The sequence below is a fragment of the Sutcliffiella horikoshii genome (genome assembly GCF_008180725.1).
Taxonomy (GTDB): Bacteria; Bacillota; Bacilli; order Bacillales; family Bacillaceae_I; genus Sutcliffiella_A; species Sutcliffiella_A horikoshii_B.
On record NZ_VTEV01000008.1, the window covers coordinates 1 to 56,975 of the forward strand.

General features: G+C 40.0%; 61 protein-coding genes and 1 pseudogene (1 of these 62 running past the window's edge). 46 read left to right on the forward strand and 16 right to left on the reverse strand.

Annotated features, from left to right (window positions below; genetic code table 11):
- On the forward strand, positions 1-267 hold a 267-nt coding region (locus tag FZC76_RS23225), incomplete at its 5' end, for a hypothetical protein (protein ID WP_187442022.1).
- Positions 268-343: 76 nt separating this feature from the next.
- On the opposite strand, the gene FZC76_RS18070 is transcribed toward FZC76_RS23225, so the two are convergent.
- Both FZC76_RS18070 and FZC76_RS18075 read right to left on the reverse strand, forming a co-directional pair.
- Positions 344-586: a hypothetical protein gene (locus FZC76_RS18070; protein ID WP_148989574.1), complete on the reverse strand. Its 243-nt coding sequence runs from the start codon at positions 584-586 to the stop codon at positions 344-346.
- Positions 573-791 carry a helix-turn-helix domain-containing protein gene (locus FZC76_RS18075; RefSeq protein WP_148989575.1) on the reverse strand — a complete coding sequence of 73 codons (219 nt, stop codon included), beginning with the start codon at positions 789-791 and terminating at the stop codon, positions 573-575. The genes FZC76_RS18070 and FZC76_RS18075 overlap by 14 nt, the downstream gene beginning before the upstream one ends.
- A 170-nt stretch (positions 792-961) precedes the next feature.
- On the opposite strand from FZC76_RS18075, the gene FZC76_RS18080 reads away from it, so the two are divergent.
- The 7 genes from FZC76_RS18080 to FZC76_RS18105 all read left to right on the forward strand — a co-directional run bounded on the left by FZC76_RS18080 (position 962) and on the right by FZC76_RS18105 (position 7,075).
- Positions 962-1,930 (forward strand): tyrosine-type recombinase/integrase, encoded by a 969-nt coding sequence (locus FZC76_RS18080; protein WP_148989576.1) that lies wholly within the window; start codon positions 962-964, stop codon positions 1,928-1,930.
- Positions 1,931-1,976: 46 nt separating this feature from the next.
- Positions 1,977-4,643 (forward strand): phage tail protein, encoded by a 2,667-nt coding sequence (locus tag FZC76_RS18085; RefSeq protein ID WP_148989577.1) that lies wholly within the window; start codon positions 1,977-1,979, stop codon positions 4,641-4,643.
- 16 nt (positions 4,644-4,659) lie between these two features.
- Positions 4,660-4,959, forward strand: coding sequence for a hypothetical protein (locus tag FZC76_RS18090; protein WP_148989578.1), 300 nt, complete (start codon positions 4,660-4,662; stop codon positions 4,957-4,959).
- Positions 4,960-4,978: 19 nt separating this feature from the next.
- On the forward strand, positions 4,979-5,119 hold the full coding sequence (locus FZC76_RS23230) for a hypothetical protein (protein WP_187442143.1): 141 nt from the start codon (positions 4,979-4,981) through the stop codon (positions 5,117-5,119).
- A 3-nt stretch (positions 5,120-5,122) separates the two neighbouring features.
- Entirely contained in the window at positions 5,123-5,512 is a 390-nt protein-coding gene (locus FZC76_RS18095) for a phage holin family protein (RefSeq protein ID WP_148989579.1), read from the forward strand.
- Positions 5,505-6,686, forward strand: a complete 1,182-nt coding sequence (locus tag FZC76_RS18100) for a LysM peptidoglycan-binding domain-containing protein (RefSeq protein WP_148989580.1) — start codon at positions 5,505-5,507, stop codon at positions 6,684-6,686. Before FZC76_RS18095 ends, FZC76_RS18100 begins: the two co-directional genes overlap by 8 nt.
- A 134-nt stretch (positions 6,687-6,820) precedes the next feature.
- Entirely contained in the window at positions 6,821-7,075 is a 255-nt protein-coding gene (locus FZC76_RS18105; protein WP_148989581.1) for a hypothetical protein, read from the forward strand.
- A 1-nt stretch (position 7,076) separates the two neighbouring features.
- Here the strand turns inward: FZC76_RS18105 and FZC76_RS18110 are convergent, their stop codons facing one another.
- The 3 genes from FZC76_RS18110 to FZC76_RS18120 are packed head-to-tail and all read right to left on the reverse strand — an operon-like array spanning position 7,077 to position 7,745.
- Positions 7,077-7,271 (reverse strand): hypothetical protein, encoded by a 195-nt coding sequence (locus FZC76_RS18110; RefSeq protein ID WP_148989582.1) that lies wholly within the window; start codon positions 7,269-7,271, stop codon positions 7,077-7,079.
- Complete coding sequence (locus FZC76_RS18115) at positions 7,255-7,488, reverse strand: hypothetical protein (RefSeq protein WP_148989583.1); 234 nt, start codon at positions 7,486-7,488, stop codon at positions 7,255-7,257. Before FZC76_RS18115 ends, FZC76_RS18110 begins: the two co-directional genes overlap by 17 nt.
- 59 nt (positions 7,489-7,547) lie before the next feature.
- Positions 7,548-7,745, reverse strand: a complete 198-nt coding sequence (locus FZC76_RS18120) for a helix-turn-helix transcriptional regulator (RefSeq protein WP_148989584.1) — start codon at positions 7,743-7,745, stop codon at positions 7,548-7,550.
- 148 nt (positions 7,746-7,893) lie between these two features.
- On the opposite strand from FZC76_RS18120, the gene FZC76_RS18125 reads away from it, so the two are divergent.
- From FZC76_RS18125 to FZC76_RS18155, 8 genes and pseudogenes are all read left to right on the forward strand, one after another.
- The gene (locus FZC76_RS18125; protein ID WP_148989585.1) at positions 7,894-8,865 is read left to right on the forward strand and encodes a ParM/StbA family protein; all 972 of its coding nucleotides are present in this window, start codon (positions 7,894-7,896) and stop codon (positions 8,863-8,865) included.
- Positions 8,831-9,094: a hypothetical protein gene (locus FZC76_RS18130; protein ID WP_148989586.1), complete on the forward strand. Its 264-nt coding sequence runs from the start codon at positions 8,831-8,833 to the stop codon at positions 9,092-9,094. The genes FZC76_RS18125 and FZC76_RS18130 overlap by 35 nt, the downstream gene beginning before the upstream one ends.
- 94 nt (positions 9,095-9,188) lie before the next feature.
- Entirely contained in the window at positions 9,189-9,602 is a 414-nt protein-coding gene (locus FZC76_RS18135; RefSeq protein WP_148989587.1) for a hypothetical protein, read from the forward strand.
- Between the two features lie 14 nt (positions 9,603-9,616).
- Positions 9,617-9,739: a hypothetical protein gene (locus FZC76_RS23585; RefSeq protein ID WP_262372717.1), complete on the forward strand. Its 123-nt coding sequence runs from the start codon at positions 9,617-9,619 to the stop codon at positions 9,737-9,739.
- Positions 9,740-9,754: 15 nt separating this feature from the next.
- Positions 9,755-10,414: a M23 family metallopeptidase gene (locus FZC76_RS18140; RefSeq protein ID WP_148989588.1), complete on the forward strand. Its 660-nt coding sequence runs from the start codon at positions 9,755-9,757 to the stop codon at positions 10,412-10,414.
- A 111-nt stretch (positions 10,415-10,525) separates the two neighbouring features.
- Entirely contained in the window at positions 10,526-12,904 is a 2,379-nt protein-coding gene (locus FZC76_RS18145) for a type IV secretory system conjugative DNA transfer family protein (protein ID WP_148989589.1), read from the forward strand.
- A 227-nt stretch (positions 12,905-13,131) separates the two neighbouring features.
- A pseudogene (locus FZC76_RS18150) lies at positions 13,132-13,281 on the forward strand (sporulation protein YhbH); the annotation flags it as partial.
- Positions 13,282-13,395: 114 nt separating this feature from the next.
- Positions 13,396-14,538, forward strand: a complete 1,143-nt coding sequence (locus FZC76_RS18155) for an ATP-binding protein (protein ID WP_148989590.1) — start codon at positions 13,396-13,398, stop codon at positions 14,536-14,538.
- A gap of 70 nt (positions 14,539-14,608) precedes the next feature.
- Here the strand turns inward: FZC76_RS18155 and FZC76_RS18160 are convergent, their stop codons facing one another.
- Positions 14,609-16,198: a glutathione ABC transporter substrate-binding protein gene (locus FZC76_RS18160; protein ID WP_148989591.1), complete on the reverse strand. Its 1,590-nt coding sequence runs from the start codon at positions 16,196-16,198 to the stop codon at positions 14,609-14,611.
- 367 nt (positions 16,199-16,565) lie between these two features.
- Here FZC76_RS18160 and FZC76_RS18165 point away from each other — a divergent pair, with 367 nt between their 5' ends.
- From FZC76_RS18165 to FZC76_RS18220, 12 genes are all read left to right on the forward strand, one after another.
- Positions 16,566-17,465, forward strand: coding sequence for an ABC transporter permease (locus FZC76_RS18165; protein WP_148989592.1), 900 nt, complete (start codon positions 16,566-16,568; stop codon positions 17,463-17,465).
- 21 nt (positions 17,466-17,486) lie between these two features.
- Positions 17,487-18,413 carry an ABC transporter permease gene (locus FZC76_RS18170; protein ID WP_148989593.1) on the forward strand — a complete coding sequence of 309 codons (927 nt, stop codon included), beginning with the start codon at positions 17,487-17,489 and terminating at the stop codon, positions 18,411-18,413.
- A gap of 15 nt (positions 18,414-18,428) precedes the next feature.
- Positions 18,429-19,442 carry an ABC transporter ATP-binding protein gene (locus FZC76_RS18175; RefSeq protein WP_148989594.1) on the forward strand — a complete coding sequence of 338 codons (1,014 nt, stop codon included), beginning with the start codon at positions 18,429-18,431 and terminating at the stop codon, positions 19,440-19,442.
- Positions 19,435-20,448 carry an ABC transporter ATP-binding protein gene (locus FZC76_RS18180; RefSeq protein ID WP_148989595.1) on the forward strand — a complete coding sequence of 338 codons (1,014 nt, stop codon included), beginning with the start codon at positions 19,435-19,437 and terminating at the stop codon, positions 20,446-20,448. The genes FZC76_RS18175 and FZC76_RS18180 overlap by 8 nt, the downstream gene beginning before the upstream one ends.
- Positions 20,449-21,181: 733 nt before the next feature.
- Complete coding sequence (locus FZC76_RS18185) at positions 21,182-22,819, forward strand: glutathione ABC transporter substrate-binding protein (RefSeq protein WP_148989596.1); 1,638 nt, start codon at positions 21,182-21,184, stop codon at positions 22,817-22,819.
- A 66-nt stretch (positions 22,820-22,885) separates the two neighbouring features.
- Positions 22,886-23,809: a nickel ABC transporter permease gene (gene nikB / locus FZC76_RS18190; protein WP_148989597.1), complete on the forward strand. Its 924-nt coding sequence runs from the start codon at positions 22,886-22,888 to the stop codon at positions 23,807-23,809.
- 19 nt (positions 23,810-23,828) lie between these two features.
- The gene (locus tag FZC76_RS18195) at positions 23,829-25,388 is read left to right on the forward strand and encodes an ABC transporter permease subunit (RefSeq protein ID WP_148989598.1); all 1,560 of its coding nucleotides are present in this window, start codon (positions 23,829-23,831) and stop codon (positions 25,386-25,388) included.
- Positions 25,389-25,403: 15 nt separating this feature from the next.
- Entirely contained in the window at positions 25,404-26,387 is a 984-nt protein-coding gene (locus FZC76_RS18200) for an ABC transporter ATP-binding protein (protein WP_148989599.1), read from the forward strand.
- Positions 26,384-27,382: an ABC transporter ATP-binding protein gene (locus tag FZC76_RS18205; protein ID WP_148989600.1), complete on the forward strand. Its 999-nt coding sequence runs from the start codon at positions 26,384-26,386 to the stop codon at positions 27,380-27,382. The genes FZC76_RS18200 and FZC76_RS18205 overlap by 4 nt, the downstream gene beginning before the upstream one ends.
- Positions 27,376-29,757: a cyanophycinase gene (locus FZC76_RS18210; RefSeq protein WP_148989601.1), complete on the forward strand. Its 2,382-nt coding sequence runs from the start codon at positions 27,376-27,378 to the stop codon at positions 29,755-29,757. Before FZC76_RS18205 ends, FZC76_RS18210 begins: the two co-directional genes overlap by 7 nt.
- A 27-nt stretch (positions 29,758-29,784) precedes the next feature.
- Positions 29,785-30,954 carry a beta-aspartyl-peptidase gene (gene iadA / locus FZC76_RS18215; RefSeq protein ID WP_148989602.1) on the forward strand — a complete coding sequence of 390 codons (1,170 nt, stop codon included), beginning with the start codon at positions 29,785-29,787 and terminating at the stop codon, positions 30,952-30,954.
- Between the two features lie 68 nt (positions 30,955-31,022).
- Positions 31,023-33,092 (forward strand): sigma-54 interaction domain-containing protein, encoded by a 2,070-nt coding sequence (locus FZC76_RS18220; RefSeq protein ID WP_148989603.1) that lies wholly within the window; start codon positions 31,023-31,025, stop codon positions 33,090-33,092.
- A 38-nt stretch (positions 33,093-33,130) separates the two neighbouring features.
- On the opposite strand, the gene FZC76_RS18225 is transcribed toward FZC76_RS18220, so the two are convergent.
- Entirely contained in the window at positions 33,131-33,313 is a 183-nt protein-coding gene (locus FZC76_RS18225; protein WP_148989604.1) for a hypothetical protein, read from the reverse strand.
- A gap of 354 nt (positions 33,314-33,667) precedes the next feature.
- On the opposite strand from FZC76_RS18225, the gene FZC76_RS18230 reads away from it, so the two are divergent.
- The 5 genes from FZC76_RS18230 (at position 33,668) to FZC76_RS18250 (ending at position 38,703) form a co-directional block, all read left to right on the forward strand.
- Positions 33,668-35,089, forward strand: a complete 1,422-nt coding sequence (locus FZC76_RS18230; RefSeq protein ID WP_148989605.1) for an alanine/glycine:cation symporter family protein — start codon at positions 33,668-33,670, stop codon at positions 35,087-35,089.
- Positions 35,090-35,885: 796 nt separating this feature from the next.
- Positions 35,886-36,683 (forward strand): AraC family transcriptional regulator, encoded by a 798-nt coding sequence (locus FZC76_RS18235; RefSeq protein ID WP_148989606.1) that lies wholly within the window; start codon positions 35,886-35,888, stop codon positions 36,681-36,683.
- 73 nt (positions 36,684-36,756) lie between these two features.
- The gene (locus tag FZC76_RS18240; RefSeq protein ID WP_262372730.1) at positions 36,757-37,161 is read left to right on the forward strand and encodes a DUF1761 domain-containing protein; all 405 of its coding nucleotides are present in this window, start codon (positions 36,757-36,759) and stop codon (positions 37,159-37,161) included.
- Between the two features lie 26 nt (positions 37,162-37,187).
- Positions 37,188-37,697 (forward strand): DinB family protein, encoded by a 510-nt coding sequence (locus FZC76_RS18245; protein ID WP_148989608.1) that lies wholly within the window; start codon positions 37,188-37,190, stop codon positions 37,695-37,697.
- Between the two features lie 154 nt (positions 37,698-37,851).
- Entirely contained in the window at positions 37,852-38,703 is an 852-nt protein-coding gene (locus FZC76_RS18250) for a VOC family protein (protein WP_148989609.1), read from the forward strand.
- Positions 38,704-38,750: 47 nt separating this feature from the next.
- Here FZC76_RS18250 and FZC76_RS18255 read toward each other — a convergent pair whose 3' ends face one another.
- On the reverse strand, positions 38,751-39,644 hold the full coding sequence (locus FZC76_RS18255) for a GNAT family N-acetyltransferase (RefSeq protein ID WP_148989610.1): 894 nt from the start codon (positions 39,642-39,644) through the stop codon (positions 38,751-38,753).
- Positions 39,645-39,727: 83 nt separating this feature from the next.
- On the reverse strand, positions 39,728-39,907 hold the full coding sequence (locus FZC76_RS18260; protein WP_060666998.1) for a hypothetical protein: 180 nt from the start codon (positions 39,905-39,907) through the stop codon (positions 39,728-39,730).
- A 157-nt stretch (positions 39,908-40,064) separates the two neighbouring features.
- On the opposite strand from FZC76_RS18260, the gene FZC76_RS18265 reads away from it, so the two are divergent.
- Together FZC76_RS18265 and FZC76_RS18270 are read left to right on the forward strand one after the other, a co-directional pair.
- Entirely contained in the window at positions 40,065-40,757 is a 693-nt protein-coding gene (locus FZC76_RS18265; protein ID WP_148989611.1) for a DUF1538 domain-containing protein, read from the forward strand.
- A complete protein-coding gene (locus FZC76_RS18270) occupies positions 40,754-41,482 on the forward strand; it encodes a DUF1538 domain-containing protein (RefSeq protein ID WP_148989612.1) in 729 nt (242 codons plus the stop codon). Before FZC76_RS18265 ends, FZC76_RS18270 begins: the two co-directional genes overlap by 4 nt.
- Before the next feature lie 65 nt (positions 41,483-41,547).
- On the opposite strand, the gene FZC76_RS18275 is transcribed toward FZC76_RS18270, so the two are convergent.
- The gene (locus FZC76_RS18275) at positions 41,548-42,516 is read right to left on the reverse strand and encodes a ring-cleaving dioxygenase (protein ID WP_148989613.1); all 969 of its coding nucleotides are present in this window, start codon (positions 42,514-42,516) and stop codon (positions 41,548-41,550) included.
- Between the two features lie 203 nt (positions 42,517-42,719).
- Between FZC76_RS18275 and FZC76_RS18280 the strand changes: the two genes are divergently transcribed.
- Both FZC76_RS18280 and proC read left to right on the forward strand, forming a co-directional pair.
- Positions 42,720-43,985, forward strand: a complete 1,266-nt coding sequence (locus FZC76_RS18280) for a hemolysin family protein (RefSeq protein WP_148989614.1) — start codon at positions 42,720-42,722, stop codon at positions 43,983-43,985.
- Positions 43,986-44,290: 305 nt separating this feature from the next.
- Positions 44,291-45,103: a pyrroline-5-carboxylate reductase gene (gene proC / locus FZC76_RS18285; RefSeq protein WP_148989725.1), complete on the forward strand. Its 813-nt coding sequence runs from the start codon at positions 44,291-44,293 to the stop codon at positions 45,101-45,103.
- A gap of 39 nt (positions 45,104-45,142) precedes the next feature.
- On the opposite strand, the gene msrA is transcribed toward proC, so the two are convergent.
- On the reverse strand, positions 45,143-46,270 hold the full coding sequence (gene msrA / locus FZC76_RS18290) for a peptide-methionine (S)-S-oxide reductase MsrA (protein ID WP_148989615.1): 1,128 nt from the start codon (positions 46,268-46,270) through the stop codon (positions 45,143-45,145).
- 169 nt (positions 46,271-46,439) lie between these two features.
- Between msrA and FZC76_RS18295 the strand changes: the two genes are divergently transcribed.
- From FZC76_RS18295 to crcB, 3 genes are all read left to right on the forward strand, one after another.
- Positions 46,440-47,504 carry an SDR family oxidoreductase gene (locus FZC76_RS18295; RefSeq protein ID WP_148989616.1) on the forward strand — a complete coding sequence of 355 codons (1,065 nt, stop codon included), beginning with the start codon at positions 46,440-46,442 and terminating at the stop codon, positions 47,502-47,504.
- 121 nt (positions 47,505-47,625) lie between these two features.
- Complete coding sequence (locus FZC76_RS18300; protein ID WP_148989617.1) at positions 47,626-48,006, forward strand: fluoride efflux transporter FluC; 381 nt, start codon at positions 47,626-47,628, stop codon at positions 48,004-48,006.
- Positions 48,003-48,386, forward strand: a complete 384-nt coding sequence (gene crcB, locus FZC76_RS18305; RefSeq protein ID WP_148989618.1) for a fluoride efflux transporter CrcB — start codon at positions 48,003-48,005, stop codon at positions 48,384-48,386. Before FZC76_RS18300 ends, crcB begins: the two co-directional genes overlap by 4 nt.
- Before the next feature lie 153 nt (positions 48,387-48,539).
- Here crcB and FZC76_RS18310 read toward each other — a convergent pair whose 3' ends face one another.
- The gene (locus FZC76_RS18310; protein ID WP_148989619.1) at positions 48,540-49,817 is read right to left on the reverse strand and encodes a histidine kinase dimerization/phospho-acceptor domain-containing protein; all 1,278 of its coding nucleotides are present in this window, start codon (positions 49,815-49,817) and stop codon (positions 48,540-48,542) included.
- 116 nt (positions 49,818-49,933) lie between these two features.
- Between FZC76_RS18310 and FZC76_RS18315 the strand changes: the two genes are divergently transcribed.
- Entirely contained in the window at positions 49,934-50,212 is a 279-nt protein-coding gene (locus FZC76_RS18315; protein ID WP_148989620.1) for a hypothetical protein, read from the forward strand.
- Between the two features lie 26 nt (positions 50,213-50,238).
- Here the strand turns inward: FZC76_RS18315 and FZC76_RS18320 are convergent, their stop codons facing one another.
- Positions 50,239-50,757, reverse strand: a complete 519-nt coding sequence (locus FZC76_RS18320; protein ID WP_148989621.1) for a MerR family transcriptional regulator — start codon at positions 50,755-50,757, stop codon at positions 50,239-50,241.
- A gap of 297 nt (positions 50,758-51,054) precedes the next feature.
- Here FZC76_RS18320 and FZC76_RS18325 point away from each other — a divergent pair, with 297 nt between their 5' ends.
- The 3 genes from FZC76_RS18325 (at position 51,055) to wrbA (ending at position 53,554) form a co-directional block, all read left to right on the forward strand.
- The gene (locus FZC76_RS18325; protein ID WP_187442144.1) at positions 51,055-52,353 is read left to right on the forward strand and encodes a helix-turn-helix transcriptional regulator; all 1,299 of its coding nucleotides are present in this window, start codon (positions 51,055-51,057) and stop codon (positions 52,351-52,353) included.
- Positions 52,354-52,369: 16 nt separating this feature from the next.
- Positions 52,370-52,516: a hypothetical protein gene (locus FZC76_RS23235; protein WP_187442145.1), complete on the forward strand. Its 147-nt coding sequence runs from the start codon at positions 52,370-52,372 to the stop codon at positions 52,514-52,516.
- A gap of 423 nt (positions 52,517-52,939) precedes the next feature.
- Positions 52,940-53,554 (forward strand): NAD(P)H:quinone oxidoreductase, encoded by a 615-nt coding sequence (gene wrbA, locus FZC76_RS18330; protein ID WP_148989623.1) that lies wholly within the window; start codon positions 52,940-52,942, stop codon positions 53,552-53,554.
- Between the two features lie 249 nt (positions 53,555-53,803).
- Here wrbA and FZC76_RS18335 read toward each other — a convergent pair whose 3' ends face one another.
- Positions 53,804-54,148: a hypothetical protein gene (locus tag FZC76_RS18335; protein WP_148989624.1), complete on the reverse strand. Its 345-nt coding sequence runs from the start codon at positions 54,146-54,148 to the stop codon at positions 53,804-53,806.
- Between the two features lie 123 nt (positions 54,149-54,271).
- On the opposite strand from FZC76_RS18335, the gene FZC76_RS18340 reads away from it, so the two are divergent.
- Positions 54,272-55,099 carry an aldo/keto reductase gene (locus FZC76_RS18340; RefSeq protein WP_148989625.1) on the forward strand — a complete coding sequence of 276 codons (828 nt, stop codon included), beginning with the start codon at positions 54,272-54,274 and terminating at the stop codon, positions 55,097-55,099.
- Positions 55,100-55,149: 50 nt separating this feature from the next.
- On the opposite strand, the gene FZC76_RS18345 is transcribed toward FZC76_RS18340, so the two are convergent.
- Positions 55,150-55,947 carry a FixH family protein gene (locus FZC76_RS18345; protein WP_148989626.1) on the reverse strand — a complete coding sequence of 266 codons (798 nt, stop codon included), beginning with the start codon at positions 55,945-55,947 and terminating at the stop codon, positions 55,150-55,152.
- A 114-nt stretch (positions 55,948-56,061) separates the two neighbouring features.
- Here FZC76_RS18345 and FZC76_RS18350 point away from each other — a divergent pair, with 114 nt between their 5' ends.
- The gene (locus FZC76_RS18350) at positions 56,062-56,514 is read left to right on the forward strand and encodes a GNAT family N-acetyltransferase (protein WP_148989627.1); all 453 of its coding nucleotides are present in this window, start codon (positions 56,062-56,064) and stop codon (positions 56,512-56,514) included.
- An 8-nt stretch (positions 56,515-56,522) separates the two neighbouring features.
- Here the strand turns inward: FZC76_RS18350 and FZC76_RS18355 are convergent, their stop codons facing one another.
- Positions 56,523-56,975 carry the 3' portion of an RluA family pseudouridine synthase gene (locus FZC76_RS18355; RefSeq protein WP_148989628.1) on the reverse strand. The gene runs 444 nt beyond the window's last position, so the window shows 453 of its 897 coding nt (coding positions 445-897); the start codon falls outside the window, past its right edge — the gene reads right to left on this strand; its stop codon occupies positions 56,523-56,525.

A 56,975-nucleotide genomic window follows, 5' to 3' on the forward strand; every position in this document is an offset into this window, starting at 1 on the left:
TGGCAAACTGCCTTTACTTCGTCAAAATTGGAATACCTGATTAGTAAAGCTATTGAAAAAGGCATCAAAATCACAACACGAACAGAAGCCATGAAGCATTTCGGTAACGTGTATGAGTTAGGCGATCCGGAAGGCGGCACTATTTATCGTGAAGGATGGTTTCTTGACCAACCTTACATTGTTGTAAATAAGTTTGGTAAGGTAATCGCTACTGACAATACAGATAAGCAAATCGCTACGCATTTAAAAGATTACTTTAACTACTAATGAACTTTTGGATGGAAACGGTGCGGATAGAAAGTTTGTGAAAAACAACAGATTTTGGTCACAAAAACACCCCGGATTACTTACGTCCGGGGTTCATTATTTTAGGGAATCTATCCGCCATATCTAAGTAATAATCTACATGAACACGTAAAGAAAACTGCATGTCAGGTTGATCTTCATGGTCTAATATCCAGTCATCATAACTAGTTGCCAGTCGCTTTTTTATGAGGTCGTTTTTCAACCATATCTCTGCTAAAGGGTCTTGGTCCTCATTAAAAATATCTGTTAGAACGGAAGCCACATCTTTAATTGTTGTCATTTTCATTGTCCTCATAAATGAGAAGGTCTCCAGGAGACACACTTAGGTAACTGCATAACTTATCAAGAAGATCTTTTGGAATTCTTTCTAATTGATTATGGTATAGCAGCCTCACAGTCTCTAACCTATAATCGATGTCTCTTGAAACCTGACGAATAGAAATGTCTTTATCATCCAGTATGGTTTGTAAATTAGTTTTAATCATAAAATAAACGTCCCCCTCCTCCTTTATTATAAGTATGGCTCTTTAAAAGTGTCAATAATCATTTGACACGCAAAAAGTGACATGTTATTTTTAAAATAGAACCGACACTTTAAAAGAGTCACAACGAAATATTAAAGGAGAGGATTACCATAAAAACCGCAGGGGAATTGATGATTTCTCAAATCACTGCTTATATCTCGGAGCTGCTTCCAATCAATGTGGACAAGACGAAGAACGAATTGTCCTCCATTATCACTAACTACCACATAACCAAAGTCGAACAAGATGAGGTTCACCCAGACTTAACCGAAAAGATTCAATTGTTCTTAGCTACAAAGAAGTTGGAAGGCCTAGCCTCCAGTACATTAGAAGGGTATGCCTTAGAACTAAGGATATTCTCGGAGAGAGTTAAGAAAAGAGCGGAAAACATAACTGCAGCAGACATAAGAGTGTTTTTAGGCGGCTACAGTCATCTGAAAATGAGCACTGTAGGTAAAAAGTTGACTACCTTAAAAAGTTTCTTTAGTTGGTTAGCTGGGGAGGAACTCATACAACGAGACCCGACTATTAAACTTAAAACTCCCAAAGTGGAAAAACGAATGTCTAAAGCTCTTACAGTTGTAGAATTGGAGCGTATGAGAATTGCATGCAAGACCGTAAGGCAACGTGCTTTCTTAGAAGTTCTTTATGCTACCGGGTGCCGTTTGTCTGAAGTACAAGCACTTAACATCAAAGATATAAATCACCAGACAATGAGCTTCCGAGTGATTGGTAAAGGGAACAAAGAAAGAGAAGTTTACCTTTCGGAACGGGCCTTTATCCATCTTAATTTATACTTAGAAAGCCGTGATGATGAATGCGAGGCTTTAATGGTGACTGTAAGAAGACCCATTAGAAGGCTTTCCAAACGCGGAATACAGGATGAAATAAGGAAAATTGCTCGCGCAGCTGGTATTGAGAAGAAGGTAAGTCCTCATACGATGAGACATACCTTTGCTACACTTACGCTAAATAACGGCGCTGAGATAGCAGCTGTACAAGAGCTCCTTGGTCATAGCTCTCCAGAAACGACCATTAGGTATGCGCAGATTACGGAAGAAAGAAAAAGACAACAACATAAAAGATTTTTAGTTCAGTAGAGAGTCCCAATTGGGGCTCTTTTTCTTTTTTAGAAAGGAGGTTCTTATGGTGACTGTCTATCAAAAACCGAAACCTGCAACTCCAGTTATTACAGATGTACTAGGTCAGTCAGAACCTTTATATGATGTCGGGTCCATCAAAAGGATCAGGGAAGTTAATGGGGAACGAAGCATTAGTTTTTCTGTACTAAACACGGTGGAGAATATGTATGCATTTCCTCTTATACGATCGGAGAGTTTTGTTGAATATAAAGGAATAGATTATGTTGTTAAGCTGTATAGTGCGAAATCAGCAGGTAAGAAGTCTAAAAAAACAATAAAAGCATTGCAGAAATTTAATACAGATCTTGTGGATCACTATGTATACTCCTTTATTTCAGGATCTAAATCATTGGATACGTGCTTAAGCTTTCTATTTGTAGGTACTGAATACACGTACACCATTATCGGTACTTTCCCGAACCAAGAGTTCGATAAGTTTGGCGATGACAATGCCCTTGCTTTAATACAAGAAGCTCTCAACAAGTTTAAAGTGGAGTTCTCTATTCAGGGGACTCATTTTACGTTTAGGGAGAAAATTGGGAACAATTCTGACTTCCAGTTTAGGTACAAACACAACATAAAAATGCTAGACGAAACAATAAACAGCGCTAACTTCTCTACCTATATCAAAGGCTTTGGTAAGGACGGATTAGAGGTAGAATACGTGAGTCCTTTAGATGAAGCCGAAGGCGGTCCGTTTAAAAGAAAACACGCCCCTCCGATAAGAGATGAAAAATACACTTCATCTACAAGCCTCCTAGCTCGTATAAAAAGAGAGATACCAGATACAATACCTGTCGCCATAACTGTGGATTTCGCAGATATGAGGGCAGCTGGATACCCTTATGACGTTCCAATTGAAGGGGATAACGTTCTTTTAATCTACGAACCTATGGGAATCAACATTGAGACAAGGATCCTACGGATTGAAGAGGAGGAAGACAGCAAGGGGAACATTATTAAATGTGCTGTTACCCTTAGCAACATCCGTAAAAATCCAATACATCGTAATGCCAATCTTGGTAACACACAAAAATTCTTGGATAAAATTACGGACGAAGACGGAAAAGTTCGATTAGGATTTTTGGATGCTGCTGTACAAAGAGCAACAGCGGATCTTCATAGCGCCCAAACGGAAGTGGAATTTATTAATGGGTTCATACTTCGAAGTAAGGTTAATCCAAATCATCTAGTGGTGTTGAATTCTGCTGGTATTGGAGTTAGTACCGATGGTGGACAAACCTTCAGAACAGCTCTTACAGCTTCAGGGATTGTAGCAGATCTTATAACTGTGGGTACCATGTTATTTGACAGGATTAAGGGCGGTACGTTAACACTTGGTGGTCCTGAAAATGGTAACGGTAAAATGATTGTTTTAAATGACCAGGGTGAAATTATTGCTGACTTAGACGCAGAACGTGGAGGGTTCAGTAACCTATATGTCGCGCATTTAGAAGCTCCTAACGTTGTTAGTTATGGTGAAGAGAATCTGACTTTCTACGTGGCGGATGTAGCTATAGGAGACGGCGAAACCCCTAATGATGGGAATCACGGGACTTCATGGAATGCCCCTTTAGCAACAGTAAATGAAGCCCTTAGAAGAATTCCTAGATACTATGATGGAGTAGCTAATATTTACCTAAGTCATGGGGGCACCCACCGAGGAGACATTACTGTCCGTGGATTTGTTGGAAGAGGGAGTATATACTTTCGTGGTCAAAGTAAGACTCAAACAAAGATTGTTGGAAATATTTCCGCGGGGAGTAACCTATTAAACTTATATTTTGAACAGTTTACTATTAATGGAAGAGCAAACAGTTACGCTGTAGTTTCCTCTTACCAAAATGCTTATGCTGATTTTAGGCAAATCAACTTACATGGCAACAACTCTGAACGCGGTTTTGATATCTTGCAGAGTGGATATGCACAAGTTTCAGAGAGTGATATACAAAGTGTGGATGCTTGTATAAATGCTAGATATGGAGCAACATGTTGGGCTAGAGATAATACTGGAATGGGCGCTATACGTGGTATCTATGCTTATGGAGGATATTTTGTGGGCGGAGGGTCAGCTCCAGAAGGAGGAGTATCCAACGAACACAAAACGATGGGTGGAGAAATATTTGCTACCTTCACATACCCATACACGCCGCCGCCAGCTCCACCACCAGCTCCCGAAACAACAAGTACTTGGAACAGCACAGGAACATACAAGGGAGACTCTTGGAGACCACAGTACGGAGGGCAATGGTTTACGGACGGCTATGGTGAGGATGCTGTTGTTCAAGGGTATTGGGGCGGATTTGGTGCGTATAAAGGCTTATGGTTCTTTGGAAGCTCACCGTCTAATGCTGTTACAGGGAAAACCATTAAATCCATGCGTCTTTATGTCCAAAGGAAAGATCAAGGTGGAAACAGTGGTGCGGTGTCTTGTACATTCAGGCCACACACCTATACTGGAAGACCAGGAAGCGAACCATCTTATCAGTCACCTTCCACAACTGCTTCATTCAAATGGGGAGAAGGAAAGTGGATTACGATACCAAGTAGTTTCTATTCTGGCTTTCAAAGTGGCTCCTTCAAGGGAATTGGGATTTGGGTGAACAGTACTAGTACATCTAATTACGCTAAGTTTTACGTAGATGCAAAACTTGAAATTACTTACGAATAAGAGGAGGTGATGAAACTTGAAACTCGTTTTATACAATGACGAAAATCGAGTGTTGGATATCCAGGAAGACATACAGCAAGTAGTCACCGGAGAAGATGAAATATCATGGCAGCACGGAGCAATCAAAGGGATCAAAACAAACTTCATCGTATTGCCGGATGAGGTAGAAGTCGGTGAAACAGTAACAGAAATTATTATTAATCAAGACGTTAAGAATAATTTTAAGAAGCGAGATTTAGAAAAAGAAAACGCGGATCTTCTTGCAAGACTTGAAAATACAGAAACCGCAATCATTGCGTTGTTGGACCTAGTTTAGAGAAGAAAGGAGTGAGGCTATGAGCGATTTGTACCCATTCATTCTGAGTATGTGGCAAAGAAAAAAGATTGATGAAGTAAAGGTTGAAAGTTACTATGCCAAGGGACTAATAACAGAAGAAGAGAAAGACCAAATTCTAGCAACACCCCAGGAGGATTAATATATGTGGATTAACATTGAAAGTTTGCAGGTTGTACAAGCTTACTTGTTCGGTGGCGTAAAGTTTCTTGATTTCTTGGCACTCTTGATGTTTGTGGATATCATAACAGGAATCTTTAAAGCGATTAAGTTAAAAAGGCTCAGAAGTCGTAACGCGCTTTTTGGATACGCAAGGAAGATGCTAGTGTTCGGGGTTATTATTATTGCAAACGTAATTGACAATATACTGGGGTTAAATGGGGCGGTGGCATATGCTACGGTCCTTTTTTATATCGCAAATGAAGGCCTCTCTATACTGGAGAACCTTGCACAAATTGGTGTAAAAGTCCCAACTGTCATTACAGAAAAATTGCATGTGATCAATAAAGAAGAGGAGGAAAAGGACAATGAGTAACTATAAATTTGAAACTCTTCCCCAGCTGGTCGATCACCGGGAAACCCTTCCTAAAAAGGGTAGCTATAAGAAAAGAAAAACGGCCTTGAAAGACTGTAAACGTGCCTGGCACCACAGTATTACCGCAAAGGCATTATCCGGTTCTAATGCCCTTGGTTTTGCCAAGTATCATGTTCAAAACCTTGGTTGGCCTGGAATAGGATATACATTCGTTATTGAACCACAGAACATTATTCAAACTCCTAAAGGCCCAAGAGCTCGTATCGTTTACTGTCATGACTTTTCGCTACTGACCTATAATGTGGGTAATAGTAATGACTGGGGACTTGGTATCTGTGTCGCTGGAGACTATCGTTTTGAGGAGATGGACGAGGCTACAAAGGCGACAATCGATGAATTGCAGGATGTTCTTAATCAAGACGGAATCGGAAACGGGGATTTATCTCATCATGAGTTCCCGGGTTACGGCTGGAAAGCGTGCTGCGTCTTTGATTATAAGGAAGTATTCAAATTCCTGAATCATACACCGGTGCAAGAACTTCCTGAATTCTACGACCTGCAGCAAGGTGATACGCTTTGGGGAATTGCCAACAATGACGCTCGTTTTACAGTGGAGGATCTTCAGGCTTGGAACAACATTAAAGATCCATCTAAGGTAAAGGTAGGCCAACGAATCCATTTTAAACAGCAGAGTATTACGAAAGAACCTGTAAAAACAACTCCAGTTAAAGTCCTGTGGACTGGAGAAGTTAATGTCGCGACTCTTAATATCCGTAAAGGACCTTCTACCGAGTTCCCATCTGTGAAGCAACTTCACAGAGGAGAAGAAGTAAAAGTTTATGAAGTAAAGAATCAATGGCTTAACATCGGAAATGGACAATGGATATCTAATGTGGACAACAAGTATGTGAAAAAAGTGGTCAAGTCTTCCAAGCGGTTCTTAAACTTGAAGCCTCATATGAACAGCTGGAGAGTGTATCCATTAACGGTGGTAACAAAGATAGGTTATGAAAAAGGAAAACTTAATCCGAAAAAATTCGGTGGGTTATCTTATGAAATTCTAGGCAACCCACAAAAAGATGTGTATACGATCCAGACTTCCCATTTCGGAAAAGTGAACATCTACGCTCCAAGGGATAATGACAGTACCATTACTAATTCTAAATTGTATTAATCGCAATCGTTCTAAACTTCTCACCTCAGAAGTTTAGAACGATTTTTTTAATTTTTTGGAAAGTTTTACGTTTTTCTGCATAACATCTAGTATAATTAGGCTAATAACTAATACTGGAAAGGTTGGATGAATTTATGAGTGATGCAGGAAGAATTTTTGGTACAGTTTTTATTGTGGTAGGAGTTTTAGTGGCAGCTTATTGTGTATTCGGTTTGAAGATTAATACAGTTATTATTGATGAGCCTCATCCTTTGCGGTTTGTTTTTGCAGGTTTTTCTATTCTATCTGGAACATTTTTTGGTTTGGTACTTCTTTCCCTGGCAACGATTATCGAAAATCAGGAATCACAAAAATACATGAATGCCCAACAAAAAAGCACCTCAGCTTAATTCAGCTGGAGGTGTTCTTTTTTGTCTTTATATCATCTAAAATGACTTGGATCTCTAATATACAATCTATCCATCGTTTTGTTGTTTCTGGGTCCAAGTCATTTGCTTTCAGATATCCGATAACTTCATTCCATTCCCCATATTCTTCAACGGCTGCTTTCAAATCTTTTAAATATTTGTTATTTATGACTGTCATTCTGAGCTGATCCTCCTTCAAAGCTCCTTTTTCTTCTGTATAATCTCCAGCTCTGTTCAAACTTCCAGAGGTGGTCGTAACCTGTGGTCCACTTTCCTGCCAGATCATGAACACCTTCTACATAATAAAGTCCTTCATTCTCCAGTCTTTTTAATGTACCGACGAGATTATCTTCACTTATGACTTCATCTCCTACTTCTAATCTTTGTTTCTTCATTTCTCTCAAACTCCTAAATTCGTTTATTTCATCGAACTTGACTGAATTCGACTAAGCTATCAATCTTCTTCCCATTCCCAGATATCGCTTATATCACATCCGAGTATTTTGGCTATTTGCATCGCTTTTTTTAATGGGGGTACGCTACGTCCTGTTACCCAGTTGGATAACTGTTGATCTGTTAAACCCATTTCTTTTGCGATATCTGCTTGTGTACGCTTGCTTTTTGCGATCCATTCCTTTAACCTACATTTCATTTTTATCACCCATTGTTTATATTCGACAAGCATGAACAAACTCTTTTATAAAAATAATTGTAAAAATACAAAAATAGTTGGAAACTCGACAAGCTCTCCTCCATATCTTGTTATTGTAATACATGTAATACCGAAAGGGGAAGAAAGTATGACGGAAATTATCGGCTTAGATTTAGGGTTTGGAAATGTAAAAGGAAAGAACTTGTTTCAAGAAATCATGTTTCCCAGTGTGGTTGGGCCTTCCCGAAATTTAATTGAGTCCACTGTTCAAGCAGATACAGAACCATTAAATAGAATCATTGACAATAAACGCAGCTTATTTATCGGGGACTTAGCACTTAGGCAATCCGCCACCAAGATGTTTTCACTAAAAGAAAATAAGGCAGGACATGAGAGTACCAAACCTCTACTGGAAGTGGCGCTGGGGTTACTCGCAAAAGGAAGAAATGTAAATGTAGTGACAGGGCTCCCAGTAACCTTTTATTTTCAGCAAAAAGAGGAACTTTCAAAGGTATTTAAGCGAGATCATGACATCAACATTCAAGTAGGTGGGCAGTGGATAGAAAGAACCATTTCTGTTGATGAAGTGAAACTGGTACCGCAGCCACTAGGCTCTGCCATCGATTTTCTTTTAGACAGGGAAGGGAACATTAAGGAAGACATGAAGAAGTATGCCAAAGGAAGGATTGGAGTTCTGGACATTGGTTTCTATACCAATGACTTACTTGTCTTGGATGGGTTGGAAGTAGCACAGGATTACTCCAGGTCGCTACGTTCGGGGATGTCTGTGGCATATCGTGCGATGAATGATGCGGGAATTGATGTACCTATTTACGACCTAGAGAAAATGGTCCGTAGAGGGCAATACAGAAGTGCATCGGAGCAAGCATTTCAAGCACTGGCACAACAAATTCAAGGGGAAGTAGAAACGTATTGGCCGCAATTAGACCTTATCATCATAACTGGAGGAGGCGGGCATGAGTTGTTTCGGTACCTTAAGTTACCTGGAGAGTCTCGAATTTCACTCAATCCTTCATTGGCAAACGTAAAAGGCTATTACAAGTTAGGAAGGAGGGCCTGGGGTCGTGGGAATAATGGTCAGCTTTCGGTTAAACGATGACACAATCATATCTAGGATTGAGCAGATCCCCAAACAGTTTCGGTCCAGTGAATACCGAAATGCACTAACACAGTATTTTACTGGGAAGCCTCAACAGAGTGTATTACATGTATTACAAGAAACAAGGAATGTTCCGCAGATCAAGATTGATTTATTGGAAAAGGACAAAGAAAAAAACCCCGTCAACCTTGACGAAGCTCTGGATCGGACACTCGATAATTTCTTCTAAAAGCTGAGGGTAGAAAGGGGCCACGGACGCAGTCGCGCTCTTACGACAGCTTATGCAGCCATTCCGTAAAAAATGCACGTACAGGAGGATTTTTATGAAAAAAGTTAAGACAGTAGGGTCCATTACCACTTTTTTACGGAATGGCCCTGTAGAAAGCGAACCACTTGCCATTAAGTTGAATGACCACTTTAGTAAGTATTCGAAAGTGTATCAGGTAACAGGATTGACAGTCGTGTTTCTTACGACAGGATTTGTGGATGTGTCACTAGCAGCTCCAGTGGGTGCTGGGATAGATGAACTGGCCGAACCAATTTATAGAGAACTTTTATCTGTAGGAAAATGGATCATCATTTGTAAGGGAGCAATCTCCACTTTTAAGAGTGCAAGTGACGGAGATTACGAGCATGCTAAAAAGAGTTTCCTGTCTCATGTCATGATTTTCCTGTTATTGCTTTCCTATCCATATGCCATGGATCGTATTGAACAATTATTTGATCGTTTAAATTAAAGGAGGAAATTAGGATGAAAAATTTCAAAGTCTATTTATCTATGGAAGGTCAAAAGAAAGTATCAGAAGGTCAATTGCCAGAGGAATTGAAAAAGGTGTTAGCAGTAACTGGAATGCAAGGGCAGCAAAAGAAATAGTAAAGGGTGATCGTGTTGAAGTTCAGAATATCATCCAAGTTTGGAATAATGGAAGAAATCAGGGATGGAAAGCCTCACACCGGTATTGATTTTGCGATGCCAGAAGGTACCGATCTACGAGCTATCGGAGATGCAGTAGTGGAACGTGTTGTGAACTATGGCAGTGAGAATATCGGGAAAGGGGTCATCTTAAAACTGGAAGACGGTACCAGAGCAATATATGGGCATATGGATTCTATTTCCGTAAAAGAAGGAGCAGTGATAAAAGCTGGTGATTTACTTGGAGCTAGCGGGAATACGGGTCACAGCTCTGGAGCCCACTTGCATTTCGGACTTTGGAAAGACGGGGAGTACATCGACCCTACTCCAATAGCGGAACAGGTAGCGGATCTAAGCGGCAGTCTAGCACCAAAAGCACTATCTATCTTTGAACCTACAGGCGCTATTACACAATGGTTATTTGGTAAGACGGTAACAAAAACAACCAAGGAAACAGCATACGGTATCCTGGAAGGTCTCTGCGAGGTCTTGGTGGAGCTTTCAGGAGCCATTGCCCTGGTGGGCGGTGGAATATGTTTACTGCTGCATGTAGGAGGCTGGAAAGGCGGTATCCGTTGGATGGGTATCCTTACAGTGGCAAGAATACTGATATTAATGACTTTAGGGGGAGTTTAAGTTGGCAATAGTCATTGGAAGTTTAGTAATCGTTTGGGCCATGAACATGGGGGCCCTTATGCACCAGGAGGAAAGCCTAAAAATTAAAACGGTAAAAAAGTGGGAAGGGAAATGAAATCTATAAAACTGTCAAACTACCTACAGATGATCAAACCGGAATACATGTATTTGAGATTGAAACCTAATAATTCTATCCGCAATCAATCCACTCACAAACTTGCCCGAACAATCTCCAGTCTTTATAAAAACATCACCCATACCATTAAAAAGGAAGACGCCAAGATTATTAAGTTCTTTAGAAAGGAAGTGGTATTTGGCACAAAATACACAATAGAGACCGCTGCAAAAGTTGCTTATTATGTGTACATGGAAAAACAGAAAATGGAGTTTTATATTATTGTACCAAAACAACATTACTCCATTGTAAAGGAAAAAATGACTGATGTTTGGAGCAGTTTAACTGTGGAAGAGGTGAAGGAAATACCGGAATTTAGTGATGCTGCAACACGATTACAGTTAGCATATCAAAAGGAAGATGCTTTAAGTCTAGCAACGAACCGCAGCAACAATGATTTGCTGAATTCAAAATTGAATGTGGTGGATGTACTGGAAGAAGGGGACCGGGTAGGAGTGTTCTACAACTTTATACCCGTGTCTCAATATACGTGGATCAGTAAGTACCGTAATACCATGGAAAAAGTGAAAAACAACTTACCGACAGAACGAAATAAATGGTCAGTCAGTTACATGACAAAATTAGGCTTGAACGGTGTTTTCAAACTAGTGGATGACGTTTTAAGCACAGCTGCAGGAACTGGCGACAAAAAGAAAGAAGACCAACAAACCTCTATGTTTGAAGGGTTACTGGAAAGGTTGAACGCAAAGGAAAAGATTAGTGAGTGTACCAGGAAAAAAGCGACGGCTACCGTATTAAATACCCAGATCGTTGTACTAAGTGAAAGCCAAAATAGACTACGGCAGTTGAACAATGCCAAGAGTCTTTCCCAGAGTTTTGAGACCATTACAGATGACAATCGGCTTTTAGCAAAACCATTAAAGAAGCATTTTCGATTTACGGATTACACCATTTCTGGAGGGGAGCGGAACAGAATGAGCGATCAAGAATCTCAAAACTTTCTGTCACTAGCTGGAAGGGAAATACTTTCAAAGTATAATTTTATCGAGAGGGTGGATACACAAGAAGTGAAGGTTCCAGAAGAGTTAAGAAAAGGTAAATTAGGTATCGGATTTTCTACCTACAGGGGAAAGGAGCTACCTGCATTTCTGTCTACTGATAAGGAATTCCAGCATTTATGCCTAGTGCTTATCGGACCGAACCGTGCAGGTAAATCCACCTTGATTGGAAATCTAGCTTACGACTCCTTGAAGGCGGATGAGTGTACCATCATTTTTGACTACATCGGAAACTGTGAACTGAGTGAAGAAGTAGCGGAATTGTTCGGTAAAGAAAGAGTCCTGAACATTGAGTGTAACGACTTTGAGAAACTCCAGGGTCTTGGGTACAACGAGGTAGGAATTAGCGCGGATCCATTCATCCAATATGATAATGCCAAGAAACAAACGACGCAGCTGATGACCCTTGTCAATTCCATTAATACGTCTGATACGCATTTGTCACCGAAGATGGAGCGTTACTTAGTTAGCGCAGCCTTGGTTGTTTTTATTACTGGAGGAAGCATTCGAGATGTGTTCCATGTGCTACAAAACCATGAAGCCCGACATTCGTTTCTCGTAAAGGTACCAAAGAACCAAGAAGAGAACATGATGGAGTACATGACCAGTTTAAAAGAACTAGATGAAGTAAAGGACGGTGCCCTAGTAGGTACAAAATTGAATCTCATTGTGGGGATCATTGACCGCTTAAACAAATTGAAGGCGAACACCTACATGGAATTAATGCTCAAGAAGTCCACAACGAACAATATTAATTTGGTAGAAGAAATGCAAAAGAGCCAACTAATTTGTATCAAGATGCCGGAGCACATGTTTACAACAGACAATGAGAAAGACGTGTACACTACTTACTGGATCACAAAAATATGGATGGCCTTGCAGATGAGGAAAATGAAGTTCAAAGGGAATCGAGGTGAGATGAAGAAGGTAAATCTGGTAATCGATGAGCTTTACCAGGTGGAGAATACAGAGAAATTCCTGACAACCAAGTTGAGCCGGTTACCGAAGTTCAATATCAAGCCAATTATCAGCTGTCATTACCTGAATCAAATTAAGCATATACGTACAGAGTTACGAAGTGCGAATGCCAGTTACATGTTAATTGCAGGGTGTGACAAGGAAAACTTTAAAGAGCTGCAAGACGAATTGAAGCCATTCGAACTGGAAGATCTGATGCAGTTAAAACGATTCCACTCATTAAATTTAATCAAAATGAAGGACGGTTATGGGAAATTTATTACGAAGTTACCTGCTCCAGTGGAAACTAAAAAACAGCTAGAAGAAAAAAATATATAAAAAGAAAAAATTAAGGAGGGGGTGCTTCCTTCATCAAATACCTAACAGTAAATGAAAAGGAAAAGCACCCCCTCTATAAAATATATACTATATATATTATATTATTTATATATTATATTATTTATATATTATATTATTTATATTATATATAGTATGTATTACATATAAGTATTACTATACCTATAGGGTTTTTCTATTTTTAAATCCGTGTATATGGTGTGTTGTTCAACCAGTATAATAGGCATTCTACATTGATGTCAGCTTATAAGAATGTAAATGACGAGAAGTTCAGACACTACATTTTGAAGCAAAAGCCCGATGTTTTCCATGCGATGAAAGAGTTCTTTAAGAAAGAGCAAAATAAAAAATTTGCTTAAATAAAACCAGCCGAGGGGCTGGTTTTTCTTATGGGATAAAAGGAGGAATAAATGATAAGAAAAGCGAAGTATTAACAAGGAAAAACGATAGCTAATGTTGGTAGGGGCGTTGATATGGTTGAAAATCTAGGAATTTTTATGGTCATTTGTACGATGTCTTTTCCGATTGAGGTAACCGAGGGGTCTTATTATGATCAAAAGTTGATACCTATCATTTTATCATTTTTATATGGTGGTTTGTTTACAGGGGCTGCAGTAATGGTGTCCATGCTTTATTATCTGTATATAATCGGGGACAACAATCTTGTTGTTATGCTGATAAATTACTTAATTCTAGCTGGGCTACTGATAGCATTTCGAAATAGGTATACAAGTTTAAGCTTAAAAAAGAAGATTTCAATCATATCCTTCTTATTTTTACTCATTACAGCAACCAGAGCAATCAGGTTATTTTACCTGAATGAAGAGAAAGAGGTTCTTCTAAATGTATTGGTTTCTTTTATTACTTGGGTCTCTTTAGTAACAGCTATTATGATTATTGAAAATTTGAATATGCAAATGCAATTGCAGCATGAATTGCAACGTTCAGAGAAGCTTAAAGTGGTAAGTGAGCTTGCAGCGTCAGTTGCGCATGAAGTCAGAAATCCAATGACATCAACAAGAGGGTTCCTGCAGTTGATGAGTCAAGATGACAATCTAAACAGTTCTCAAAAAAGGTATATTGATATCTCTATTGAAGAGTTAGATCGGGCCCAAACGATTATTCAAGATTATCTATCACTTGCCAAACCTAATAAACAAGGGATGGACAGGGTAAATGTATCTCAAGAATTAGAAAACGTAGTACAGCTCATGACCACTTATACGGCTATTAACAACACGACAATTCGTCATGAGATTGAAGCAGAATTGTACATAAAGGCAAATAAGGATGAAATGAAACAAGTCTTAATCAACTTGATAAAAAATGCAATTGAAGCCATCGATAAGGATGGAACGGTGACCGTTAAGGCTTCTAGCAATCGAGGAACAATATTAATAGAGATTATCGATGACGGTGTGGGGATGACACTACAACAAGTGGATAGATTGGGAACACCATTTTATTCGACTAAGGATAAGGGAACTGGCATTGGTTTAACCATCTCTTTTCAAATTATTGAGTTATTGCAAGGGAAAATAGAAGTGGAGAGTGAGGTTGGAAAGGGAACTACATTTACTATTAAGCTACCGTCAGAAACTAGTGTTAGCAGCTAGTTTCTTTTTTTTTTGATTAGTACTGAAACATTAAAACCCCCGACAATCGCTAGTCGGGGGTCATGTTTAATTAGTTAAGCTTCACACCGTGGAAGTAAGGAGTACCACTGAAGTCTACGAATAGACCGTTTGCACCGTTTGTTCCATAGTTGAAGTCAGGATGTTGCAAGTAAACCATTGGAGCTTCGTCTACAAGAATTTCAGAGATCTCTTTGTAAGCTTCGTTACGTTTTTCTTGGTCAGTCTCAGAACGAGCAAGGTCAAGTAACTCATCTACACGTTCGTTCTTATAGAAAGAACGGTTACCAGGAGCACCGAAAGCTGAAGAATGGAATAGAGCATATAGACCATAGTCAGCATCAGCTGTTACTGTAGTCCATCCAAGGATGAATAGTTCGTGCTCACCATTAGCAGTTGCATCAAGGAATGCACCCCACTCAATGATTTCAATGTTTACTTTGATTCCAATTTGGCTTAATTGATCTTGTACAAGTGTTGCAATTTGCTCACGCTCAGCGTTTGCAGAGTTTACATAAAGTGTTGTTTCAAAACCATCTTCAAAGCCAGCATCTGCAAGTAGTTGCTTAGCAGCTTCTACATCATATCCAAGTGGCTCAAGATCTTGGTAGTTACCTACAACTGTAGGAGCAAGAGGTCCAACAGCAGGTACACCTTGACCGTCTAAGATACCGTCAACGATATCTGTTTTGTTGATTGCCATAGAAATTGCTTGACGTACTTCTTTGATATTGTAAGGCTCTTTATCCATATTGAAACCTAAGTAGTCCATACGAGTACCGCGAACGTTAGTTAATTCAATACCAGCGCTAGCCATACCTTCTACACGAGCAACGTCAGAAGCTCCAACTTGTGTAACATTTGCTTCACCAGTTTCAAGCATTGCAACACGAGTAGATTGTTCAGGTACTACAACAAATTTAATGGAATCAAGTGCAGGAGCACCATTCCAGTAGTCAGCGTTTTTCTTTAGAACGATTTCAGAACCACGGTTCCAGTTGTCAAATACGAAAGGACCTGTACCAACTGGGTTTTCGTCAACTGTTTTACCGCCGCTTTTTTCTTCTTCAATCGCAGATGGAGCGATGATAGAACCAGCGTTATGTGCTAAGTGAGCTGGAAGTGGAGCAAAAGGCTTATCCGTAATAATATGAACTGTGTGGTCGTCTTTTACAACAACTTCTTTAATCATGTTAACTACTACTGCACGTGGAGATGCAGTTTCAGGATCTAAAATGCGGTCAAGTGTTAACTTAACAGCTTCTGCAGTAAAGTCAGTTCCATCGTGGAATTTAACATCTGTGCGTAATTTGAATTCCCAAGTAGTGTCATCAATAGCTTCAAAAGACTCAGCTAGTGAAGGTACTACAGTTCCGTCTGCTTCATATGCAGTTAAACGGTCAAAAATTTGCGTTGTTACGTTTGTTGTAGAAGTATCATTCATTCCATGAGGGTCAAGTGTTGGAGCATCGGCACCAACTACGAATGATAATTCGCCACCTTCTTGACCTTCCACTTCTCCACCGTCACCAGAACCACTGTTGTTTGTGGATCCGCTACTGTTGTTTCCGCCACTACATGCCGAAAGAACTAGCATAAGTGAAAGCAGAAGCAAGAAAAACACATTCTTTTTTGCTTTCATTAAAATTACCCCCTAAATATTTTGTTGATACAAGTTTGTAATCAATGGATAAGCCATGATTGATTTTTATAATAATCTAAAAACTGAAAATTCACAAGAGTTCTTTTACAAGAAATTTTAACAATTTTATTATTTTTGTAATAATGTGGGGCTAGTTTTCTATTAATATTACGTTTTTGTTAATTTTTTCATACATATAATGAAGAATATTATTAAGTTCTTTTTCAATGATTCTTAAAATTATGTATCATGAGACTCTTTAAAACTATTGTAATATTACAAAATAATCGTTATTATAGTAGCTAGCTGTGTTGAAAATTTAGAATTGTTAAGAATGTTACAAACAGATGAAGGGATGAGAAGAACCATGAGTCAACCACAACCTCAAACGACAACGGGTGTTCCGGTTAAAGTGGAAAGTGCAAAGTCACTAAGATGGAAGACTTTCTACAAAAGAATGGCTAAAAATAAAGCCGCCATGGCAGGGGTTATTATTATATTAGCTGTTGTAATACTCGGAGCGCTTGCCCCAGTACTAGCTACCCATGAACCAAATACAACCAATGTAATGGACAAGCTTCAAGGGCCATCTTCTGAGCACTATTTAGGTACAGATGAATTAGGTAGGGATATTTTCAGTCGTTTACTGTATGGAACAAAGATTTCCTTAGGAATTGGATTCGTCTCGACGATTTTGGGGGCGATAGCAGGAGTAACTTTAGGAATTGTAGCAGGCTATTATGGCAGATGGGTTGATAGTCTGATAATGAGAATTTGTGATGTATTACTTGCTTTTCCAGGTATCCTACTGGCATTAGCTATTGTTAGTGTACTAGGAGCTAGTACTAGAAATGTAATTATTGCAGTAGCTTTCTATGCGGTACCGTCTTTCGCAAGAATTGTACGGGGATCTACATTAAGTGTGAAAAAACTTGAATACGTGGATGCAATTAAAGCGATGGGAGCAAAAGATGGAAGAATTATTTTCCGTCATATCCTTCCAAATATTATGTCGCCAATTATTGTACAAGCAACTCTTTATATCGCGTCAGCCATTATTACTGCAAGTGCTCTTTCCTTCCTCGGAATGGGAACAAAACCACCTACTCCTGAATGGGGAGCTATGCTAAGCCAAGGACGTGCTTATTTAACGCAAGCTCCGCATATTACGTTGTTTCCTGGACTTGTCATCTTGCTCGTTGTTATTGGATTTAACATGATGGGTGACGGACTGCGAGATGCGTTAGATCCAAAATCGAGAAAATAATGGAGAAGAAGGTGAATTAACATGTTAATTTTTATCATACGAAGACTTTTACAAACAATCCCGGTATTGTTTGGTGTGACATTAGCAGTTTTCATGATGGTGCACTTAATTCCCGGAGATGCTGCACAAATTATGGCAGGGGAACAAGCAAGTCCGGAACAAATTGAAGCAATGAGGGACAAGCTTGGCTTAAACGACCCTTATCATGTTCAATATCTAAACTATATAAGTAATGCAGTGCAAGGGGATCTTGGTACATCTGTTCGAACAAACCGTGATGTTACTTCAGAGATATTTACAAATAGAATATGGATAACTGTTGAACTTGCAATTTGGGGAACTATTCTTTCTGTGTTTCTTGGCCTAATTGCTGGTATTATTTCTGCAACAAGAAAATATTCCTTTGCAGATACTTCTATAATGATTGTTGCCTTGTTTGGAGTATCCATGCCAAACTTTTGGCTTGGAATAATGTTAATCTATTTATTCTCTGTAAACCTTGGCTGGTTACCTGTTGCAGGGTGGGGTAATGACTGGAAACAGATGGTACTACCGGTGATTACTTTAGGTACTGGTGGTGCGGCCATCATAGCCAGGATGACTCGTTCTAGTATGCTTGATGTTATAGATCAAGATTATATTCGGACAGCTTATGCAAAAGGTGTAAGTGATAAATATGTCATATATAAACATGCTTTAAGAAATGCATTAATACCTGTAGTTACAGTAGTAGGTCTACAGTTTGGTACATTACTTGGTGGAGCTGTAATAACAGAGACGGTATTTGCAATCAATGGAATAGGTCGTTTAATCATCAGTTCCATTACAATGAGAGATTTTCCAATGGTACAAGGAACCATTCTTGTTTGTACATTGTTATTCGTGTTGGTGAACTTCCTTGTAGATATTACCTACCGAATGATTAACAAGCGTATAGACCTTAACTAAAGGACGGTGAAAAAAATGACAACAGCTAAAAGCGAGCACATATTAGAAGTAAAAGATTTAAGAACTTCTTTTTTCACTGATGAAGGAGAAGTCAAAGCAGTTGATGGTGTAGATTTTTCTATTGAAAAAGGGAAAACACTAGGAGTTGTAGGAGAGTCAGGATCTGGTAAAAGTATTACCTCTCTTTCTATCATGCGTCTTGGTGCTGGGAAAATTATCGGTGGTGAAATTGTATTTAAAGGTGAAAACCTTTTGGATAAATCGAAAAAAGAGATGATGAATCTTCGAGGAAATAATATCTCAATGATTTTCCAAGAACCAATGACGTCACTTAACCCGACATTAACCTGTGGAGAGCAAATTGCGGAATCGGTTCGCATTCACCAAAAACTTGGGCGGAAGGCTGCATGGGTGAAAGCAGTGGATATGCTCCGCTTAGTTGGCATCCCATCTCCTGAAAAACGTGCAAAACAATATCCATTTGAACTATCAGGTGGTATGCGTCAACGTGTCATGATTGCGATTGCGCTTGCCTGTAACCCGGAACTATTGATTGCCGATGAACCGACGACTGCTTTGGATGTAACCATTCAAGCCCAAATTCTTGATTTGATGAAAAAATTGCAAGATGAGCTTGGGACGTCGCTTATGCTGATTACCCATGACCTTGGTGTTGTAGCTGAAATGTGTGACAAGGTAGCGGTAATGTATTGCGGTAAAGTGGTAGAATATGCGGATGTTCAAACCATCTTTTCAAGCCCGAAACATCCGTATACTGTTGGTCTATTAAACTCTGTTCCAAAGCATGATCAGGATGTAGAAGGAGATCTATCAGTTATTGATGGGTCTGTACCAAGTCCTTTCAATCTGCCACAAGGATGCCGCTTTGCCCCTCGTTGTCCGCATGCGAAAGACATTTGTCACAGCAGTTTGCCGGAGCTGAAGGAAACAGAAGACGGCGATCAGGTTCGTTGCTGGATCTATACAGAGAAGTGGGAAGATGAGGAGGTTGCTGCTAGCCATGAGTAATCAAACATTATTAGAAGTAAGAAACCTTAAACAATACTTTCCTATTAAAGGTGGAATCTTCGGAAGAACGGTTAACCATGTCAAAGCAGTAGATGACATCAGTTTTTCCGTGAAGGAAGGGGAAACAGTAAGTATCGTTGGAGAGTCCGGTTGTGGAAAATCCACAACAGGTCGCGCAATCCTACGTCTGGATAATCCTTATTCCGGAGAAGTAAGTTTCCAAGGGGAAGATTTACTTGCTTTAAACAAATCTCAGATGAGAAAAAAACGTAAGGATCTGCAAATTATTTTCCAAGATCCGTATGCTTCATTAAACCCTCGTCAAACAGTAAGCCAGATTTTAGAGGAAGCATTAGAAATTCAAAATGTTGTGCCTCGAAAAGACCGTCGCAAAAAAATCGTCGAATTGCTTGAAACGGTTGGAATTGGTGCTCACCAGGTTGACCGTCACCCACATGAATTCAGTGGAGGGCAACGTCAGCGTATTGGGATAGCGCGGGCATTATCGGTGGACCCGAAGTTGATTGTATGTGATGAAGCTGTATCTGCATTGGATGTATCGATCCAGGCGCAGGTGTTGAACCTGTTGAAAAGATTACAACGTGAGTATAACTTGACGTATCTGTTTATCTCCCACGACCTTGGGGTTGTACGTCATATTTCCGATAGAATCATTGTTATGTATTTAGGTAAAATTGTAGAAGTCGCTGATAAGGATGCCCTTTTTGCAAATCCACAGCATCCTTATACAAAAGCGTTACTATCTGCAATTCCAAGTACCGATCTTGGCAAGAAGAAAGAGCGCATCATTTTAAAAGGAGATGTTCCTTCTCCAATTGATCCGCCTGCAGGATGTCGCTTCCATACGCGTTGTCCTTATGCATTCGATCGTTGCAGAACGGAAGAACCAAAGCTTCATGGAATTCCTGGTGTAAGCCAACAATCTGCCTGCCACTTGGTGGAAGACGGAGCAGTTGATTTCTCTCAATTGAAGGCAAATTATTAATAGTTTTTTGGAAAGGCCACTCTCAGAAGTTGTTGGGGGTGGTTTTTTGTGTTTGAGATTTTGTATGACGCCCGGTTAGAGTGAAAAAGCAGAGGAGCGGTAGTCATAGGAGATGTATGACGACCGGTGAGAGGGAAAAAGCAGAGGAGTGGTCGTCATAGGGAGTGTATGACGACCGGTAAGGGGGAAAAAGCAGAGGAGCGGTCGTCATAGGAGGTGTATGACGCCCGGTGAGGGGGAAAAAGCAGAGGAGCGGTCGTCATAGGAGGTGTATGACGCCCGGTGAGGGGGAAAAAGCAGAGGAGCGGTCGTCATAGGAGGTGTATGACGCCCGGTGAGGGGGAAAAAGCAGAGGAGCGGTCGTCATAGGAGGTGTATGACGACCGGTGAGAGGGAAAAAGCAGAGGAGTGGTCGTCATAGGGAGTGTATGACGACCGGTGAGAGTGAAAAAGCAGTGGTCCAGTCGTCATAGAAGCTATTCAAAGTCCTTTGACATGCTTTTCATATCTCCAGTCCCAATTCAATTTCACCAAAAACCACCAAAAAACAACCCAAACACACAATGTCACCCAAAAAACACCCAATTAAAGCAACCAAAAGAATTTCCCCACCCCACCCCCCCCATACTGCACCTTTCGTATAAATTTTTTGAATATTCTATTCTTGGCACGCTTTTTGCATCTATCACTAATGAGAATAAAAACATAATTCAAAAAGGGGAGAATCAACTGTATGCAAAGGCAATTACCAAAACAGAGTAAAGCAAAATGGATGATGCAGTATTTATTAATAATCTGTCTACTTTTTCTTGCAGCGTGTAGTTCGAACACAACCACTAATAACAGTAGCAATGCGCAACCTGACCAAAGCACGAATGAAAACAATACACCAGAAGAAACAACAGAAGCTAGTGGCGAGTTAACAGTCGGTATTGAAGCAGAACCAACGTCCTTAGATCCGTTCAACTCAACTGATGGAAACTCTGCGACTGTTCAGAGTACGATGTTTGAAGGATTCCTTCGTTTTGATGAAAAGATGAATCTTATCCCTGTCCTAGCCACAGAATACAACTTTAATGAAGATGCAACGGAAATTACATTCACTCTTCAGCAAGGTGTTAAGTTTCATGATGGGACAGATTTCAATGCTGAAGTGGCAAAAGAGAATCTCGACTTTGTCCGTGATGAGGAAAATGGCTTAGCTCGTGCATCCTTTTTCTCTTTTATCAGTGAAGTGACAGTAAATGATGAATACAGCATCACGATTAAGTCGGAAGAGCCTAACTCTGCAATGGCATCTTACATGGCACACTCTTCTGCATCTTTCAAATCACCGGAAGAATTGAAAAAGAAGAAAGAAGACCCTGATTATAACTTAGACCGTAATCCAGTAGGCACCGGACCATTCAAATTCCAAGAGTGGAAGGACAGCGAGCAGATTGTTGTCACAAAAAATGAAAACTATTGGAATGCACAAGAAGAGCCAAAAGTTGAAAGCATCACTTTCCTTCCAATTGTTGAAGCGAGCACTCGTGTCAATAAGCTGAAAACAGGAGAGGTGGATGTAATCTTCCCAATCCCTACGCTTAATGCAAAAGAACTTGAACAGGAAGAGAACGTTGATTTATATGTTGGATCATCTACAAACGTTTTCTATATCGGAATGAATTTTCAAGAGGAGAAATACCAAGATCTAAAAGTTCGTCAAGCGATGAACCATGCCGTGGATAAAGATGGGCTTATTGCGCAAATTGCAGACGGATATGCACAAGTGGCGGATTCCGCTATCGCTCCTGCTGTTTATGGATATGCAGGGCAAAATGTATATGAACATGACAAGGAACTTGCAAAAGAATTACTGAAAGAAGCAGGAATGGAAGAAGGATTCAAAGCAACATTATGGACAAGAAATACAACGGAATTCGTTTCTGTTGCAGAGTACGTTGCCATTCAATTGAAAGAGATTGGCATTGATGTGGAAGTACAGGCATTTGAAAGTGGTACCCTTTTTGAAATGTTAGATGCAGGGGAAAAGACAGATCTTTGGATTGGACGCTGGTCACCGGGAACAGGTGAGGCTGATTATGGATTGCGACCAAACTTTGCATCTGATCGTGTACCGCCAAACTTCAATAACTCAGGCTTTTATATTAATGAAGAATTGGACGGCCTGTTTGACGATGCCCTTCGTACGCCTGACCAGGAACAAGCATTATCCATTTATGGGGATATTCAAATGAAAATTTATGAGGACGCTCCGTGGGTATTCTTGCATATTCCGGACACTATCATTGCAAAAGGGAAAGATGTGAATGGTATTTATGTTCTTCCTTCAGGGGGAGTACATCTTAATTTAGTAGAAAAACAATAATATAAAATGGACTCATAGGAACTGAGAAACCTATGAGTCTACTCTTTATAAGAAGAGGTGGACTGCATGATTCAATTTGCAATTAGAAGAATTATTGGCATAATTCCTATTTTACTTATCATTACGATTATTGCTTTTTTATTTGTGCACTTAACTCCTGGAGATCCGATACGAATCATGTACGGAGCGGAGTTGGATCAAGAAACGTACCAGACTTTGAGAGCGAAGGAAGGATTCGATCAACCGCTGATCGTCCAGTACGGTACCTATATGTATAACATGTTGGTAAACGGGGATTTTGGGTCTTCCTACCGGACAAAAACGGAAGTGTCCTCAGAAATCGTAAGGCGGTTTGGCTTTACATTTACCTTAACGATGCTTGCCATGTTCTGGGCAATCCTTATTGGGATTTTTGTTGGAATCATTTCCGCTACGAAAAGAAATACGGTGTGGGACCGGCTTGGAATGGTATCTGCTATTACAGCGCTAAGTGTACCTGAGTTCTGGTTCGGTCTGATGGTCATGCAGATATTTGCTGTGCAGCTTGGGTGGTTTCCGACAAGTGGAAGCGGAACATTTGCTCATATATTCCTCCCGTCCATCACGCTGGGATTTGGGGTAGCTGCCACCATCGTAAGGTTTACTAGGTCAAGTGTTCTGGAGGTAATGCGGGAGGACTATGTAAGGACTGCCAGAGCAAAAGGTCAGAAAGAATCGGTTGTTGTGTGGAGTCACGTGTTAAGAAATGCACTCATCCCTGTTGTAACTATGACAGGACTTCAGTTTGGATTCCTCATTGGGGGAGCTGTAGTAGTGGAACAAGTATTTGCTTGGCCAGGACTAGGGTCATACCTTGTCGACTCCATTCTCGCAAGGGATTATCCGGTCATCCAGGCACTAATCTTACTGTTCTCTTTTCAGTTTTTAGTAGTCAATCTATTAGTGGATATAAGTTACGGGTTTCTGAACCCTCAGATTAGATACGATTAATAGTAAAGGAGACAAAACTATGGGCAAAAAAATGCACACCTCGTATTCTCCTTTCAAGGTGTTCCTTCATAAATTTATCAAACAGCGATTTGCTTTTGTCGCGTTTATCATTGTTGCTTTCATTGTGCTTGTTGGCGTTTTTGGTTCGTTTATTGCCCCGTTTGATCCGTATCGCCCTGTCACACTTCAATATGAAGAAAAAGGCATCGATTCAGAGAATTTAACAAGTCAACAAGTAGAATTTAAAGGGGTTTTAAGTGATGGAAGTACTATTGCTGGCTCCGATTTAGAAAGGGTCAACGTTGAAAGTGAAGATAGAAGAATTGCCTCCATCAGAAAAATGACAGATGGTGTGACAATAACAGCCAATACTTCTGGAACTACCAGCACAACCATTGAAAGTGAAGGAGTTCGGTCTCTGGTAGGAGTCAGCGTATCGGATGATTCGGAAAAAATAGAGCCAAGCATTATTCGGATAGAAGCCGAGCAACCGAATGAAATAATGAGTAGAGGCGATAGATACTCCATTAACCTAAAGGCGATTTTTTCAGATGGAAGCTCCATCAATGGGTTAGATGAAATAAATGCTTTCCTATTGGATGGAAAGGATGAAAAGGAAAGTACCAATCAAGGAAGTGGCTTTGTGTCTGCGGGAAGTTCTGAGGAAAGTGACGGGGGAATCGAGTTCCTGTCCCTTGATGAGGAGCTCGCAACTGTTTCCAAAGAAGGGCTTGTCACTTTAAAAGGGCAGGGGGACGCGCTAATACAAGTTGTAGCTGGTACAGTCTCCTCGGTTGTGCATCTTCCGGTAGGGGTGGATGAGATTACACCTAGGCTGGTTTCTATTATACCGGAAACAGCAGAAGTGAGTTTAGTAGACATCTACAAGCATCAACCACCTTCTTCCCTTCATTTCTTTGGGACAGATCACCAGAACCGAGATATCTTCAGCAGAGTGGTCATGGGGACAAGAGAAACGCTTATTATCGGCTTTGTTTCTGTTGCCATCGGTGCTGTGATTGGAACGGCGCTGGGTTTGATAGCTGGCTATTATGGAGGCAAAACAGATAGTTTGATTACCAGGTTTACTGACATTCTTCTCGCATTTCCGGGGATTTTACTCGCAATTGCTGTAATTGCCTTCCTCGGTGCAGGACTTACAAATATTATTTTTGCGGTGGCGGTCTTCACCATTCCTATTTTTATAAGGATTGTAAGGGGAAGTACGCTTGCGTTAAAAGAAATGACTTATGTGGAAGCCGCCCAATCAATCGGAGTTAAGGATAGCGTGATTATCATGAGACATATTTTCCCGGGAACTTTGTCGGTGGTAATGGTTTACTTAACGATGCGGATTGGAGTGGCGATCTTGATCGGTGCAGCACTAAGTTTTCTTGGACTCGGAGGAGACATTACTGCTCCAGAATGGGGTTCTATGTTAAGTGCAGCAAAGGACAATAGTGGAAATGTGTTTCATCCGACGTTTTTCCCTGGACTTGCAATTGTTATTACCGTTCTAAGTTTTAATATTTTGGGAGATGGATTGCGTGATGCGCTTGATCCGAAGTTAAAAGAGTAGGAGGTGGCAACATAGATGGAAAAAGTGCTTGAAATTAAAGATTTAGAGGTTAGCTTTAAAAGTGATGGAAAGCAGTTGAAAGTGGTAAATGGGATATCCTTTGACGTTCATAAGGGAGAAACGCTTGGCATTGTAGGAGAATCTGGTTGTGGAAAGAGTGTCACGTCCTTATCTATCATGAGGCTTTTACCCTCGCCACCAGGAAAAATAACAGGTGGATCCATCCATTACCAAGGAGAAAATCTGCTGATTAAAAAAGAAAAGGATATGCGGAAAATTAGAGGTAACGAGATTTCTATGATTTTCCAAGAACCGATGACATCCCTTAATCCTGTATTTACCATCGGAAAGCAATTGGACGAAGTGTTGCTTTTACATAATGACATGACAAAAAAAGCGGCACGAGAGAGATCGATAGATATGTTGAAACTAGTAGGAATTCCGCGTGCAGAACAAATTTACGTAGCGTATCCCTTTGAGCTCTCCGGTGGAATGCGCCAGCGTGTGATGATTGCCATGGGGCTTGCTTGTCAACCAAAGCTATTAATTGCAGATGAGCCGACAACAGCGTTGGACGTAACCATCCAGGCGCAAATTCTCCACTTAATGAAAGATTTGAAAGAGAAAACCGATACCGCCATCATGCTGATCACTCATGATCTTGGAGTGATTGCAGAAATGTGTGACAGAGTGATAGTTATGTACGCAGGAGAAATCGTGGAGGAAACGGATGTCGATACATTGTTCAATAACCCTAAGCATCCATATACAATTGGACTGTTAGAGTCGATTCCAAAGCTTGGGGAGAAAAGAGACAGACTTCGTTCCATCCCAGGACAGGTTCCGTTGGCTGGGACAATTACAAAAGGTTGCCGTTTTGCTGATCGTTGCAGTAAGACAATTCCATTGTGCAGAGAAGAGGATCCAGAACTGCTAGAAGTAAACAAGGGTCATTCCTGCAGGTGCTGGCTTCATGCGGATAGGAGAGTAACTGTATGAATAAACCGTTGTTAGAAGTAAAAGACCTTAAAATTTATTTTCCGATCAAAAAAGGGATAAGACAAAAGGTTGCATCTTATGTAAAAGCAGTAGACGGTGTTTCTTTTACGATAAATGAAGGAGAGACGCTAGGTTTGGTGGGGGAGTCCGGCTGTGGGAAATCAACAACTGGACGAGGAGTTGCTCAGCTGCTAAAGGTGACAGAAGGTAAGATACAATTCCAGGGGGAGAATTTGCGAGATTTCTCGGTTAAAGAAATGAGAAGCAGGCGCAAAGACATGCAATTGGTATTTCAGGATCCTTATGCATCACTTAATCCTCGACTAACAGTAGAGCAAATCTTAGCTGAGCCTTTAAAGGCACACGGAGTAGAAAGAAACAAACGACGAAAATTAATGGAAGATATCATGGAGGTATGTGGATTAAATAAGAATTATCTTCACCGATATGCCCATGAATTCTCAGGAGGTCAAAGGCAACGTATAGGAATTGCCCGGGCACTTATTTTAAAGCCGAAATTAATTATCGCCGATGAACCAGTCGCGGCTCTAGATGTTTCTATCCAAGCACAAATCTTAAATTTATTAAAAGATTTGCAAGAAGGATTTGGGCTGACCTATCTATTTATCTCCCACGATTTAAGTGTTGTTCAGCATTTATGTAATCGGGTGGCGGTGATGTATTTAGGTAGAATCGTAGAGATAGGTGAAGCGGATAAAATCTTTGAAAAGAGGCTTCATCCCTATACGGAATCATTGATTGATGCCATCCCTATTTCCAACCCGAGAGAGCGAAAGGAAAGAAACATTCTTCAAGGTGATGTCCCTTCTCCGGTGGACCCGCCCAAAGGCTGTGCGTTTGTAGGGAGATGTCCGAAAGTAATGGCACAATGTCATACCGAACGTCCTGAGTTGTTAGAACACTCCGCTGGTCACCAGGTCGCCTGTCACTTGTATTCTCTGGAAAATAAAACAATGGAGGTATCCTCATGCTGAGAAAGCAGTGGAAACGTTTAACGAAGATGCTTGCTGTTTTGCTATGTGGTGCTTTATTATTTCCTGCAACAAGCGGTTATGCAAAGCCTTCCCATGTCCATAATACCGATTTGAAAGAATTGATCGTGCTTAACGGACATTTGGAGGGTGAGTTTAGCACGGAGGTAAAAGAATACACTGTAAAAACTAACGATGAAAAACTGTTGTTGTCGATTACCCCAGTGGCTGTAAATGCTAAGGTGGCGGTAAATGGAAAAAGAGTAAATCATCGCAAAGTAGTGAAAGTGGAGGTGCCGTCAAGTAAGGTAAGAGTAAAAATCGATGTTGCGACTCCTAAGGGAATAAAAGATACGTACACGCTATTTGTTGAAAAAGGTCCAGATTATGATTTGAAAGATGTTACGCTTTTTCAAAATGGAGATGGCTCCGTTATTGAAGATTATCAGCTGGGCTTTCAAAAGGCAGAAGTGATGGAAGGTGTAAAGGCGTATTTAATGTTTTATTCCAAAAAAGACTTTTATGAAGTTTGGGATTATATGAATAGGTTGACGCCAGAACAAATAGAACAGCATCTGACCTCCCGGGAAGAGGGGGAGAATAAAGACAAAATTTATAAAATTTCTAATCTGAGCTACGCAGATGGAGTGGGAAATACCTTTCGATCAGGGCAGGTAGATGTAATCACAGGAAAGCCTTTGAATGTAGGCGATTATCACGCATATGCAGCAACACTTGGAGAGGATGGAGTATTGGGAATGACAGAGGCAGACCGAACCATCAGCATTAATCCTTACCCTACTAATGTTGAACTGCTGGGTAGCGGAGGGAAGATTGAAAATTATTCCGTGACTTTTAAACAAGCTGATGATGAAAAAGTCACTCACTATTTTTTATTTTACTCTTCAAAAGGACTGACAAAACTGGTGGAGCCCATTATTAGCGGAGAGAATGTGGAATCTCTTGAAAAGCTAGAAAGAGATAATAGAGGGAAATTACTTTCTCTAAATGAGACTGGAAATGAACCAGTTTCCTTTGCTCCTAATCAAAAGACAATCGAGGGAGACACATTAAGCAATGGGCTGTATTATGCCTATGTGACTGCAGTGAGCGAAGAAAAAGTGCTTGGATCTAGTAAATCTATTAAGATGATAAACACCAACTCTATGCCTGTACCTTTGGAAACAATCGGGGACGGTGTAGGCACGGTGCTTCCTGCTGGAGGTTCCACAGGGGATACGGATGCATATTTCAACGCAATACGAGAAGCTGCGGGTGTGGAGCGTCCGAGAATCGCCATTTTTAATAGTTCAAGAGATTCTGTAGACGTTGCGTACGACCATTTTCACCTTGATGATGGACCTTATTTGGCTCTTGAAACCGAGTTTAGAAACAGGGGCTTTGAACCGGTATATATTCCTTTGGCAGTAGACACCTTCGATTTTGTCGCTAATAACGAGTATTTCGTTAATCTTGTGAAAAGCAGTCATGTAGTGATGCTTCAGGGTGGAGATCAAATGAAGCATGCAAGGTCGTTGCTTGAAGATGAGGGAACGGCGACTCCGCTTATGGATGCCATTCGATTTGTGTATAACAATGGCGGCGTGGTAGCAGGAACAAGTGCAGGTGCACATGTCATGAGTAACCCAATGTTTGGTGTGGGGAGGAGTTTTGAAGCGTTAGTGATCAATGATACGGAATTGAAAACCGTCGCTGATGTACCGTTAACAGGCTTTCTTGATCCAACTCTTAAAGACAATAATTTTCAGATTCCAGGGCTTGGCCTTGTTGAAAACATCCTAACCGACACGCACTTTGATATGCGTGGCAGACTCGGGCGTTTGCTTGTCGCAATGCGAGATACAGGCCATGAAATCGGTGTGGGCTTGGATGAGGGAACTGCACTTGAGGTAAAAGGTGATATTGGTAAAGTGGTAGGAGAGAATGGTGTATGGATTCTTGATGCGAGTGGTGCAACCTTCAATGAACAAGGTACATCCCCAGGATTTGAAGTAGATAATGTCATTGTGCATTACTTGACGGAAGGAGATATCTTCAACATGGTTACAAAAGAAGTCATCCCTGCTGGAAATAAAAAAGAAGTGGATCGAAGTGACGCCACTCCTTATCAAAGCCCTAACCTATTCAGCGGAGAATATGAATCTACGAAATCCCTGCTCTCTTTTGCTAAAAGTACAGAAACAGAACAGGTCACCACTGTAAAAGGTGATGCATCTGATCCGGTTTTTGCGTTACAATGGGAAAAGGGAGATATTTCTAAATACTACCAAAGTGATGTAGACTATGAGCCTAAAGCCTTAGCATCTTATAAAAAAGGAACGGTCACAAATATTAGATTATCACTTTGGGTGGAATAGGATGAAAAACTGAAGGAGACTTCTTACATGATTAAGTTATTGAAAAACGGGACCGTTTACAGCCCTGATTATCTAGGGAAAAAAGACATATTAATTGTCGATAAAAGAATTGCGGCCATAGAGGACAGCATACAATTTGAAGAATCAGCCCATATAGAAGTACTCGATATCACAGGCCAGTTAGTGGTGCCAGGCTTCATAGATAACCATGTCCACATCATGGGGGGCGGCGGAGAAGGCAGTTATCGTACCCGCACCCCTGAACTTGTGTTGTCGGATGCGATTAAAGGTGGAATCACCACCCTTGTTGGGGTTATTGGGACAGATGGAACTACACGGACAATGACAAGCCTTATTGCAAAAGCAAAAGCGTTAAAAGAAGAAGGAATTAGTTGCTATGTTCACACAGGGTCCTATCAAGTTCCCGTCAAAACACTGACGGGAATGGTTGAAGATGACCTCATTTTAATCGAAGAGATTATCGGAGTTGGGGAGATAGCGATTGCCGATCACCGTTCTTCTCAGCCTAGTTACGAGGAAATCGCAAAAATCGCAGCAGCTGCACGGGTCGGCGGCATGCTTTCTGGCAAAGCAGGAATCGTTAATATGCATTTAGGAGACAGTGTTAGCAAACTATCGATTTTAAAAGAGGTTATTGAAAAAACGGATATCCCAGTCCGTCAATTCTTGCCTACACATATCAATCGTAATCGAGAGTTATTTGAAGCGGGAATAGAACATGCCAAAAGAGGCGGCTATGTAGACTTTACCACTTCAAGTATCGCGAAATTCCTTGAACAAGGTGAAACGAAATGCAGTGTAGGTTTGAAAGAGATGCTCAATAAAGGAGTGCCAATCGGGCAGATTACATTTTCTTCAGATGGTCAGGCAAGCTTGCCGGAGTTTGATGAAAATGGAGAATTCATAGGCTTGCAATTAGGAAGGGTCACATCCCTATATAAAGAAGTGAAAGACGCTATCTTAGAGGAAGGGGTCCAACCTGCTGATGCATTGAAAGTTATTACAGAGAACCCTGCTAAAGTATTGCGCTTAGCATCCAAAGGAACACTTGAAGTAGGTAAGGATGCCGATCTTGTTATCTTAAATGATTCGTCATTTGAGGTGGAGTCAGTTATTGCACTTGGACAAAAAATGATGTGGAATAAAAAACTGCTTGTAAAAGGAACATTCGAGTAAGTTATAATAGTAGAAAAACACTGTTTCCTAAAAGGACAGTGTTTTTCTATAGATGGAGGTATGTGGGGATGGGGATAAAAGTAAGAGAACTGACGCTGTTAGCCGGGTCAGAAGAAACGAGAAGAACACTTGATAACCAATTGAACGAAATCGTCGGCGATTTTATCCGAATTCGCAGTTATTCCGTTGATGCCCACAAAGTCACAAAGGTACACAATCAACTGATTATTTTATCCTCCCATTTAATAGAAGAGGAAGCCAAAGAATATATTGGAGACAATTGTACAGTACTAGTAGCGAGGCGAATTGTTAACTTCCTTAATATTGATAAAATATACAGCGTTGCAAGTGGCGAAAAAGTACTATATGTGAACGACTTTCCAGAAACGGTCCAGGAAGCGATCTCTTCCTTCGAAATTCTTGGAATTAATCATCTTCAATTGATCCCCTATTTCCCTGGCAAAAAGGACGAAGAACAAATAAAAATTGCTATTACTCCGGGTGAACTTGACCTCGTACCTCCATATGTGGAAGAAGTGATCAATATAGGTCCAAGGCTTATCGACATTACGACCATTATTACAATATTAAACAGGCTGGGCCTTTTAGAAGAAAAACAGGATCAGGTTTCTAGTAAATACATAAGTACCATTACAAGATTGAGTAAAAGGTTAGGGGACGCAAACCAGGAAGCGAATAAGATCAGTGATCACCTGAAAAAGGTGGTAAACGGAGTGAATGATGGGATTTTGGCCATTAATCAGCTGGGAAGGATTACAGTCTTTAATGAAATAATGGAACGGTTTCTTCGAATTCCAATGAGGAAAGCGGTCGACAGACATGTTCGCGATGTGATTACCGAACGAAATCTTTATGATTTCATTATGAACAAACGGCAGGAAGAAGCGGACGGTTATTTTACCATCAATGCATTGAGCTTTATGGTCCATCGTTTCATGATAGATCCACAAGGTACGATAGTTGTTACGTTTAAAGATGCAAGTGAAACGATTGAAATGGAAAAGCAATTAAAAAGAGAATTAGTGAAAAAAGGCTTCTATGGAAAATATCATTTCGAGGATATAGTGGGTAGTCATCCAGAATTACTTCGTACAAAGAAAATAGCCCGTAAGCTAGCTAAAACCGAACTAACTATCCTCATACAAGGGGAAAGTGGTACAGGGAAAGAGTTGTTTGCAAGCTCTATCCACAATGCTTCTCCACGTAGCAACGGTCCATTCCTGGCAGTTAATTTCAGTGCCCTTCCAGAAGATCTTGTGGAAAGTGAACTTTTCGGTTATGAAGAAGGTGCATTCTCAGGTGCAAAAAAGGGAGGAAGAAAAGGGCTGTTTGAGCAAGCGAACGGGGGTACCATCTTCTTAGATGAAATAGGAGATATCAGCTTGAAGGTTCAAGCAAGATTACTTCGCGTGCTGCAAGAAAAAGAACTGCTTCGCATAGGAGGGAATAAAATTATTCCGGTGGATGTTCGAGTTGTAGCAGCCACGAACAAGGACTTGCTCTCTTTAATGGAAGAGGGGAAATTCAGAGAAGATTTATATCACCGTTTAAAAGTCTTGTTCTTACAGCTTCCTGCACTTCGTAAACGAAAGGAAGACATCGTACACCTTATACATCACTTCATTCAGCAAAGTGATCAACCATCCATAACACTGGAATTCGAAGTATTAGAGAAACTTAAGGAATATAACTGGTACGGGAATATCCGTGAACTAAAAAACACTCTAGATTATATGCTTGCTGTGTGCGAAGAAAATACGATAAAGGTGGAAGATATACCGAATGAAGGTTTTTTTCAGCAGGCCAAAAAGAGCATAAAGGAAGTAGCTGCTACTATGGAGCCAGCCGAACTTCCGTACATTCCAAATGAATTGAATGAAGAATTGAGCTACTTAGTAGAAATCATCTATCAATTGCAGTCTTCTGGGGAAACAGTCAGCCGGATGAAAATATCGGAAGCAACAAGAAGCGGTAGGAGATTCTTAACTGAACAGCAAGTAAGGACAAGGCTTGAAACTCTAGAAAAGATGGGGTTAATTGAGAAAAAAAGGGGGAGGCAAGGAACAAAGCTGACTGTATTTGGCGAAAAAACCTTCCATATGAAAAAAAGGCAGTAAGTGGAGTTATATATCCACTTACTGCCTATTAAATTGCTTTAGACGCCCATCTTTCTTCTGGTGTTGCTAGGTTTTTTTGTTTGTTGGCTTTTCATTTTTTGTGATCCTTGTGCACTATTAAAGTTCCCTTTGCCGCCTGCTGCCTGCTTCTTTTTATTTTCCAATTGCTTTTTCATCGCTTCTTGCAGACTGATTTTCTTAGGTTCATTACTTTCTGTCATATAGCTTCCTCCTAATGGTCCATGTTAGTAGATTTAGTATAAACCATTTCAGTAAAGAAAGGTAATAAGAATTTATTGGGTTTAATTAGAAAGGGTGAAATTTTGAAAATAGAGAAAGTATTCAATTCAATAATAATTGTTGAAACTATTTTAGCATAGTGATAAAGTTATAAAAGTATTATATAACACTTGTAGAGTTCGCTAACTGGTCTGTAATAACAACAGCCTCAGTGATAAAAGTATTTAATAGGAAAACTTTAAAGCTTTTCTATTAAATATTTTTATGGAGAAACAAATATTGGGAGCGCTACCAATATTGCAAGTGTGGAATCTTACAGAAAAGGTGTGAACATCATGATAGACATAATTATTGAATGGAGTAATAAAATTCTTTGGTCTTATGTTCTTATTGCTTTATTGGTTGGCTTAGGGATTTACTTTTCTTTGAAATCAAAGTTTGTTCAGTTTAGACAGATTGGTGAGATGTTTCGGTTATTAAAAGAGAGCCCGACCTCAAATGAAGCGAAAAAGAGAGTGTCGTCCTTTGGTGCCTTCTGTATCAGTGCGGCAACTCGAATAGGAACAGGTAACCTTGCAGGTGTGGCAATTGCCATCTCTCTTGGAGGTCCTGGTGCTGTATTTTGGATGTGGGTGGTTGCGCTGTTTGGTGCGTCCTTAAGTTTTATTGAAAGTACGCTTGCGCAGGTATACAAGGTAAAGGATAAGAGCGGATTCAAAGGTGGACCAGCCTACTATATGCAAAAGGCAATGGGAGCACGTTGGATGGGTGTTTTATTCGCTGTCTTGATCACGTTCTGTTTTGGGCTGGCATTTACGTCGGTTCAGGCGAACACGATTACCGTCGCGTTTAACGAAGCCTTTGGCGTGAATCGCTTAGTGCTTGGATTAGTACTTACGGCAATTGTAGCTATGGTAATCTTCGGAGGAGTAAAGAGAATTGCCAAAGTTTCACAAGTCGTCGTACCAGTTATGGCTGTTTCTTACCTGTTGTTGGCGCTATATGTCATTGCAATCAATATTGGAGAAATTCCAGGATTAATCGGCGTGATTATCTCAAGTGCCTTTGGCTTTAACGAAGCGGTAGCCGGTGGTATCGGTGCTGCCATTATGAATGGTGTAAAACGTGGACTGTTCTCGAATGAAGCTGGTATGGGTAGTGCTCCGGTTGCAGCGGCAACTGCTGACGTAAGTCATCCTGCCAAACAAGGTTTCATTCAGACACTCGGAGTATTTGTGGATACTATCTTAATTTGTAGTGCAACAGCCTTCATTATACTGCTGGCAGGAATTCCTGGCGGAGAAGAAATGGAAGGAATTGAGTTGACACAGGTGGCGCTAGCTGAACATGTTGGCCCTTGGGCGAGCATCTTCATAGCGATTGCAATTCTATTATTCTGCTTTAGTTCCATTATCGGAAACTATTATTATGGAGAATCCAATATAGAATTTATTAAAGAAAGCAAAACAGCGATAATGATTTTCCGCTTTGCAGTTCTTGGTATGACAGTCTTTGGTTCAGTAGCTAGTCTGAGCATGGTGTGGAATCTCGCAGATTTATTCATGGCATTGATGGCTATTACCAACCTTATAGCATTGGCCTTTATCGGGAAAATTGCTCTTGCTGTTCTGAAGGATTATCTAAAGCAACGTAAAGAAGGAAAAGATCCTGTATTCTATGCGAGTAATATTAAAGGGTTAGAAAATACGGAATGCTGGGAAGATGAGTCGGCAAGTGCTGAGGAAAAAGGTGCATAAATGTTAGATGTAGCTGCGGGATCTATGTGATCCTGTGGCTTTTTTTAGTGTTTAGGTAATCTTCATGCTAATTCTTCATCGTCGTAATGAAGACCTCCGTGACGAGGAAAAAAGAGGAGAGAAGTCCTCATTGCTGTAATGAAGACCTCCGTGAAGAGGAACAAGGAGTAGAGAGGCCCTCATCGCTGTTATCAAGACCTCAGTGACAAGGAAAAAGGGGAAGAGAGGTCCTCATCGCTGTTATCAAGACCTCCGTGACGAGGAAAAAGGAGGAGAGAAGTCCTCATTGCCGTTATGAAGACCTCCGTGACAAGGAACAAGGAGGAGAGAAGTTCTCATTGCTGTAATGAAGACCTCTTTGACGAGGAACAAGGAGGAGAGAAGTTCTCATTGCTGTAATGAAGACCTCCGTGGCGAGGAAAAAAGGGGAGAGAAGTTCTCATTGCTGTAATGAAGACCTCCGTGACAAGGAAAAAGGAGAAGAGAAGTCCTCATCGCTGTAATGAAGACCTCCGTGACGAGGAAAAAGGAGAAGAGAAGTCCTCATCGCTGTAATGAAGACCTCCGTGAAGAGGAACGAGGAGGAGAGAAGTCCTCATCGCTGTAATCAAGACCTCCGTGACAAGGAAAAAGGAGTAGGTAGGTCCTCATTGCCAAGATGAAGACCTTTGTGACAAGTAAGTAAACCAAGAGAAGCCTTCATTCCTTCACTTACCGAGCAAGCGATCTTATAACTCATGATATACTAATATTAATTGAAAGTTATCAGATTTATTTCATAAGAAGGTGAACGCAAATGCTCTATCAATCTAGTAAACCTAACCCAGTTTTAGCCCCGTGGGTGGAGTGTTATTGGCGTGTTCAATTGGATGCAGGACCAACTCCTAAAAATGAAACCATTCTTCCTAATGGAAACATAGAAATGATATTTGCTTTAGATGGAAACTACACGGTGGTGAACCGACAAACCAATAAAGTCCACCAGGCATGGTTATCTGGTATTCAGCATGAACCTTTGCACATTTCATATAAGGGAAAATCAAACTTGATAGGAATAAGGTTTCATCCATACGGTCTTTTTCCTTTTTTACGCCTCCCTGTTAACGAGACGGTAAACTCGGTGGAGCCATTAATAGATGTTACAGGAAAATTGTATGAACAGCTGTATGAACGTATCTCTCAAGCAGCCTCCACGGTAGAAGCATTCTCTATTATAGACCTTTTTTTAAGAAGGAGTATGGATCATGATAAAGTAAAACAGCTTACACTGATGAGAGAGATAACCCGACAGCTGAATGTCCGGCCAGAACAACCGATCTCTAAACTTGCGGACAGATTGGGTGTTTCGCAACGTCATTTGGGTAGGGTTTGTCATGATCATATGGGAGTCACTCCGAAGTTACTGGCAAGGATATTCCGATTTGAAAAGTCGTTCAGCTATTTGTATTCACAAAAAGATGAAGAGGTTTTCAAGGCGTTAATTGACCTCGGATTCTATGATCAATCACATTTTATTAAGGAATTTAAAAGGTTTTCGGGAATGACTCCAGAAGAATATAAGAAGAGGGCAGTAGAGTCTAACAATTTTTTATAAAATGTCCGTTTTTTACAATCCTTACATATGACAATCTTCTATCATAAGTTGGTAGGAGGTGAGAAATGTGGAGATGCAAAATATTTTGGTTGACATCAACTACTGGGCTGTGCTGGTTTCGGCTCTATCAGCTTTTTTCGTTGGCGGGCTTTGGTATACGGTTCTTTTCGGGAAGGCTTGGATGGTGATACATAACTTTACAGAAGACAAATTGAGAAAGTCAGCAGGTAGAGTATTTGGTGGAGCTTTTATTTTGGCTATAATAATTTCTTTTTCATTAGCAATGTTTATTGGCCCTGAAAGTACGGGGAGTTTTGGTTTGTTTGCCGGTTTTATGGCAGGTGCATTCTATGTATCGGCAGCTTTGGGTATCACGTATCTATTTGAGCGTAAACCGTTGAAACTGTTTTTTATTGATGCAGGATATCATATTGTTACTTTTACACTAATGGGTTGGATACTTGGAACATGGTCATGAAAAAATATTGAAGTGGAGATGAAAAGATGGAAGAAATGTTATTTAAGCAATTGCAGTTTGTACGCAAGAGAACCATTGCGGCCCTTGATGCCACAACAGAGCATTTAGCAGATGAGATGCCGGGAAATGTGAAAAACTCAATCAGGTGGAATTTGGGACATATTTTTGTTTCCCAAGATACATTGCTCTATTCGTTCATTGGAGAGGAACACCATGCACCAAAGAATTATCTTGAATTGTTTGCAATGGGTTCAAGCCCTCATCAATGGAAGGAAGAGGGTCCTACCTTGCAAGAGATTAGGGACTATTTAGTTGAACAGCCTAGTCGTATTCAAGAAGACTTCGCTGGGAAACTGGAAGAACCGATTCAACAGCCATTCAAACTGGGGGACCATGAGCTTATAACGCTTGGGGAGCTGCTGAGCTTTGCGATATGGCATGAGGGTTTGCATCAAGGTGCAATTAATACAATCAAGCGGGCAGCTGGGACAGAGGACCTTTGGAGTAAAGTGAAAGAGGAAAATCAGCTCGTATAAAAGAAAGTGAAGTAGGGTGTGGCTTATGTAGTCATACCCTATTTTCTCAATAATTAGAAGTCAGTGTATCTATCTAGAAACAAATGTGGTAAAATATCTTTAATTAGAGATATTTAATTTCAAAGTAAAATTAACTGCAAGGAGGTACTTATATATGAAACACTTCCATCAAAGTCCTACCACTTATGTGCAGGACGTCATGATAAATGTAGAAAATCTTCAACGCTCTGTTGACTTTTATACAAAAATAATAGGTTTTAAACTATTAGAACAAACAGATTCCCAAGCTGTATTTTCGGCAAATGGCCAGACTCCCTTGTTGACTATAGTACAACCAAATGATATTAAACCAAAGGAGCAACGTACTACCGGCCTTTATCATTTTGCGCTTCTATTACCATCAAGAGCTGACCTAGGAAGCATCATCCACCATTTTATCGCCAATGGTGTCCGCCTCCAAGGGGCTTCAGATCACCTTGTCAGTGAGGCATTGTATTTGGCGGATCCGGATGGAAATGGGATTGAAATTTACAGGGATCGTCCAGCTGAGGATTGGAATTGGAATGGAACAGAAGTGGAGATGGCATCAATAGCACTTGATGTGGAAGGCTTGTTAAAAGAAGGTCAAGAGACCAAATGGGATGGTCTTCCTAAAAAAACAGTCATGGGGCATATTCACCTTCACGTTTCTGAACTTAAAGATACCGAGAAGTTTTATACAAAAGGGCTCGGGTTTGAAGTGGTCACTCGCTATGGAGGCCAGGCTTTGTTCATCTCAACGGAACGATATCATCACCATATTGGTCTGAATACATGGAATGGAATTGGAGCACCGGCACCTGAGAGGAATTCGGTAGGACTTGTTTGGTTTTCTTTGGTGTTTTCAAGTGAAGAAAAGAAGTTGGCTACAGTTGATAGATTGATATCATTAGGTTATAAAGTAGAGATGTTGGATGGCCAACACTTTGTACAGGACCCTTCAGGCAATAAAATTAAACTTGTTTAAAAAGATTGCAAGCAATGAAGAGGGCATTTTTATAAATGAGCTGAAGGTCAAACATGATCCTTCAGCTCTTTCTGAAAAAAATATAGTTCATCAACAAGCTGGAAACCTGCTTTTTGATATAGATGTATTGCTGAACTATTGGTGGTATTCACACACAATTGTAGTTCTTTTATTTCATTAAATGAAAAAATCCAAGAAACTGCAATTCTTAAAAGTTCTGTACCTATGCTTTGTCCACGATAACGTTTGTCGACTGCAAAGAACTCAATACTTGCTTCAGAAAACTCAGGTTCAACCTCCACATAAATGTACCCGGCTAACCTTCCTTCTTTTTCCACATGAAATACTTGCCTATTTTCACCAATGCGGTTAAGAATCTGTTCTCCGTTATAATATGTATAAGGAAAAACCAAGTTGTGCAGGTTGATCATCTCGCTGTAGTGATGCTCCGGAAGTATGGGTAGCATAGAATTTTGAGTTGTTATGAAATCGTTTTGTCTCAATATCAAAATAGCCTGTTCGCTTTGTTTCGAGAAGTTAAACGCAGTTGTGACTGAAGCTGCTAAATTATTCTCTTTGTTGGGAAACATGCAAAGTTTCTCTATTGCTGATGGGATGAGTTGCATCATTTGCTGAAATAAAAGGTAAACTGGTTCTTGCTGATTAGCTTCTAAAAAGGGGCCCCAGACTTCTGCAGATTTCTGCTCAATATCAGCATCAAATCCAATCACCCCAATCAATGTTTCTTCCTCATAGGCTAATATGAAAGCTTTTTCGAATGGTATATCTGTAAAATCATTCCTTAAAGTGGAGGCTATCTCTTCAGGTTGTCGGCCGCAATATCCGATGTGGCTGTGAGCTTGTCTATTAAGCCTTGCAATAAAAGCTGCCACTGTATCTATGGTATCTCTAGAAGGAAAGGCCATGATTATTTCATCCATTTGATTCCACTCCCTAATAAAAAATCCCGGAGTGTGCACGGCTCCGGGACTTGTTAGACTATTAAAAATTATAACACAAATAATTATCGATTTATGAGGTTTCGTACCCCTCTATAGATTAAGGCAAGTGAGAATACTAGAACGGTAATGACGCCTAAAATACTAGTGATCGGCTCAAGAGCAGCAAACGTTCCTGTCATTGGTACTCTAAGAAGCGCAAAACCTGCTAGCATGGCAGCGAAAAACAGAATGATTCTTTCCATATAACACCCTCCTTTTTCTTTGCTAACACTATATGTGTATAGGCTTAAACTTGTCAGCGCTTTCAAAAAAATTCTTTTTCTTGGAACATTGTTCAGTTATGTAATAGGAACAATTGGGTAAAAAAATAAAAAGAGATAGAAGAGCGGGAGTGAGGATATGGAGGATATAATAGATTCAGTGAAGGAATCTTTTCTGGCAATATTACCAGTATCAGCGGTAATCATTTTACTTCAAATCTTTTTAATAGGACTTCCTTTTGAGAAGTTCCTTTTATTTTTAATAGGGCTTTTGATGGTCACCTTAGGATTAATGTTCTTTCTGATGGGGGTCAATATAGGACTTTTACCTGTTGGAGAGATGATTGGAAAGGCTCTCCCAAAACCAAAGAAAAAGTGGCTGATCATTGTTGTCGGGCTATTGTTAGGTATCGCAGTCACTGTGGCAGAACCTGATGTGAGGGTGTTGGCAACACAGGTGGATGAAGTATCTGAGGGGAAGATTACCTCGACTGTCTTAATCCTTTCCGTTGCACTGGGAGTAGGGATATTCGTGGCACTGGCGATGGTAAGAACCATCTATAAAATAAAACTGCCTTATCTTATGATGCCTGCTTATTTGCTTGTTTTTCTACTTGCATTCGTTACTCCGGATACATTTGTTCCGATTTCATTTGATGCTGGCGGGGTAACGACAGGTCCGCTTACCGTACCGTTTATCCTTGCTTTGGGAGTCGGTGTTGCATCTGTAATGAGAAAAAATGAATCATCAAGCGAAGGCTTTGGATTAGTTGCATTAGCTTCCATCGGGCCAATCCTTGCAGTTCTATTATTAGGGGTGATTTATCAATGATTCACGACATCTTTAAGGGTTTTGGTGCGCTGCTTCTTGAGGTAACCTTTGCATTAGTGCCGTTATTAATATTTTTCCTCGTTTTTCAATTCATTTTTTTAAAACTAAACTGGGATAAACTAAAGAAAATTTTGTTTGGTTTTGCGTTTTCTTACATAGGACTGGCGTTATTCCTTCAAGGAGTTCATATAGGTTTTATGCCAATAGGAGAAAAGATGGGGGAGAACCTTGGAGATATGAATTATTCTTGGATCTTGATTCCGATTGGTTTTGTTCTTGGTTTTGTTGCCACGATAGCAGAACCTGCTGTAAGGGTGTTGAATAAAGAGGTATCTGATGTCACGGATGGATATATATCAAAGAAAGCGATGCTTTTAACTCTGTCTGTTGGAGTAGGGGTAGCTATCGCTTTATCCATGCTCCGTATCCAGTTCAATTTTTCTATATGGTATTACATCATACCAGGCTACCTTATCGCATTTATCCTTCTATTTTTCACCAAAAAAATCTTCGTCAGTATAGCCTTTGATTCCGGGGGAGTTGCAACTGGACCTATGACGGTTACCTTTATTCTTTCCATGGCGGTAGGAGTTGCATCTGTTACAGAGGGAAGTGACCCTTTGACTGATGGGTTTGGAATGATTGCACTTGTAGCACTTGCTCCCATTATTTCTGTTCTTGTGTTAGGTATTCTTTATAAAAAGGAATTGGAAGAGAAGGCTTAAAAAAAGTGCGTGTCATAAATAAATGGAGCTGAAATCGACTGGTTGATTTCAGCTCCATTTTCTATTTAGATTATTTCCAGTGGTCGTAAACTTGCCTCAATTTCTTCTCTTTTTGGTTCTAAAAATGGAGGAAGTGCAAGCTTTTCTCCCATTGTTTCTAAAGGCTCGTCTGCACTGAACCCGGGAGTGTCTGTGGATAGTTCAAAAAGAATCCCATTAGGCTCTCTAAAGTAGAGTGCCTTAAAATAATATCTCTCAACTTCTCCTGAGTTCGGAAGGCGGGTTTCTCTCACCCTTTGTACCCATTCTTGGAACTCCTCTTTGTTTGGAACGCGGAATGCTACATGATGTACGCCACCACGTCCAATTTTTTCAGGTGGAAGATCAGGCCTTGTCTCAATATGCACTTCTGCTCCTGGCCCGCCTGCCCCTGTTGTATATACTTCAATGGCAGGAAACTCCCCTTTAAGAGAGGGATATGACCCTTTATGCTGAAAGCCAAGCACATTCGTTAAGATGCTTGTGGTTGGCAGAGCAGATTTAACCGTCAACGTTACTGGTCCAAGTCCAATAATGGCATGTTCTTTCGGAATGTCTTTCTTTTCCCATGGAACTCCTGCTGGAACACCCTTTTCCCCGTTATCAGCCACTAATAATAGTTTGGTTCCTTCATAATCTTCAAACGCTAAAGAGTCCCTGTCTGCACGCTGTTTTATTTCTTCTTGTTTTATGTTGAATGTTTGAAATCTCTGTTGCCAAAAGCGAAGTGATTCAGTTGTTGCCACCCGCAAGGAGGTTGAAGAAATGCTTGAAACTCCCTCATGCGTTCTGCCTAGACCAGGTATATCGAAAAAGGTAATCTCTGTTCCCGGATTTCCTTCTGCATCACCATAAAACAGATGATAAGAGGAGGTGTTATCTTGATTGACGGTCTTTTTAACAAGTCGCATTCCAAGAACCTCTGTAAAAAAATGATAATTCTTTTCTGCTTTGGCAGTTAATAAAGAAACGTGGTGTAAACCTAACAGTTCCATAGGTTATCACTCCTTTTATAAATATGGTTTTACTTAAAATATCTTGAATTCAAGATAATTATAACATGGCTTTTTCACATTCTCAATAGAAACAAATTATTAGAAAAATACAAAATTTTTATGTGTTTTTCTGCTTTTTTATTGCTAAATTTCCCGTTTCAAAATATATTTATTATATATATATGTAGGAGAGTGATGAGAACTTGGATAGTATACCCTATGACTCGATAATTTTATTAGGGGCATTGTTAATATTATCAGGATATTTTTCGGCATCTGAAACGGCTATTACGAGCGTGAACAAAGTGCGACTACGTAATCAGGCAGACAACAATGCAAGAGCAAAACGCTCATTAAACATGGCAGAAAACTTTGATCAAAGTGTTTCTACAATCCTAATAGGTAATAATATTGTCAATATAGCAATGGCAGCTATAGCTACAAACATTGCTACGCAACTATACGGCCCTGATGGCAGTACATTAGCAATCACGACAGCAATTATTACGATAGTAGTCCTTGTTTTTGGGGAGATTTTGCCGAAATCTTTAGCAAAACAATATGCAGAAAAATATTTACTTGTAATATCTGCTTCTTTAATGACAGTCATGAAACTCTTTTATCCAATTACATGGTTGTTCGTCCAATTAAAAGTAGGCATCAAAAAACTTCTTGGTGCAGATAAGGAGGAGCCTACTGTAACAGAAGAAGACGTAATAGCAATGGTAGAAATTGGAGAAGAAGAAGGGACTTTTCTCACACAAGAACGAGAACTGCTGCACAATGCAATAGCGTTTGATGATATTGTCGTGAAGGATATCCTTACGCCAAGACCTGATGTAGTAGCCATCTCGGAGGATACGTCTATTGAAGAAATCAAAGACATTTTTATAAAAGAGCAATATTCACGCTTACCTTTATATCAAGGGTCCATAGATAATATAATTGGAGTGATTTCACATAGAGATTTCTTTGCCCAATATGTGCAGAACCCGAACTTTTCATTAAGAGAAATTGCACGCAGTCCGTTTTTTGTCATCGGTTCTGCCAAAATATCTAACCTTCTTAAAGAGCTGCAGACTTCACAAAATCATCTGGCCATTGTTCTCGATGAGTATGGTGGAACTGCGGGTATCATCTCAATTGAAGATATTATAGAAGAGATTGTTGGGGAAATTTGGGATGAGCATGACGAAAATGAAAACTTGGTAGAAGTCCTCGATGAATTGAAATTCCGTATGGATGGACGTCTTCCTGTGGAAGAATTTTCGGAGCTACTACAACTTGAAGTAGTAGAATCCACCGCTAACACATTAGGTGGTTGGATTTCAGATATGCTCGGATATCTTCCAAAAAAAGGAGAACGAGTGGAGTGTGAAAGCTTCGTCATTCACATAGAAGAAGTGAAAAAGCATCGAATACAAAAAGTAGTTGTAGAGAAAAATGTAGATATTGTTTTCTCTGCTTAATATTTTTTATAGCCCTGGTATATGCCAGGGCTTTTTATGTGATAAGTCCATGAAAATTTTTGATGAATACGGCAATTCAAGGGAGTCAATGAGGACAATGTTCAGGAGTTTTGGTGATGCCCGGGAGTCATAGGGGGTCAGTGAGGACAAAGTTTAGGAGTTTTTGTATATACCGGGAGTCATAAGTGATTCTGTGGCAAAACATCTAAGCGTTTTTTCCTTAATCAAAAGCTATCCATGGGTAGCTTTCTTTATATGATTTTTATATAATTCAAAGCAGAACGTTTAGGAAGTGATACATAATGTTGAATAAAGAAATTGGGTTTATCGGTAGTGGAAAGATGGCTGAGGCTATTATCGGTGGACTCATAAAGTCAGAGCTTGTTCCTGCCAATCAAATATTTGCCAGTGCCAAAACAAGAGAAACGATAGAGAAGATGGCAATTAAGTATGCTATTAAAACAACTATTCAAAACAGGGAAGTAGCTAAAAAAGCAGATATGCTAATTTTGGCTGTGAAACCAGATCTGCACAAAGAGGTAATAGAAGAAATTTCTGACGTAGTGAAAAGTGACGCTGTCATCATTACCATTGCTGCTGGGATCTCATTGGATTTTCTTGAGTCGACTTTCGGGAAAACTATTAAAGCGGTTCGTGTAATGCCGAATACACCTTCCTTGGTAGGGGAGGGCATGAGTGCGATTTGTGCAAATGAGTCAGTGAATGATGATGAACTACAAAACGTCATCAGCCTTTTTGAAAGCTTTGGCAAAGCAGAGGTACTACCTGAAAAGCTGATGGATGCTGTTCCTGCTGTAAGCGGATCCTCGCCGGCCTATGTGTATATGTTTATTGAAGCGTTGGGGGATGGGGCGGTCCAGCAGGGAATTGCAAGAAGCCAAGCTTATACAATGGCAGCCCAGGCCGTCCTTGGTGCCGCGAAAATGGTCCTTGAAACAGGCAATCATCCCGGGGAGCTAAAGGACAATGTGTGTACCCCGGGTGGAGCTACGATTGAGGCTGTCACAACATTGGAAAAGAAAGGCTTCCGAGCTGCGGTAGTCTCTGCAATGGAAGCCTGTACGGAAAAGTCTAAAAAACTGAAAGATATTAAATAAAAGAAGCCCACTCACCATAAGGTAGAGTGGGTTTCTTGCTTATTCAAACAACTCCAGAAATTCCCCGTATCCTTCTGCTTCAAGTTGTTCTTTCGGTACAAATCGGAGCGCAGCAGAGTTCATACAATATCTTAAGCCTGTTGGCTCGGGTCCGTCATCAAAAACATGTCCCAAGTGCGCGTTGCCTAATTTACTGCGGATTTCGGTTCGTACAGAGAAAAGACTGCGGTCTTCAAGCTCCACTATATTTTCTGCTACTAACGGTTTGGTAAAACTTGGCCAACCTGTCCCAGAATCATATTTGTCGGTAGAACTGAACAATGCCTCCCCTGAAATTAAATCCACATAAATGCCTTCTCCTTCAAAGTCCCAATATTCATTATTGAAAGGTTCTTCCGTTCCATCCTCCTGCGTGACGTAATACTGTTCAGCAGTTAAAACGGAACGTAATTCATCTTTAGATAGATGGAGAAGGGTTGTGCCATCATCCTCTATTTCCGGAGTGACATTGCGGTCTTCTCCCCACACTTTATCAAGAAACTCGTCACGTCCCGAGTTGTCTCGGTAAAAGTCATAGCGGACAGGGTTTATAAGATAATAATCTTGATGATAGTCTTCTGCTATATAAAAGGTTTCTGCTGCCCTGATCTCCGTCACGATTGGTTGATCAAAACGCCCAGAGGCGATAATCTCTTCTTTTGATTTCTCGGCGAGTTGCTGCTGCTCTTCGCTATGATAGAAGATTTCAGACCGATAAGGAGTCCCTTTATCGACGAATTGTCCCTTGTCATCAGTTGGATCGACTTGTCTCCAGAAAACGTCTAACAAAGTTTCATAATTTATGACATTAGGATTATAGGAAACAATGACAGCCTCCACATGACCTGTCTCTCCCGTTGTGACCTCATTGTAGGCAGGGTTTTTCACACTTCCACCGGTATATCCTGAAACCACTTCGTATACACCGGGAAGCTTTTCAAATGGCGGTTCCATACACCAGAAGCAGCCACCTGCAAATGTGGCATAGGCAATGTTTTCGCTTTCCTCCAGCTCATAAGGTAAACTCCCAACAGATTTTTGTGTTACTGTGGCATACATATTGGGTATAAAGAAGTAGGCGGCAAGACAAGCGATTACAAGAAGTAGACCCCAGAATTTTTTACTCATCACAGACTCCTTTTTTATGTCGTTATTCCTATTATAACGTAAGCGTTTCACAGACCTCTACTAATGATATGCTTCTTCAAATTTTTCCATGTTTTGATTTCGTGTACAATCTATATTACTATTGTAATAGATTTGATTGAAAAATCATCTTCAACAATGGAGGACTTCAATGAACATATTCTTAACTGGTGCTACTGGATTTTTAGGGGGAAGGCTGATTCGCAACCTCTTGGAAGGAGAGCACACGGTCTATATATTAGCTAGAAACATGAAAAAAGCAACGGCATTAAAAGAAGACTTGCCTGTTTCTTTACAAGAGCGGGTTACCATTCTAAATGGAGATATTGTGAAGCCGGAATTTGGTTTATTAGCTGATCAACTTGCTGCACTTACCAACAAAATCGATATTTTCTACCATCTTGCAGCATTGGTAAAATTCGATCATCATTTACGGGACACACTTATGGAAATGAATTATCAGGGAACGAAACATGCTTTAGAGGTTGCTGCTTCCATTGGGGTGAAAAAATTTATTCACGTTAGCACCGCTTACACGGTGGGAGTATCTAATGCAGGTAAGGAAGAACTTTATAACTTACAACAGAACTTCAATAATCCATACGAGGAGAGCAAGGCCCTTGCAGAACATGAAGTAATGAGATATCAGGGCAAATTGGACGTTTCCATCTTTAGGCCTGCTATCATTGTAGGAGATTCTAAGACTGGTGAAGCGGACTCAAACTTTACCCTTTACGGATTCATGAGAGGTCTCGAGCTATTCAAACGAAAACTTGAGCGCAAAAATTACGAGGAAAAAGTCCACCTGGTTGGTTCCAAAGATGGTACATCCAATCTGGTTCCCGTTGATTATGTAGCCGATATTTTAACAATTGCAGCTCAAAAAGCGGAGAAGAACACCATCTACAATATTACCAATCCCACGCCGCCAACCAACAGGGAAATACTTGAGACAATAAAAGAGCACCTGCATTTCCATTCACTGGGGATCTATGAGAAAGATACTAAGTTCTCCTTAACACCAGTGGAATTACAGTTGAATAGTATGATTGATGTATTTGGTCCATATCTTGATCGCAGTATTTCATTTGCAGATCGAAATACTCAAAAACTACTAAAAGGTAGTCCTATTTCTCACTTGAACATGACAAAAGAAATATTGGAAATTATTATCCGTGCTTATTTTGAACCAGAAAAGGAAAAAGTGGAAATTTAAATAAGTTTAACGAAAGAGTGATGACCCTTGCATAGGTTTTCACTCTTTTTTTGTTTATAATAAATGGGATAACCTACATACAAATTCCCCCTTTTTGGAGGGTGAAAGAGCAGGTGATAGTATGACGATGAAAAATATACTGGCAGTTTTTTTAGGCGGTGCAATCGGTACCCTGTTAAGGTATTGGGTTACTTTAGGTACTGCTGACTTTGTTTTTCCAGTAGGAACACTTCTTGTGAATTTCGTCGGAAGCTTCTTATTGGGTACCTTTACAGGATGGATTATCCAAAGAAAAGTAAAAGAATATATGAAAGTTGGGTTTGGTACTGGATTGTGTGGCGGTTTTACAACGATGTCTACTTTAGCTGCAGATGTATTTTTACTTGAGGAACAATCTACCATGTTCACTGTTTCTATTTATCTGTTCTCTTCCATTGCAGGTGGACTATTATTTGCTTTCCTTGGCCTTCTACTAGGACATTCCGCTAGGAGGTTAGTATGAGTCAAACGGCCTTGAATTTTTTACTTGCCGTTGGGGGTGGTGCTGGGGCCATGTTGAGATTTTTGCTTGGATTGGCGCTTATGAAAAAGTTTCCCTCCCCGCGGATCCCGATAGCAATGCTCATTGTAAATATCTTAGGTTCTTTTGGATTAGGCTTGCTAACTGGGAATCTAGATTCAAAGAATCTTTCTAACGACGCTTTGTTTGTTGTTCTTGGTTTTGGTTTCTTTGGTGCATTTACGACTTTTTCCACTTTTAGTGTGGAAGCTGTACAGTTAGTCATGGATAAAAAGTATCAAAATGCCCTTGTTTATCTAAGCTTTAGCATTTTTGGTTCTATTACAGGATTTCTATTTGGTCATTTAATTAAAATTTTGTGAAACACCGCTGTTGATCTCCGCAAATGGCTTCGCTTTCCTAGGGGCACTGGTGGAGCCTCCTCGGCTTTGCCTGCGGGGTCTCCACCTAGCGCTAACTCCCTCAGGAGTCTTCGCCTTTTGCTCCAATCCACAGCTATATATCTTTTAATATTCTTAGTTAGTACGAATAACGTTGCTGGTGACGAGGTCACTTTTTTTTACTTGGGCGGGTAACGTGAGAATGATGGACTTTCTAAACCACTGATTTCGATATTGAAGATCCCCGCCATGAGCGAGTAAGATCGTATAGGCAGAATAGAGAGCGGTATCTTCTTCATTTGGACGTAAATCTTGCAATTGAAGCAATGTTTTTATTGGATCTTTTTCAGCGTTCCCGTCTTTTATGACTAACTCGAATATTACTTCTGGGTACTGAAGATAGTGGTTAAGTAGAAGGCGTTTATTTGCTTCGTCATTTGTAGGGATACAAAATTTAATGATAGTTGAGATTGATTCTGCAAGTAAATTCAAGTTTCCATTTAACCTTAGGTTCCGCTCGCTGTTAATTTGAAAATGAATGTTATGACTGTTTGCATATATTTGGATGTCTGATGCGACAAGATCAAGTAATTCCTTTGACGATAGTGGCCTTGAAGAGAATGTTTCTGTCTTCGCGAGTTTAATATAGGAATCAATTATTTTTTCGGCACGGTTGAGCTCTGTCAAAATAATGGGGACATACTCCTTATTGGCCCTATTGTGTTCTGCTCCAAGCAATTGAATAAATCCTTTCACCATGGTTAAGGGTTGTTGAAACTCTTTGGATACTTCGTCAGCAATGGTGTTGATATGGTAGAGCTTTTTCAGTTTTTTATATTGATTCTGTAATTGATCTAATCCACAAAAATACTCAACTACGTAAAATAAAAGCAAAGTAGAGCCAATAAACACGATATCTGTGCTTACGATACTCATCCATTCTTTGTCTAAAATCACAAAAGTAATGCCATGTAATATCGCTCCAATCCCGGCAATGGTTGAAATCAATAAGTATTTGAGAGAGTTTGAATACTCCCCCCACTTTGCTTGAATCAATAATGGTAAAACAGATAGAAAAGGGATTAGGAAATAAGCGTGTAAGTAGTTAATGGGCGATGGAAAAAATAAAGGATAGATAAATAAAGCAATGACCGTCAATATTCCAGCCAGATACCCACCATATAAAATGGACATGATAACGGGAATACCACTTAAGTAAAAAGTGGTGTCACTTGCGACAAGTATAGGAAATGTCGAACACAGAAGGGCTGAAATGGTACAATAAAAAAAGGCTGCGAGCTGCCTTCTAAATTCTGAAGGCTTCCTATAACGCTTATGTACCAATGAATAGTATAAAAGAAGAGGAACGAACAAAAAAAACAGTTGCAATAAAATATCTTTCAAAAAGTTCATGACGAGACCCCTTACCCGGATGCTATATGTACTTTTATTCATTTACAAAGTACCATAAATTGAAAGAAAATTCTATACAATTATAAAGAAAAATGTAGAAATAAGGAGGAAAGATTATGCAGGAAAAAGGTGAATTACTAGAATCATATAGGCTCCTATGGAATAACCGCTCCTTGGAGAGCATAGATGGTTGTAATGAAAAGGAACTAGTGCAACAGGCGATTAGAAGGGAATTAAGGGATGAATTGACACACCCAAGAACGAGAAAACAACCGATAGAAAAATATTATTTAGCGGTTAAACGAATAATTGAGTCGAAATTAAACGAATCTAAACAATTATTGCTCATTAAAGAATTTACGATTGCCTTGGATGAGATAAAAAAAAAAAGCTGACCATTCAAGCATCATGGCAGCTTCTTCTATAATCCAAATATGGAACGAAATACATTGCGGCGCTTTTGTTGTGGAGGTTGGTCAAAGATAAGTGGGGGTTCCATTTTTTTTGCGGGGGCTTGCAATTGATCTAACATACTCTCTAGTCTGTCCACTTTCTTTGTAAGTTCTTCTATCTCTTTCCTCTGTTGCAGCAGTTGATAGGATACCACCTCATCAGCCTTTTGCTGAATCATTTGCTCTGTTCTGCTCACTCTCTCAGCCAAAGTTACCAGCTGATGGTCAAATGCTTTGCTCTTTTCACTTCGAACATTCATGTTTTCTAAGTGTACTTCTTTGCTATCTGTTTCGAAATCGACGTCCAATGCACCTGCCACCTCAGAGTTCGCTTTTAGTGTTTCAAGGCGTGCCAATGCTTCTTCATCGTAAACATAATGGCCATAATCATTTTTGCGACAAGGGATTTCGTATTTTTGGACCCACTTACGAACCGTTCTTGGTGCCATACCTAATTCTTTTGCCACTTCATGTGTCTTTAATTCCATTCAAACTCCCTCCCTTTACTAATTGTATTTCTTCATTCAAAAGCAACTTCCTCCATGGTAGACAAAAGTAGTGATTGTTCGGCAAAAATAGTTGAAATCTAGCAATGATTTATCTTTTGTCTGCAAATAAAGGAAAAATTTCCTATTGAAATATGCCTAGATAACTATAAAAAGAGGTTACGAAAAAATGGATATCCTTTTATAATAGGAAGACAGGGTTCAGGCGCTTTGACGAAGTGGTTTACTTATAGTAATCTGAATATTTAAAATAGAAAACAAAGCGAAGGAATGATCCATATGATAAATCTCGAACAACCAACTGTTAAGACAACAAAAATGGATATTGGGAGTAAGATTAAATTTTTTCGCATCCAAAAAGGGTTAAAACAAGACGATCTTGCAAGGGGAATTATTTCCGTATCGTACCTATCAAAAATTGAAAACAATCTAACCTCACCTAGTGAAGAAGTGTTGAGGCTATTATGTGAGCGGCTTGAAGTAAGTCTTATTGAACAGCAGGACGATACGATTTTTCAAGAACTTATGTCATGGTACAAGTTAATGACTACAAGTGAAAGCCAGGAAATAAAGCGAAGGTATGAAGGCCTGGTAAAAAGAATTCAATCCGTCAATACAAAGACATATATGTATTTTGTACTGTTCGAATTGCGCTATCACCTTTACCTTAAAAACATGGAACAATCGAGGACGCTTATTGAGAAGTTACAACAGTTTCTGGATATTTTTGATATTCACATGCATTACTATTTCCAAAAATTCTATTCTATTTACGAATATAGATTGAACAATTTTGTTCAGGCACTTGAACACTTAAAGGTAGCCGAGCAATTACTGCAAAGGAATTCTAATCTTGAAAAATCAGAAGAGGCCGACCTCTACTATCTCTTTGGTCTTACTTATAGTCAAACGATGAAGGAACCACTGAGCATCACCTACACCACTAAAGCACTCCAAGAATTCCAAGCCATCTATGATTTCAAAAGAAGCGCAGAGTGCCAAGTGTTACTAGGCATCTGCTATCGTAGAATTGGAGAATACGACCGCTCGGAAAAAAGTTACCTTCTAGCTCAAAAACTATCAGAGTCACTTAATAATATGTACCTTCAATCCCTCATCTATCATAATCTTGGAAAGCTATACTCTATTCAAGGCCAGCATGTAGAAGCAATCAATGAATATGAAAAAAGCTATTTTCTAAAACAGCAAGATCGACCGGAAAGCAAGCTAACTTCTATTTATTGTATATTACTTGAATATGATAAACTCGGTGATTACACCGAGTGCAGAAAATGGCTGACACTTGGCCAGGAATTATTATCGGATCCAGAAGATGCCATTGAATATCATTATTACTTTTCCATCCACGAATGTATTCTTGAAGGGGATTATGTGAAATTTGATCAACTATTTTTGGAACAAGCCTTACCTTATTTTCAAGAGAAAGATCTTAAGGAACCACTCATCATTTATGCTGAACGCCTGGCTCAATATTTTGAAGCCAGTTATAAATATAAAAAAGCAAGTTATTACTATTCTTTAGGATATAAGGAACTAAAGAAACAAATTTTTCTATAAGAAGGAGATGGAGCATATGAAAAAACGATTGGTTCTGATGGGGTTGGCGTTTTTCTTACTATTCGGTGGTGCTACGGTATTTCAGGAGGCAGGTGTGGATCCAACGCAGGAAGTTTTATTAGCTACAAAGGATCAGCATCCGGACCCTATTCCGGAAGGATGATTTTATTTGATTGACCTTACTCAATAGAGTGGGGTCTTTTTTTTTGGCTCTGTTAAAGCATACTGTTGATTTTTGCAGAAACCTAGCTGTTGATTGGAGCAATAGGCGAAGACTCCTCGAAAATGCTACGGATTTTCTTCGTGCGATGTTTCGCTGTCGAAGCCTTCCTTGTCCTGAGGGAGATAGCGTTTAGGGGAGACCCCGCAGGCGCTTTTCCGAGGAGGCTCTCCAAACGCCCCTAGGAAAGCGAAGCCTAGTGCGTAAATCAACAGCGGTGTTTAACAGAGCCTTTTTTTTTCAAAAAAACCATATTTAATAGTTTTAATTCGAGATATTGGGGTACAAGATAAGTTAGAAGGTAATAGTATTCTAGAACTGCAAACATGAAGAAGCCTTTCAAAACGAGTAAAAGGAGTGTTTACAATGACTACGAATGTAAAATTGGCGATTATCTATTACAGTTCAACAGGTACGAACTATAAGCTGGCAAAAACGGCAGAAGAGGAAGCAAAGGCAAGCGGTGCAGAGGTAAAGTTGGTAAAGGTTCCAGAACTTGCTCCGCAACAGGCAATTGACTCTAATCCAGCTTGGAAGCAACATGTAGAAGAAACAAAGGACGTACCGGAAGTAAGTTTAGATGACCTTACATGGGCGGATGCCTATATATTCAGTGTCCCAACTAGATATGGAACAGTTCCTGCACAAATGAAGCAATTCCTTGATACAACAGGAGGACTTTGGGCAGAGGGGAAACTCGCAAATAAAGTTGCTAGTGCCATGACATCTGCAAGCAATCCTCACGGAGGACAAGAACAAACTATCTTAAACCTTTATACCACTATGTATCATTGGGGGGTTATTATCGCCGCGCCAGGATATACAGACAACTCCATTTTTGAAGCTGGCGGAAATCCATATGGAACAAGTGTGACAGCCGATCAAGAGGGTAACTGGAAAGAGGATGTCGCTGCAGCAGTCAAACATCAGACAAAACGGACCCTTCAGGTAGCAAGTGCCATCAAAAACGGCATGCAATAGATTAATAACATATACCCATCACTATTGTGGTGGGTATTTTCTTACTTTCTAGCTGTGGAATGGAGCAAATGGCGGAGACTCCAGCGGGGGAGTAACGGGAGGTTGAGACCCCGCAACGAAGTGAGGCTCAAAAGCCGTCCCGCGGAAAGCGCAGCCATTTGCGGAAAGGAACAGCGGTGGTCTACAAGACTACTCAGGTTTGTAAACGTTAAAAGAACCGAGCGGTTTTGCCCGGTTTTTCATACAACACTAATCTTTTTGAATGGTTTGTTTATTTCTTTTATATTTTCTAATGAAATAGGCCCTTTGAACAAACAAGTATGCAAGGAAGACGGTGGAACAGAATATCGCTACCATCATATTAAATAGCATTCCCCCGATATAAAGGAGTCCATCACCCTTAAGGGTAAGGAAGTACCAAATAGTCGTAGTGGTAAACCATGTGAGGATGATAAAGGAAAGACTAATGGCAGTATGGAAAAAAAATGCCCCTTTACGCATCACCATTTGAGAGACATACATATAACTGACAAGTGTAGTGGAAACGATTGCCAATAAATTCATGAGCATAATATAGTCATACATCTCCATCATCAAACTCCTTTTTTCTATATATATAGCGGGACAAACTAATGGGTGAGTACCTAGGCAAAATATTTGCATAATCGCTGCAATAGGACATAATTAATATATATTTGAAAATAGGAAGGTGAAAAAATGAAAAGTTTAGCGTCTACAACAACCCTACATAATGGAGTAGAGATGCCTTGGTTTGGCCTTGGTGTATTTAAAGTGGAAGAAGGGCAGGAAGTAGAATCTTCTGTTAAGATGGCCATTCATGCAGGTTACAAAAGCATTGATACAGCAGCCATCTACAAAAATGAAGAAGGTGTAGGAAAAGGAATTAGAGAATCCGATGTACCTCGTGAAGAACTTTTCATCACGACAAAAGTATGGAATGCAGATCAGGGTTATGAATCTACTTTAAAGGCTTTTGATGAAAGTATGGAAAAGCTAGGACTAGAATATCTGGACTTATATCTTGTACACTGGCCTGTTAAAGGAAAGTATGTAGAAACGTGGAAAGCATTAGAAAAGCTTTATAAAGACGGAAGAGTACGTGCCATTGGGGTGAGCAACTTCCAAATTCACCATCTGCAGGATATACTGGATGTGGCTGAGGTAAAACCAATGGTTAATCAGGTAGAATACCATCCAAAGCTTTCTCAAGTGAAGCTATTAAATTTCTGTAAAGAAAATGGTATTCAAATGGAAGCATGGTCACCACTGATGCAAGGTCAGCTATTGGATAATGACGTATTAAAAGAAATTGCAACAGCTCATAATAAGTCTGTTGCACAAGTCATTCTTCGTTGGGACCTTCAAAATGGTGTGGTAACTATTCCAAAGTCAGTCAAAGAGCACCGTATTAAAGAAAATGCGGATATTTTCGACTTCGACTTGTCACAAGATGAGATGCAGAAGATTCATGCATTGAATGAAGACAAACGTGTAGGTCCGGATCCCGATAATTTTGATTTTTAATCCTAGATAAAATAAAGGTGCAGGGCTTAAGTCGCCCTGCACCTTAACTTTTATTCAACTACTAATTCTTCTTGTTGGTGTTCGTGTAATTCATCTTTTTCTACGTGTATTTGAACATAATGGAGACCACTTTCTTTCATAGTCGCTTTTGCTTCATAGACACCATCACTGACTTCTTTTGCATCTACGAATTCATGTTTCTCTGAATCTTCATGCCAAATTTCAAAGCGAACAGTCGCATCTGTTAAAGCAGCATCTTCTTGCTTGATTTCTGTTGATAATGTAGTTTCTTGATTCGCTTTTACAGCGTCTGTGGATTTTAATGTCATATTTAAGCTGCTCTCATGGCCATGATGATCATTATGGTCTGTTTCTTCATGTGTCTCATGGTCGTGACTGTGCCCATCTTCTTTATGCGCTTCTTCTTTATCAGAAGGTTCCGGATTTCCAACCGTTAACTCAACACGTGGCATTACATGCATGTCTCTGGCAGTAGTGTGAGCTACTACATAGTAAAAGCCTTCCTCTTCGAAAGTTTTCGTGATGGAGTAAATTCCAGACCCATCATTAGAAGCTTCCTCCATTTCATGATCCGCTTCCTGCCCTTGCTTCCATACCTCAAACTTCACTTCTCTGGCATCATCCACATTCTCCTCACCTTGAGTGACAAGGGCTTCAATTTTCACTTCTTCATTCGGCTCCACTGCTTCAGGCAGCTTGATCTCCACTTCCACCATACTAGGCACTTCATCTTTATTTCCGTTTGTATTTTCATTGTTATTAGTTGATCCGCAAGCTGCTAGCATCGTTAATGATAGCAAGCTGATAAATAGAATTAATTTTTTCAAAAAGAACACTCCTCTCGTTCAATGTTTTTATTATAACTAGTAACCTAACGGAAAATATCATCAAAAAGATCAATCTTGTGAACAAAAATAGTATGATATAGGTAATGACCATAAATGCATGGATCTATACATAGGGAGTGGTTGAAGTTGATAAAGCATTTACAAACAAAAGAAGAATTGCTTGAAGGGTTTCAAGTTTTAAAGGAGTTAAGGCCACATCTAACAGAAGATACTTTTATAGAAATATATGAAACCATGCAAAAAGAAGGCTACGAATTATATGCGTATGTTGTAAAAGAAGAGGTAGTCGCTGTTACAGGAATAATCATGTTAACTAATTTTTATGATGGGCGTCATATTTATGTGTATGACCTAGTAACTAAAAGCACAGGCAGATCAAAAGGCTACGGGGAGAAATTGCTTTCCTACATAGAAGAATTAGCAAAAGAAAGAGGCTGCGAGAAAATAACGTTGTCCTCAGGCTTACCAAGGATAGATGCTCATAGATTTTATGAAAAGAAAATGGATTACGATAAAACTAGTTATGTATTTAGAAAAGAGCTGTAGCATAGATGCTATAGCTCTTCTAACTTCAATAAGGAAGGTCCAAATCCTGTCGGAACGGGAGCATGGACTGTCACACTTTCTTCCATAAACGGGTGAGGGACAGTTAATTTCCATGCATGCAGGCTATGACGATGATGGTGATTTTGCGAACCATAAAGTTTATCTCCAAAAATGGGATGGCCAATGCTGCTCATATGTACTCTGATCTGATGCGTTCTTCCTGTATCTAGTGACAGCTCTACAAGTGTTAATTGTTCTTTTGGAAAGGATTTAACTACTTGAAAATAGGTGATTGCTTTTTGTCCATTTGGAGAGACTCTTCTCCTGGTAGCGTGATGGCGGTCTTTTCCAATAGGCTTGTCCACCATTCCTTTTGATCTGCTCATTACTCCTTCAACAAGTGCCAAATAAGTTCGTTTAACTTTGCGTTCTTCTAGCATCCTGTCTAAGATAGCCCCGCT

Bases quoted from the DNA above. Each gene is read 5' to 3' on its own strand.
- FZC76_RS18070 (WP_148989574.1), bottom strand. From the start codon at position 586: ATGACAACAATTAAAGATGTGGCTTCCGTTCTAACAGATATTTTTAAT.
- FZC76_RS18075 (WP_148989575.1), bottom strand. From the start codon at position 791: ATGATTAAAACTAATTTACAAACCATACTGGATGATAAAGACATTTCT.
- FZC76_RS18080 (WP_148989576.1), top strand. From the start codon at position 962: ATGATTTCTCAAATCACTGCTTATATCTCGGAGCTGCTTCCAATCAAT.
- FZC76_RS18085 (WP_148989577.1), top strand. From the start codon at position 1,977: ATGGTGACTGTCTATCAAAAACCGAAACCTGCAACTCCAGTTATTACA.
- FZC76_RS23230 (WP_187442143.1), top strand. From the start codon at position 4,979: ATGAGCGATTTGTACCCATTCATTCTGAGTATGTGGCAAAGAAAAAAG.
- FZC76_RS18095 (WP_148989579.1), top strand. From the start codon at position 5,123: ATGTGGATTAACATTGAAAGTTTGCAGGTTGTACAAGCTTACTTGTTC.
- FZC76_RS18100 (WP_148989580.1), top strand. From the start codon at position 5,505: ATGAGTAACTATAAATTTGAAACTCTTCCCCAGCTGGTCGATCACCGG.
- FZC76_RS18105 (WP_148989581.1), top strand. From the start codon at position 6,821: ATGAGTGATGCAGGAAGAATTTTTGGTACAGTTTTTATTGTGGTAGGA.
- FZC76_RS18110 (WP_148989582.1), bottom strand. From the start codon at position 7,271: ATGACAGTCATAAATAACAAATATTTAAAAGATTTGAAAGCAGCCGTT.
- FZC76_RS18115 (WP_148989583.1), bottom strand. From the start codon at position 7,488: ATGAAGAAACAAAGATTAGAAGTAGGAGATGAAGTCATAAGTGAAGAT.
- FZC76_RS18120 (WP_148989584.1), bottom strand. From the start codon at position 7,745: ATGAAATGTAGGTTAAAGGAATGGATCGCAAAAAGCAAGCGTACACAA.
- FZC76_RS18125 (WP_148989585.1), top strand. From the start codon at position 7,894: ATGACGGAAATTATCGGCTTAGATTTAGGGTTTGGAAATGTAAAAGGA.
- FZC76_RS18135 (WP_148989587.1), top strand. From the start codon at position 9,189: ATGAAAAAAGTTAAGACAGTAGGGTCCATTACCACTTTTTTACGGAAT.
- FZC76_RS23585 (WP_262372717.1), top strand. From the start codon at position 9,617: ATGAAAAATTTCAAAGTCTATTTATCTATGGAAGGTCAAAAGAAAGTA.
- FZC76_RS18145 (WP_148989589.1), top strand. From the start codon at position 10,526: ATGAAATCTATAAAACTGTCAAACTACCTACAGATGATCAAACCGGAA.
- FZC76_RS18155 (WP_148989590.1), top strand. From the start codon at position 13,396: ATGGTTGAAAATCTAGGAATTTTTATGGTCATTTGTACGATGTCTTTT.
- FZC76_RS18160 (WP_148989591.1), bottom strand. From the start codon at position 16,198: ATGAAAGCAAAAAAGAATGTGTTTTTCTTGCTTCTGCTTTCACTTATG.
- FZC76_RS18165 (WP_148989592.1), top strand. From the start codon at position 16,566: ATGAGTCAACCACAACCTCAAACGACAACGGGTGTTCCGGTTAAAGTG.
- FZC76_RS18170 (WP_148989593.1), top strand. From the start codon at position 17,487: ATGTTAATTTTTATCATACGAAGACTTTTACAAACAATCCCGGTATTG.
- FZC76_RS18175 (WP_148989594.1), top strand. From the start codon at position 18,429: ATGACAACAGCTAAAAGCGAGCACATATTAGAAGTAAAAGATTTAAGA.
- FZC76_RS18180 (WP_148989595.1), top strand. From the start codon at position 19,435: ATGAGTAATCAAACATTATTAGAAGTAAGAAACCTTAAACAATACTTT.
- FZC76_RS18185 (WP_148989596.1), top strand. From the start codon at position 21,182: ATGCAAAGGCAATTACCAAAACAGAGTAAAGCAAAATGGATGATGCAG.
- nikB (WP_148989597.1), top strand. From the start codon at position 22,886: ATGATTCAATTTGCAATTAGAAGAATTATTGGCATAATTCCTATTTTA.
- FZC76_RS18195 (WP_148989598.1), top strand. From the start codon at position 23,829: ATGGGCAAAAAAATGCACACCTCGTATTCTCCTTTCAAGGTGTTCCTT.
- FZC76_RS18200 (WP_148989599.1), top strand. From the start codon at position 25,404: ATGGAAAAAGTGCTTGAAATTAAAGATTTAGAGGTTAGCTTTAAAAGT.
- FZC76_RS18205 (WP_148989600.1), top strand. From the start codon at position 26,384: ATGAATAAACCGTTGTTAGAAGTAAAAGACCTTAAAATTTATTTTCCG.
- FZC76_RS18210 (WP_148989601.1), top strand. From the start codon at position 27,376: ATGCTGAGAAAGCAGTGGAAACGTTTAACGAAGATGCTTGCTGTTTTG.
- iadA (WP_148989602.1), top strand. From the start codon at position 29,785: ATGATTAAGTTATTGAAAAACGGGACCGTTTACAGCCCTGATTATCTA.
- FZC76_RS18220 (WP_148989603.1), top strand. From the start codon at position 31,023: ATGGGGATAAAAGTAAGAGAACTGACGCTGTTAGCCGGGTCAGAAGAA.
- FZC76_RS18225 (WP_148989604.1), bottom strand. From the start codon at position 33,313: ATGACAGAAAGTAATGAACCTAAGAAAATCAGTCTGCAAGAAGCGATG.
- FZC76_RS18230 (WP_148989605.1), top strand. From the start codon at position 33,668: ATGATAGACATAATTATTGAATGGAGTAATAAAATTCTTTGGTCTTAT.
- FZC76_RS18235 (WP_148989606.1), top strand. From the start codon at position 35,886: ATGCTCTATCAATCTAGTAAACCTAACCCAGTTTTAGCCCCGTGGGTG.
- FZC76_RS18240 (WP_262372730.1), top strand. From the start codon at position 36,757: ATGCAAAATATTTTGGTTGACATCAACTACTGGGCTGTGCTGGTTTCG.
- FZC76_RS18245 (WP_148989608.1), top strand. From the start codon at position 37,188: ATGGAAGAAATGTTATTTAAGCAATTGCAGTTTGTACGCAAGAGAACC.
- FZC76_RS18250 (WP_148989609.1), top strand. From the start codon at position 37,852: ATGAAACACTTCCATCAAAGTCCTACCACTTATGTGCAGGACGTCATG.
- FZC76_RS18255 (WP_148989610.1), bottom strand. From the start codon at position 39,644: ATGGATGAAATAATCATGGCCTTTCCTTCTAGAGATACCATAGATACA.
- FZC76_RS18260 (WP_060666998.1), bottom strand. From the start codon at position 39,907: ATGGAAAGAATCATTCTGTTTTTCGCTGCCATGCTAGCAGGTTTTGCG.
- FZC76_RS18265 (WP_148989611.1), top strand. From the start codon at position 40,065: ATGGAGGATATAATAGATTCAGTGAAGGAATCTTTTCTGGCAATATTA.
- FZC76_RS18270 (WP_148989612.1), top strand. From the start codon at position 40,754: ATGATTCACGACATCTTTAAGGGTTTTGGTGCGCTGCTTCTTGAGGTA.
- FZC76_RS18275 (WP_148989613.1), bottom strand. From the start codon at position 42,516: ATGGAACTGTTAGGTTTACACCACGTTTCTTTATTAACTGCCAAAGCA.
- msrA (WP_148989615.1), bottom strand. From the start codon at position 46,270: ATGAGTAAAAAATTCTGGGGTCTACTTCTTGTAATCGCTTGTCTTGCC.
- FZC76_RS18295 (WP_148989616.1), top strand. From the start codon at position 46,440: ATGAACATATTCTTAACTGGTGCTACTGGATTTTTAGGGGGAAGGCTG.
- FZC76_RS18300 (WP_148989617.1), top strand. From the start codon at position 47,626: ATGACGATGAAAAATATACTGGCAGTTTTTTTAGGCGGTGCAATCGGT.
- crcB (WP_148989618.1), top strand. From the start codon at position 48,003: ATGAGTCAAACGGCCTTGAATTTTTTACTTGCCGTTGGGGGTGGTGCT.
- FZC76_RS18310 (WP_148989619.1), bottom strand. From the start codon at position 49,817: ATGAACTTTTTGAAAGATATTTTATTGCAACTGTTTTTTTTGTTCGTT.
- FZC76_RS18315 (WP_148989620.1), top strand. From the start codon at position 49,934: ATGCAGGAAAAAGGTGAATTACTAGAATCATATAGGCTCCTATGGAAT.
- FZC76_RS18320 (WP_148989621.1), bottom strand. From the start codon at position 50,757: ATGGAATTAAAGACACATGAAGTGGCAAAAGAATTAGGTATGGCACCA.
- FZC76_RS18325 (WP_187442144.1), top strand. From the start codon at position 51,055: ATGATAAATCTCGAACAACCAACTGTTAAGACAACAAAAATGGATATT.
- FZC76_RS23235 (WP_187442145.1), top strand. From the start codon at position 52,370: ATGAAAAAACGATTGGTTCTGATGGGGTTGGCGTTTTTCTTACTATTC.
- wrbA (WP_148989623.1), top strand. From the start codon at position 52,940: ATGACTACGAATGTAAAATTGGCGATTATCTATTACAGTTCAACAGGT.
- FZC76_RS18335 (WP_148989624.1), bottom strand. From the start codon at position 54,148: ATGATGGAGATGTATGACTATATTATGCTCATGAATTTATTGGCAATC.
- FZC76_RS18340 (WP_148989625.1), top strand. From the start codon at position 54,272: ATGAAAAGTTTAGCGTCTACAACAACCCTACATAATGGAGTAGAGATG.
- FZC76_RS18350 (WP_148989627.1), top strand. From the start codon at position 56,062: ATGCATGGATCTATACATAGGGAGTGGTTGAAGTTGATAAAGCATTTA.